Below are 55,808 nucleotides of genomic sequence, written 5' to 3'. Positions count from 1 at the left end.
GGGTGGAGAAGCTGATTGCTTGGGTGGAGGAGTTGAAGCGGGCGCTGGAGATCCCGGCCTCGATCCAGGCGGCGGGGGTGCCGGAGGCGGCCTTCCTGGCGCGGGTCGATGCGGTTGCCGAAGCCGCCTTCGACGACCAGTGCACCGGCGCCAACCCGCGCTATCCGCTGGTCGCCGAGATCAGGCAGCTGCTGATCGACAGCTATTACGGACGCGCCTATGTCGAGCCGGCGGGTGAGCACACCCCGGCCGAACTGACTGTCGTCGGCCAGAAGACGGCGGCCGAGTAACCGGTTTCTCGCACATCGACATCAAGCAACGGGGACCGCCCTGTCGGAGCGAACGCATCCGGCAGGGCGGTCCCCGTTTGCCTGTGGCCGGACCCGCTCAGCGATCCGATTGCAGGCCGCTCTCCGCCACCAGATCGGCGATGCTGACAATCGGCATCGACTGTTCTTCGGCGAAGACGATCAGCTCCGGCAGGCGGGCCATGGTGCCGTCCGGGTTCATCACCTCGCAGAGAACGCCTGCCGCCTTGCGTCCGGCCCGCGCCATCAGCTCGATGGTGGCTTCCGTGTGGCCGCGGCGGGCCGCCAGCCCTTGCGGATGGGCGCGGATCGGGAAGACATGGCCCGGCTGTGCCAGATCCTCCGGACGGCAGTCGTCGGCAATCGCGGTGCGGATCGTCGTCACCCGGTCGGCCGCCGAGACGCCGGTGGTGACGCCCTCGCGCGCCTCGATGGACACGGTGAAGGCCGTGCCGAAGCGCGAGCTGTTGGCAGGCACCATCGCCGGCAGTTCCAGCCGTTGCAGATGCTCGTCGGGCAGGATCAGGCAGACGATGCCGCTGCATGCGCGGATCAGCAGAGCCATCTGCTCGACGGTGATGCTGTCGGCCGGGTAGATGATGTCGCCTTCATTCTCGCGGTCGTCGTCATCGACGACGATCACCCCTTGCCCTTGCCGAAGGCTGTCGAGGGCGCGGGCGACGCGTTCGCCCGGCGTGCCGAAGCGGGCGAGAAGGTCGTTCTGACGGTAAATCTGATTCATGGTTCTCACATCCACTGAAGGGTGAGCCTGAATCAGGGCGCAAAGAGACCTCCAGCGCGCCGGACCGGAACCCGACGCGATGGCGCGAACCGACGACGGCGGGCCTGCTTGCGGCAAGCCACCGGCGCGGTCTGCTCATTCTCTTCCATCCGGACTGTAACCGTCGGCCCCGGCCTCACACCGGGTCTGCTAACCTCACCGCCTATTGGGACCGCCAAAAGCCGGTGAGCGCTCGCGGGCTCCCCTTCTGTCGAAGGGATACCGCCGGTCGGGAGTTTCACCCTGCCCTGAGAACAAGCCTATGTCCGCCGACCGGGATCGGTCGACCGACCCACCATTCCGCAACCCAACAGCCGCTGTCAAGGGAGCATGGCGGCCGTTTCCACCGGACCTCTCCACCGTGTGGCGGCGGCGCTCCTCGTCACTTCACCAGTTCCAGCGCGGTGTCGCCGTCGACGATCAGTCCGCGCGCCACCCCGCTGGCGAGGAAGGCGCGGGCGGCCTGGAGCTTGGTCCGGCCGGCGACCAGCGCCACCGTGTAGGTCTGCTTCAGCCCGTCGAGGCCGAGCGCCAGCGTGCGGTGGTTCAGCGGATGATCGACCGCCTTGCCATCCCGGTCGAAGAACAGCCCGTTGGTGTCGCCGACCGCCCCGGCCGCCCGCAGCTCCGCCAGTTCGGTGGCGCTGATCATGCCCTGCGTCCGCAAGAGCGACGCCTCGCGCAGCTCACCGATGGAGATGTAGGCCACCGTCGTCGAGCGCGCGAGCTGGAGCGCCGTCTGCACCGACTGCTGCGACAGCAGCACGTCGCGCGCCTCCAGGCTGTCGGCGATGAAGGGCACCGGCAGGAAATAGCCCTCCGCCCCGGTGGTCCGCGCCAGCGCATGCACAACGTCGAACGGGTTGTAGGCCGAGCGCGCGGTCAGCGACCCCATCAGGCTGATGAATTTCGCCCGCGGCGCGCTGACCCCCGCCATCTGCAACGTCATCTGCTCCAGCGTCCGGCCCCAGCCGGTGCCGACCACCGCCTCTTCCGTCTCCGCCAGATGGCGGCGCAGATGGGCGGCGGCGGCGGCCCCCACCGCCCGGAAGGCGAATGGGGCGAGCAGCGCGTCGTCGCGGTCGCCGCCGGCATCCTGGGTCAGCGCCGGCGTGCAGATGCAGACGTCCAGCCCATAGCGCTCGCGGATCGCCTCTTCCACCGGCAGCAGCCCGACATTGGCGGAGTTGATGGTGATGCTGACCATGCCGCTGTCGCGGGCATCGGACAGCAGCTTGTTGACCCGTGCGCGGGTGACGCCAAGCCGGCGTGCCGCCGCCTCTTGGTTCAGGCCGCCGACATAGTACAGCCAGGCCGCCCGCGCCATCAGCACCTCGTCCTCCGGCCCCTCGCTGGTCCCGTTCCGCATCGCACGCTTTCCCTCCTCTACCCCTGTCAGGAGACAAATGTATCTAGTGTTGACATTTGTCACGAGCCACCACAAGCTCATCGTTGTCGGCGCAAGACCGGCATCGAGAATTCGCCAGCCAGATAGCTGGCAATGGGAGGAGAATGGAAATGAAAAACCGGCTTTCCGGAATGCTTGCGGCTGTCTCGATGGTCGCGATGATGACCGCCGCGGGTGCGGCGCAGGCGCTCGACATCGCCTGGGTTCATGCCAACGCCGCCGCGCAGTCCGAGCAGCGGGTGAAGGCCGGCTTCGACGCCTGGGCCAAGCAGAGCGGCAAGACCGACTGGAAGATCAGCGTTCTCGACAGCGGCGGCTCGGGCGAGGCGACCGCCTCCAACATCCAGGACGCCGCCAACCGCGGCGTGAAGGCCATCGTCATCACCATGGCCGACCTGCGCGCCAGCCGCGCCGCGCTCGACGCCGCCAAGGCCGCCAAGATCCCGGTCTTCGCCGTCGATTCCGGCTATGTCGACGGGGTGCTGGTCGATGTGACCACCAACAACTGGGCGATGTCTGCGAACGTCTCGGTCTATCTGCTCGACCAGATGGGCGGGCAGGGCAACCTCGTCTTCCTGCGCATGGCTGAACACCACGGCACCCGCAAGCGCGGCGACGTGATGGCGACGGTGCTGAAGGAATATTCGGGCGTGAAGGTGCTGGCGGAGCACAACATCAACTACACCGCCTTCTTCGAGGACACCAACCGCACGATGGAGGATTACGTCGCGCGCTTCGGCAACACCATCACCGCCGTCTGGGCGCCGTGGGACGAGCCGGCACAGGCCGCCGTCAACGTCATCAAGGGCGCCGGGCTGAAGAACGTGAAGGTGATCGGCATCGACGGCCACCCGCAGGCGGTCGCCGAGGTCTGCAAGCCCGACAGCCCGCTGATCGCCACCGTGCGCCAGCCCTTCGAGGAGATGGGCAAGACCGTCGGCCAGTGGCTCGACGATGTGGTGGTCAAGGGCAAGCCCGCCGCCGAAGTGATCCCGACCAAGACCGTCTATCTCGACGCGCCGCTGATCACCAAGCAGAACTGCAAGCAGTTCATGTGACCGGGTGCCGCCGGCCCGGAGTGGCGGATCCGTCCGCAACCGGGCCGGCGGCGGCCAGCTTCATCCCCTGCTGTTGCAAGAGGTCGCCATGGAAATCCATCTGGCCGACATCGCCATGCAGTTTCCGGGAACGCGGGCGCTGGATGGCGTGGACGTCGTCTTCCGCAGCGACGAGGTGCATGGCCTGATCGGCGAGAACGGCGCCGGCAAATCGACGCTGGTCAGCATCCTGGGCGGCAGCCTTCAGCCCAGCGACGGCACCATCGCCGTGGACGGGCGCAGCGTCCGCTTCGGCACGCCGCAGGACGCGCTGTCCCAGGGCATCGCCCATGTCAGCCAGGAGGGCAGCCTCGTCCCCGGCCTGACCGGGGCGGAGAACATCCTGCTCGGCGTCGAGCCGCGCCGCATCGGCGGCATGATACGCGCCTCGGCCCTGAAGGCCCAGGCCGCGGCCCTGCTCGCCACATGGTTTCCGCAGGTCGACATCGACCTCGGCTGCCCGGTGGCCGAGCTGCCGATGGCCGACCGCAAGGTGATCGAGATCGTCCGCGCGCTGCGCGGCTCCGCCCGCATCGTCATCCTCGACGAGCCGACGGCGACGCTGCCCGCCCGCGAGAAGGAGCAGCTGTGGGCGATCATCCGCACGCTGCCGGCCCGCGGCGTCGGCGTGGTGCTGATCAGCCATTTCCTCTCCGAGATCAAGGCGCTGTCCCACCGCATCACCGTGCTGCGCGACGGCCGGCGCATCTGCACGGAATCCGCCGACGCGCTCGACGAGCAGATGCTGGTCGACATGATGCTGCGCCGCAGCGGCTCCGGCCCGCAGCGCAAATCCGAAGAGGCGGCGCGGGCAGGCCGCGGCGAGGTCGTGCTCGACATCCGCGACTGGCGGGTCGGGCGTCTGCATGTGCCGCGCTTCACCCTGCATGCCGGCGAGATCGTCGGGCTGATCGGCCTGACCGGTGCCGGCCATTTCGGCTTCGCCCGCTCGCTGCACAGCCCGTCCGGCGTGCGCTGCGCCGGTCTGGCGGTCGGCGGCCGGCCGGTCAAGCCGGGACCGCCAGCCCATATGCAGGCGGCCGGCATCGCGCTGGTCCCCGACCATCGCATGGAATACGCGCTGATCGGCGAATGGACCCTGCGCGAGAATCTGGCGATGGTCCATCCCGGCCATGGCGCCATCGCCGCCGGCATCCTGTCGCCCGGCCGGGAGGAGGCGGAATCCCGCCGCATCATGCGCCTTCTCAACGTGAAGGCCCATTCCTCCGGCCAGCTTCTGCGCACGCTGTCGGGCGGCAACAAGCAGAAGATCTCCATCGGCAAATGGCTTTACGGGGCCGAGGGCCGCTACCGCGTGATGATCTTCATCGAGCCGACCGAGGGCGTCGACATCGGCGCCAAGGCCGAGATCTATGCCGAGATGCGGCGCCTCGCCGCCACCGGCGTGGGGATCGTCATCGCGTCCTCCGACCTGCTGGAGATCGAGGCGCTGGCCCACCGGGTCATCCCCTTCCATCACCTGCGGCCCGGCCCGGAAATCCCCGGCACCGGCTTTTCCGAGAGCGCGTTCATCGCCGCCATCTCCGGAGCCGTCCCGGAGGCCGTTAACTCAGGAATCCCAGCATGACCGACACCGCCACCGGATCCCTCCCCAGCCATGACCGGCTGTTCGGGCTGCGCAAGGAGCATGTCCAGCGCTACAGCACGCTGGTCGTGCTGGTCGCCATGTTCCTGGTCTTCTCGCTCGGCGTCGACCGCTTCCTGACCGGACAGAACCTGCTGAACATCGCGCAGCAGATCTCGATGCTGACCATCGTCGGCGCCGGCCTGACCTTCGGTTTCGCCGCCCGCGAGATGGATCTGTCGGTCGGCTACACCGTCGGGCTTGCCGGCGTGCTGGTGCCGCTGCTGCTGGTCAAGGGCGTGCCGCTGCCGCTCGCCCTGCTGGCCGGTCTCGGCGCCGGGCTGGCGGTCGGGGCCGTCAACGCGCTCCTCGTCACGCTGGTCGGCATCCCGTCGCTGATCGCCACGCTGGCGGTCGGCTCCATCCTCTACGGCATCAACTTCCTGATGACCGGCGGCCGGGCGATCTATGGAGGGCTGGACGAGGTCTATCTCTGGCTCGGCCAGGGGCGCGTCGCCGGCATCCCGGTCCTCGCCTTCTTCATGTTGGCCGCCGTTCTGGTCGCCTGGTTCGTCATGGAGCGGACGATCTTCGGCCGCTACATCTACGCCGTCGGCGGCAACCAGAAGGCGGCCGAGCTGTCCGGCATCCGCGTGCGCAAGTACCGTGCCGCCGCGCTGGTCGTCTGCTCCCTCTTCGCGGTGATGGCCGGCACGCTGCTCGCCGCCCGGCTCGGCTCCGGCCAGCCGAACGCCGGCGAGCGCTACCTGCTCGACGGGCTGGCGACGGTCTTCATCGGCATGACCATGTTCCGGCCGGGCACCGCCACCGTGCCCGGCACCTTCTTCGGCGCGCTCTTCATCGGGGTCATCAACAACGGCCTCAACCTGATGGGGATGGACACCTACATCCAGGCGATCGTGAAGGGCGTCATCATCCTTGCCGCCGTCGCCGTCGTCTCGCGCAGCACCAAGCTCAACCTTCTTTGAAATCGGAGTCTTCGATGTACGAGGCTGACCTCCGGGCCACGGCCGGCCGCACCATGGCGGGCCGGGTCGGGGCGGGCGCCAACACGCGCCTTCCCGAACTCTACCGGACGATGCGCCGGATCCGCACCTTCGAGGAGCGCGTGGGCGAGCTGTTCGTCCGCGGCCAGTCGGCCGGTTCCATGCTGCACCTGTCCATCGGCGAGGAAAGTGCCGCCGCCGGTGTCTGCGCATCCTTGCGTGACGGCGACAGCTTTACCACCCACCACCGCGGCCACGGCATCTTCCTGGCCCGCGGCGCCGACCCGGCCCGCATGATGGCGGAGATCGGCGGCAAGGAAGCCGGCTATTGCCACGGCAAGGGCGGGTCGATGCACATCGCCGATATGGGGCTGGGTCATCTCGGCGCCAACGCCATCGTCGGCGGCGGCATCCCGGCGGTGGTCGGCGCCGGCCTCTCCGCCCGCCACCACAAGACCGGCGCCGTCAGCGTCGCCTTCTTCGGCGACGGCGCCACCGGCCAGGGCATCCTCTACGAGAGCATGAACATGGCCGCCCTGTGGGGCCTGCCCTGCGTCTTCGTCTGCATCAACAACCAGTACGGCATGGGCACCAACATCGCCCAGGCGACCGCCAACCCCAACCTGCACGAGCGCGCCGCCGCCTTCGGCCTCGCGGCGGAGACGGTGGACGGCCTCGACGTCGAGGCGGTGGCCGAGGCCGCCGAACGGCTGGTCGAAGGGGCGCGGGCCGGCAAACCCGCCTTCCTGGCGGTGTCCTGCTACCGTTTCTATGGTCATGCCCGCAAGGACAAGTCGCCCTACCGCGACCCGGTGGAGGAGGAGGCGGGCCGCCGGCAGGATCCGGTCGCCTTCGCCCGCGCAGCCCTGATCGACCGCGGGCTGGAGTCGGAGAGCGAGCTGGACCGGCTCGACAGCGAGATCGGCGTGGAGATGGACGCGACCATCGACTTCACCGTGGCGCAGACGGAACCGCCGCTCGCCTCGATGTTCCGCGACGTCTATGCGCCCGAGGAACCCGAACCCGAACCGGTGCGCGCCCGCATCGACCGCGTTCTGGCGCGGGACTGAGGAGACCCAGAATGGCACTTCAGGAACTGACCTATCGCGATGCCCTGCGCAAGGCGCTGGCCGACGCGATGACCGAAAACCCGGACGTGGTGATCCTCGGCGAGGAGGTCGGCCGTTACGGCGGCGCCTACGGCGTCACCAAGGACCTGATCAAGGAGTTCGGGGCGGAGCGGGTGATCGACACGCCGATCTCCGAACCAGCCATCGTCGGCGCCGCGGTCGGTGCGGCGATGACCGGCCTGCGCCCGGTGGCGGAGCTGATGTATGTCGATTTCATCGGCATGACCATGGACCAGCTCGCCAACCAGGCCGCCAAGATCCGCTACATGTTCGGCGGCCAGATCGGCGTGCCGATGGTTCTGCGCACCCAGGGCGGCACCGGGCGGTCGGCCGGCGCCCAGCACAGCCAGAGCCTGGAAGCCTATGTGATGCACACGCCGGGTCTGCGGCTGGCGATGCCCGCCACGGTGGCCGACGCCTATCACCTGCTCCGCATGGCGCTGACCAAGCCCGACCCGGTCGTCTTCATCGAGCACAAGGCGCTCTACACGATGAAGGAGAGCGTCGATCTGGATGCCGAGCCGCTGGCCTGGGGCAAGGCGGCGGTGCGGCGCGAGGGGCGCGATCTGGTCATCGTCACCTATTCCCGCCAGCTTCACTACTGCCTGGAAGCGGCGCGCACGCTGTCGGCCCAGGGCGTCGAGGCGACGGTGATCGACATCCGCACGCTGAACCCGCTCGATTTCGACACCATCCGCGCCCATGTCGAGCGCACCGGCCGCGCCATGGTGGTCAGTGAAGGCGTGATGACCGCCGGCGTCGCGGCAGAGCTGTCGGCGCGGATCACCGAGGAATGCTTCGACTTCCTTGAGGACCCTGTCGTTCGCGTCGCCGGCGAGGACATTCCGATCTCGGTGTCGACCGCGCTGGAAGCCGGATCGGTGCCCGGCCCGCAGCTGATCGCCGACACCGCCTTGAAGATGCTGGCCGGACGGGTGCCGGCATGACGACACTCAGTACGATCAACCTCACGCTGACCATGCCCCGGCTGGGCGAGACGATGGAGGAAGGCGTCATCGTCGGCTGGCTGGTCGAGCCGGGACAGCAGTTCCGCCGCGGCGACGCCATCCTGGAGCTGGAAACCGACAAGACCGTCGTCGAATATCCCGCCCTTGGCGACGGTCGTCTCGACGGGACGCTGGTGTCGGCCGGCGACCGGGTGCCGGTCGGCGCCCCGATTGCCCGCGTCGCCGTCCTGTCGGCCGACGATTGGGCCGCAGCCCTTCCCGACACGGCCCTGCCCGACGCTGGCGAAGCCGAGGCTGAAGCAGCCCTTGGGGCCGGCGCATCGGCAGCACCATCCCCGCCCGCCGGCGCCACTGCCGGCACGCCGGCTCCGGAACGCTCCTCCGACGACCGGCTGCGCGCCACGCCGACCGCAAGGCGGCTGGCCCGCCAGCACGGCGTCGCGCTGGAAACCCTCCATGGCAGCGGCCGGCGCGGCCGGATCGAGCGTGCCGATGTCGAAAGCGCTGTCGGCTCGGACGCTCCGGCTTCCGCTGCCGACCTGCGCTGGCTCGACACCCCGGCCGGCCGGCTGGCCTATGCGCAGGCCGGAAGTTCCGGCCCGGTGCATCTGCTGATCCATGGCTTTGCCGGCGACCGCACCGCCTGGGCCAATCTGGCCTCCGGTCTTGCCCGCTCCGGCAAGCGCGTGGCGATGCCCGACCTGCCCGGCCATGGCGCGACCGCCATCGAGGCGACCGACGTGGACGGTCTGGCCGCCGCGGTGACGGCGCTGGCGGAGAGCCTGCCCGGACCGCTGGTGCTGGTCGGCCATTCGCTGGGCGCCGCCGTTGCCGTTCATGCCGCCCGCCGGCTCGGCGACCGGGTGGCGCGCCTCGTTCTGCTCACCCCCGCCGGCTGCGGGCCGAGGATCGGCGCCGAGTTCGTCCATGGCATGGCGGCGGCGGAAACCACCGGCGAGGTCTCGCATCTGCTGCGCCTGCTGGGACCGCGCGGCGGCCAGCTGTCCGACGCCGCCCTCGCCGCGATGGCGCGCGAAATGGGCCGGGGACGCCTGCGCACGCTCGCCACGGCGCTCGCCACGCCCGACGGCCGGCAGCGCATCGACCTGCTGCGCCCGCTGGCGGAGCTGGCCGAGCGCATCCCCGTCCGCGCCATCTTCGGCCTGGACGACCGCATCGTGTCCGCGACTGACGCGCTCAACCTGCCGCCGCGCGTGGCGGCCCATTTCCTGCCGTCCGGCCACATGCCGCAATGGGACGCCCCGCGCGATGTGGCGGCCCTGATCGATGAGGAGACTCCGCATGGATGACGCAAAGACCGATCTGGCGGCGGCGAAGGCGCGGCTCGGCGCCTTCGCCAAGGCTTCCCCCGCCGTGATGAAGGGCTTCGCTGAGGTGAGCCGGACGGCCAGCGCCGCCGGGTCCTTCACGCCCGCGCAGAAGGAGCTGATGGCGGTGGCGATCTCCGTCGCCACCCGCTGCGAGGACTGCATCCTTTACCATGTCGACGGCGCCCGCCGGCATGGCGCTGGCGAAGCCGAGCTTGTCGAGGCGCTTGAGGTCGCGGTCGAGATGGGCGGCGGTCCCGCCGTGATGTATGCCGGCAAGGCGCTGGCGGCGTTCCGCTCGCTCGGCTGAGGGGAGAATCTCCCTCTCCCCCCCGGGAGAGGGTCGGGGTGAGGGGGATGCACAGGGTGGATTCTCGGCATAGTCCCGCCACGTGTCCCCCTCACCCTAACCCTCTCCCCGGGGGGAGAGGGGATATTCGCAAGCCGTAGCTCACAGAGCAGGGTCGGTGAGAGGGGATCCTCACATCCATAAAGCGGCCCGCTAAGGGCTGCGTGTCTCCAGGGAGGACAAGGGAATGGCCTATTACCTGACCGCCGACGGCGGCACCGAAAGCCTGCGGGCGCGCATCTACGACCTGAGCGGACGCTGCCTCGGCCAGAAGGCCGTCGCCTACGACACGCAGTTCGGACCGGGCGCGCGGGCGGAGCAGGATCCGGAGGACTGGTGGCGGGCGCTGGCCGACGCCACCCGCGGCGCCGTGGCCGATGCCGGCATCGACGCGGCGGAGATCGAGGCGATGTGCTTCGCCACCACCTGCTGCACCGTCGTGGCGCTCGACGCCGACGGACGCGCGCTGCGCCCGGCTCTGCTGTGGATGGACGTGCGCGCCCATGCCGAGGCGGAGGCGGTGCTCGCCACCGACGACCCGGCGCTGAAGATCAACGGGGCCGGCCGCGGCCCGGTCTCCGCCGAGTGGATGATCCCCAAGGCGCTGTGGCTGAAGCGGAACGAGCCGGCGACCTTCGCCGCCGCCCACACCATCTGCGAATACCAGGATTTCCTCACCCTGCGCCTGACCGGCGAGCGGGTGGCCAGCCTCGACAATGCCGGCCTGCGCTGGCACTACTCCAGCCGCGACGGCGGCTGGGCGCGCGGCATCCTCAAGGCGCTCGGCCTCGAAGAGCTTGAGGGCAAATGGCCGGCCCGCGTGCTGGCCCCCGGTGAAGTCGTGGGCACGCTCACGGCCGAGGCCGCCGCGGCACTCGGGCTGCGGCCGTCGGTCAAGCTGGTGCAGGGCGGGGCGGATGCGCTGATCGGCATGATCGGGCTCGGCGTTGCCCAGCCGGGCCAGCTGGCGCTGATCACCGGATCCTCGCATCTGCAGTTCGGCGTCACCGAGGCGCCGCTGCACGCCCCCGGCGTCTGGGGCAGCTATCCCGACATCGTCTATCCCGGCCGCTGGATCGTCGAGGGCGGCCAGACATCCACCGGCTCCATCGTCAACTGGCTGCGCCGCTTCAGCGGCGGCACGCTCGACCTCGCCGCGCTGAACGCCAAGGCGGCGGCGCTGGAGCCGGGATCGGACGGGCTGCTGGTGCTCGACCATTTCCAGGGCAACCGCACCCCCTACACCGACCCGCTCAGCCGCGGCGCCATCGTCGGCTTGACGCTGGCCCACGAACCGCACCACGTCTTCCGCGCCATCGTCGAGGGCATCGGCTTCGGCACCCGCGCCATCCTCGACGCTTTCAAAGCCGGCGGCTACAGCTCGACCGAGATCACGGTCGGCGGCGGCGCCACCGCTTCGCAGCTGTGGATGCAGATCCACGCCGACACCGCCGGCCTGCCGGTGCGCATCCCGGCCTCGGCCGACGCGCCCTCCACCGGTTCGGCGGTGCTGGCCGCCCATGGCGCCGGCCGCTTCGCCAGCATCGACGAAGGCATCGCGGCGATGGTCCGCCCCGGCACCAGCATCGAGCCGCGCCCGCGCGAATCCGCCCTCTACCAGGAGATCTACCAGCGCTATCTCGCCCTCTATCCGGCGCTGAAGGGCGTGCTGAACGGGCCGGTACCGGCTCCGCTCAAGGAGACGGCGGCATGAAGGAGTTCGACCTCAGCCGCCGGCTCGCCGTCGTCACCGGCGGGGCCGCCGGCATCGGCCAGTCGATTGCCCGCGTCCTGACCGAGGCCGGCGCCCGCGTCGCCATCCTCGACCGCGACGGCGAGGCCGCCCGCCGGCTGGCGGCGGAGATCGGCGGGCTGGCCTACACCCTCGACGTCACCGATGCCGAGGCGGCCGAGGAGGTCGCCGCCCGTCTGGTCGCCGAGGCCGGCGTGCCGCACATCCTCGTCAACAACGCCGGCATCGTCCACAACGGGCCGGCGCTTGAGGTCGATCTGGCCGACTGGCGCCGGGTGATCGACGTCAACCTGCATGGCGTCTTTCACACCGCCCGCGCCTTCGGCCGTCCGATGGTCGAGGCGGGCAGGGGATCGGTCGTCAACATCGGCTCGATGTGCGGCGAGATCGTCGTCCATCCGCAGCCCCAGGCCGCCTACAACGCCGCCAAGGCGGGCGTCAATTTGCTGACCAAGTCGCTGGCGGTGGAATGGGCCGGCCGGGTGCGGGTGAACGCCGTCGCCCCCGGCTACACCGCCACCGAACTGACTTTGGCCGGCCGCTCCCGCCCCGAATGGTTCGAGCGCTGGCTCGCCGCCACGCCGATGGGCCGGCTGGGTGAACCGCGCGAGATCGCGCTGGCCGTCGCTTTCCTCGCCTCCGACGCGGCGAGCTTCATCACCGGAACCGTCCTGGCCGTCGATGGCGGCTACACCGCTCTTTGATAGGGAGAACACCGTTATGGCACAGGGGAAGATCGCGCTGGTCACCGGCGCCAGCCGCGGCATCGGTCGCGCCATCGCTCTCGGACTGGCGGCGCGCGGCTTCGACCTCGCGCTGAACGACATCGCCCGGCAGGCCGGCGCGCTGACGGAGACGGCGGGGGAGGCGCGGGCGCTGGGCGTGCGCGTGGTCGAGCTGCACGCCGACGTGTCGGCCAAGGACGAGGTGCAGGCGATGGTCGACCGCGCGGTGGCCGAACTCGGCACCATCCACGCGCTGGTCAACAACGCCGGCATCCTGATCGCCGCGACGGTGGAAGACTGCCCGGAAACCGCCTGGGATCAGGTGATGGACGTGAACGCCAAGGGCACCTTCCTCGTCACCCAGGCGGTGCTGCCGCTGATGAAGGCGCAGGGCTATGGCCGCATCTGCAACATCGCCTCCATCGGCGGCAAGCACGGCGCGCCGGAGCAGGCGCATTACTCGGCGTCGAAGGCCGCGGTGATGGGCTTCACCCGCGTGCTGGCGCAGGAGGTCGGGCCGCTCGGCATCACCGCCAACTGCGTCTGCCCCGGCATCATCCTGACCGACATGGGCCGGGTGAACCTCGACGATCCGGCGATCCGCGACGGCTGGAAGGCCAAGACCGCCATGGCCCGCATTGGCGCGCCGGAGGATGTCGCCGGGCCGGTGGCCTTCTTCTGCTCGGACGACAGCGCCTTCGTCACCGGCCAGACGCTGAACGTCGACGGCGGCATCGTCCTGTCCTGACCGGTCGCAAGCGGGGCTACACCTTGGTGCAAGGCGCTTTTCCACGGGCCATCGCGTAGGGTCGGCCAGACCGTTCCGACAGGCCGATGGAGAGCCCCGCATGAGCGATGCCGCAGCGCCAACCCAGCCGGTGGGCCAGCAAGCGGCCCAGCAGCCCTTACCGCCTCCTCCTCCCCCGCCGGCCGCCCCGCCGCCGGTGGCCTGGAGCCCCTGGCTGGTGCGGCTGGCGGTGCTGGGGCTGGCGGTTGTGCTGCTGGTGGCCTTCGCCACGCGCTGGGACCGCTGGCTCGGCACCGCCGCGCGCCAGACCACCAGCGACGCCTATCTCCAGGCCGACATCACCCCGCTGTCGGCCCAGGTGGCGGGCGTCGTCCGCGACATGCCGGTCGAGGACTTCCAGCGGGTGAAGGCCGGCGACCCGGTGGCGATGATCGTCGACGACGACTACCGTGCCCGCGTGCAGCAGGCGGAGGCGGCGCTGGAGGCCGCCGACGCCGCCATCGCCCAGCTCGACATCCAGAAGCGCACCCAGCGCGCCCTGGTCGATCAGGCCGAGGCGAACGTCCACGGGCTGGAGGCCGAGGCGTGGCGGGCGCGGCTGGAGGAGGCGCGCCAGCGCTCCCTGACCGAGCAGGGCGTCGCCGGCACGCTCCAAGCGCTGCAACAGGCGCAGGCGACCTCCCGCCGGGCCCAGGCGGCGCTGGAGGCGGGACAGGCCCAGGTCGACCAGCAGAAGGCGGCGCTCGACGGCATCGACGTGCAGGTGCGGCAGGCCAAGGCCACCCGGCTGCAACGGCAGGCCGACCTCGACCTCGCCCGCATCACGCTCGACCGCACGACGATCCGCGCCCCGGCCGACGGCATGGTCGGGCAGCGGCAGGTCCGTCCCGGCCAATATGTCGGGCAGGGCAGCCAGATCGTCACGCTGGTGCCGCTGCCGGCGGTGTGGGTGATCGCCAACTACAAGGAAACCCAGATGACGCGGATCCGGTCCGGCCTGCCGGCGACCGTCCGCATCGACAGCTTCCCCGACGTGACGCTGACCGGCCGGGTCGCCGCCCAGTCGCCGGCCAGCGGCAGCCAGTTCGCCCTGCTCCCGCCCGACAACGCCACCGGCAACTTCACCAAGATCGTCCAGCGCATCCCGGTGAAGATCGTCCTCGACGGCCCCCACCCCTTGCAGGACCGGCTGCGGCCCGGCATGTCCGTTGTCGTCACCATCGATACGGATGGAGAGGTAAAGGAGAACGGGTCTTGAGCGTCGGTCTGGCCGGCGGGCGGCTGTCCCGGATCCTGCTGCGCCCGGCCCAGCCGATCCTGACCCACCATCCGATCGTCGGGTTGCTCGGCGTCATGCTGGGGGCGCTGATCTCCACCCTGACCTCGCGCATCACCACCTTCGGGCTGGCCGACATCCGCGGCGCCATCGGCGCCGGCTTCGACGAGGGGGCCTGGATCACCACCGCCTACACGGTGGCGCAGATGCTGGTCGCCCCGGCCGCCGCCTTCCTCGGCGTGGTGTTCGGGCCGCGCCGCGTGCTGCTGGTGTCGTCCCTCACCTACGGGCTGGCGATGCTGGCCCTGCCGCTGACCGGCACGCTGACCGGGGTGCTGACCTTCCAGCTGCTGGCCGGCCTGTCGTCGGGCACCTTCATCCCGCTGACCATCGGCTTCATCGTCCGCAACCTGCCGCCGCGCTATGTCGTCTACGGCATCGCCGTCTATGCGATGAATGTCGAGCTGTCGCTCAACTTCGCCGCCTCGGTCGAGGGCTGGGTGATCGAGCATCTCGACTGGCGCTGGCTTTTCTGGGACACGGCGCTGCTGGCGCCGCTGATGGCGCTGTGCGTCCATTTCGGCATGCCGGCCGAGCCGGTCCGCCGCGACCTGCTGAAGGACGGCGACTGGTGGGGCATCGCCTATGCCAGCCTCGGCTTCGCCCTGCTCTATGCCGGGCTCGACCAGGGCAACCGGCTGGACTGGTTCAATTCCGGCCTGATCGTCGGGTTGTTCCTGTCCGGCGGCCTGCTGGTCGGCGCCTTCATCGTGCAAGAGCTGACCTGCCCCAAGCCCTGGATCACCTTCAGCGCGCTCTTCCGCGGCAACATCCCGCTGCTCTGCCTGCTGCTGGTGCTGCTGCGGTTGATCATGCTGTCCACCGCCTATCTGGTGCCGCAGTTCATGATCACGGTGAACAATTACCGGGCGCTGGAGGTGGGGGACACGCTGCTGCTGATCGCGCTGCCGCAGTTCCTGCTGGCGCCGCTGGTCGGCACGCTGCTGCGCCATGCCGATCCGCGGGTGGTGATGGCGGCCGGCTTCGCCGCGGTGGGGCTCGCCTGCTGGCTGGCCTCGCACCTGACGGCGGACTGGGTCGGCGCCGATTTCCTGCCGTCGCAGATGTTGCAGGCCTTCGGCCAGTCCTTCGCCATGACCTCGCTGATCTACTTCAACATCAAGAACCTGTCCCAGGCCCACATCCTGGCGCTGGGCGCCCTGTTGCAGACCTCGCGCCTGCTGGGCGGCGAGCTGGGCGCCGCCTTCATGCAGACCTTCGTCCGCGTGCGCGAGCAGTTCCACAGCTTCCGGCTGGTCTCCGACGTGGTGGCCGGCGGCACCGACACCGTCCACCGGCTGGCCGGCGGCATGGCGCGGATCGCCGCCCGCTCCACCGGAACCGAGGAGGCGACCGACCGCGCCCTGTCGCTGCTGGCGGCGGCGGTGCGCAAGCAGGCTTATGTGCTGGCCTACATCGACGGCTTCGTCGTCATCGCCTGGTTCATCGTCGGCGGCCTGCTGCTGATCGCGCTGCTGCGCCCGGCTCCGAAACAGTAGAAGTGCCGAAACAGTAGGGGTGGTCAGAATCTGACCACCCCTCTCGTCGCCTCACGGCCGCAGCGACTTCAGCACCAGCTCCACCATATGGTCCAGCCGCTCCTGCTTCGCCGGCTCGGCCAGCAGGTCGCGGCCGAAGATGACCGACAGGGTGTGGACGTTGGACAGGTAGAAGTAGGACAGCCCGGCGATGGAGATGTAGAGCTGCACCGGCTCGACCCCGGCCCGGAACACCCCGTCCTTCACCCCGCGCGCCAGCACGTCGCCGATCATCTGCACGAAGGGGGAGTGCATCGACTGCACCTGCCCCGAGGTCTTCAGCAGCTCGGCCCGGTGCAGGTTCTCGATGTTCAGCAGGGCCATGAATTCGGGATGGTCGATGAAATACTGCCAGGTGAAGCCGATCAGCCGCGCGATGGCCTCGGGCGGCGCCAGCTTGTCCAGGTTCAGCGTGCGTTCGGTCTCGCGGATGTGGGCATAGGCATCCTCAAGGACCGCCAGATACAGCTCCTCCTTGTTGCCGACATGGTAATAGAGCATGCGCTTGTTGGTGCCGGCCTGCTCGGCGATGCGGTCGACGCGGGCGCCGCCCAGGCCGTAGCGGGCGAACTCCTCCGTCGCCGCGGCCATGATGCGGGCCCGCGTGCCCTCCGGGTCGCGGGTCACCTTGGCCGGCGCCGCAGCGCCTCTGGTGGCGACAGGGGCGGGCGGCGCCGGGTCGGGGGTGTCGGTCAGGCTGTCCATGCGGGAAGCCGGCTCCTGCGGTCCGGGGGAGGGGGCTGGTTCTCCCCCATGGTAGAAGCGTCCGCCAGCGATTTCAAACCGCGCTCATTTCAAACCGCGCTGCGGTGGCGTTCGATGCAGGTGTCCAGCACCTCGCCCATCGGCTTCTCCCACCAAGTGCTTTGCGAGAAGATCTCCACCTCCGAATAGCCGGCGAAGCCGCACTCCTCGACCCAGCCGCGGATGCGCGGGATGTCGATGACGCCGTCGCCCATCATGCCGCGGTCGAGCAGCAGGTCGGTGGTCGGCACCAGCCAGTCGCAGACATGGAAGGCCAGCAGCCGCTCCTTGCCGGCGCGGGCGATCTGTTCCTCCAGATCCGGGTCCCACCAGACATGATAGACATCGACCGCCACCCCCAGCGCCCCCGACTTCCCCGGATCCAGCCGGTCGCAGAGGTCGAGCGCATGGGCCATCGTGTTCACGCAGGCGCGGTCGGCGGCATACATCGGGTGCAGCGGCTCGATGGCCAGCGGCATCCCCGCCTTGCGGGCATAGTCGAGCAGTTCGGCGATGCCGTCCTCCACCTGCGAGCGGGCCAGCGCGATGTCCTTGCTGGCCGCCGATCCGGGCCGGGAGAATTGCGGCAGCCCGCCGACCACCAGCACGAGGCAGGCGGCCCCCAGCGCCGCCGCCTCGTCCACCGCGCGGCGGTTGTCGTCGCGCACCTCCGCCGCCTTGGACGGGTCGGCCGGGAACATGCCGCCGCGGCAATAGCCGGACAGCGCCAGTTCGCCGCTGCGCACCGCCTGCACCGCGGCGTCGAGCCCGACCGCCGCCACCTGATCGCGCCAGGGTGCGACAGCGCGAATGCCGCGGCGGGCGCAGGCGTCGAGGATCTCGACCAGATTGCCCTGCTTGCGCACCGTGGCCGTGTTGATCGACAGCCAGCGATGATCCGTAGAGAAGTCCCGCATCACGAAATCCCCCTCACCGCCAGCACCGCCGCCATCCGCTGTGCCGCGCGGTCGGGATCGGACAGCAGCCCGGCCTTGTCGGCCAGCCGGAACAGCTCGGCCAGATGCAGGGTGGAGCGCGTGCTCTCCTGCCCGCCAACCATGGTGAAATGCTCCTGATGGCCGTTCAGATAGGCCATGAAGACGACGCCGGTCTTGTAGAAGCGGGTCGGCGCCTTGAAGATGTGACGCGACAGCGGCACGGTCGGCGCCAGGATGTCGTGGAACCCCGCCTCGTCGCCCTCGGCCAGATGGGCCAGCGCCGCCGCGGCGGCCGGGGCGATGGCGTCGAAGATGCCGAGCAGCGCGTCGGACTTGTGCTGCCCGTCGCCGGCGATCAGCTCGGCGTAATTGAAGTCGTCGCCGGTGTACATCCGCACGCCCTCCGGCAGGCGGCGGCGCATGACGATCTCCTTGTCCTTGTCGAGCAGCGAGATCTTGATGCCGTCCACCTTGGCGGCGTAGTCGCCGATGATCGACAGCGCGGTGTCCATCGCCGCATCGACGTCGGCCGTGCCCCAATAGCCGGCCAGCGCCGGGTCGAACATGTCGCCCAGCCAGTGCAGGATCACCGGCTGTTTCACCTGCGACAGGATGCGGCCATAGACGCGGACGTAATCCTCCGGCCCCTTGGCGACGCGGGCCAGCGCGCGCGACGCCATCAGGATGATGCGGCCGTCGAGCGCCTCGATGGCCTCGATCTGCTCCTCATAGGCGCGGATGACGTCGTCGACGCTGCGGGCGTTCTCCGGCGGCAGATGGTCGGTGCCGGCGCCGCATGCGATCACCCCGCCGCGCGCCTTGGCCGCCGACTGCGACCGCCGGATCAGCTCCAGCGAGGTCGGCCAGTCCAGCCCCATGCCGCGCTGCGCCGTGTCCATCGCCTCGGCGACGCCGAGGCCGAGGTCCCACAGATGCTCGCGGAAGGCGATGGTGCGGTCCCAGTCGATGGCCGGGGCCAGCCACGGATCGCACTCGGCCAGCGGGTCGGCGACCATATGGGCGGCGGCGAAGGCGATGCGGGTCAGCGGCCGCTCGGTGCGGGCGGGAAAGCCGCGCGGCGGGGCCAGCGTGTAGCTTTCGATGCTGCGGTCGGCGCGGGGGAGACGGATGGTCGGCATGGGCGGTATTCCTGGAAAAGTCGCAGCGGAGGGGCCGGGGGAGGGGTGGGGGAGGGGGGTGGTCGGCACCCCTCCCCGGCGAACGCCTCAGCCCTCGATGGCCGGCACGTCGACCCAGCGGCGTTCGCGCCAGCTCTGCATCGCGCATTCCACCAGCTGGACGCCCTTGGCGCCCTCGATCAGGCCGTGATTGTAGGGGGTGTCCTCGACCACATGGCGGATGAAGGACTCCCACTGCACCTTGAAGCCGTTGTCGAACACGGCGTTGTCGGGCACCGGCTGCCAGGTGTCGTAGAAGTCGATGGTCTGCTTCTGGTCGGGGTTCCACACCGGGCGCGGCGTGCCCTGGCGCGGCTGGATCACGCAGTCGGTCAATCCTGCGACCGCCGAGCCGTTGGTGCCGTCAACGTGGAAGGTCACCAGATCGTCGCGGTAGACGCGGGTGCACCAGGACGAATTGATGGTGGCGATCACCCCGCCCTCAAGCTCGAACATCGCATAGGCGGCGTCGTCGGCCGTCGCCTTGTAGGGCTTGCCCGTCTCGTCCCAGCGTTCCGGAATGTGGGTGGCGCCCAGGCAGGAGATGCTCTTCACCGTGCCGAACAGGTTGTCGAGCACATAGCGCCAGTGGCAGATCATGTCGAGGATGATGCCGCCGCCGTCTTCCTCGCGGTAGTTCCACGAGGGACGCTGCGCCGGCTGCCAGTCGCCTTCGAACACCCAGTAGCCGAACTCGCCGCGCACCGACAGCATGCGGCCGAAGAAGCCGCTGTCGCGCAGCATGCGCAGCTTCTCCAGGCCCGGCAGGAACAGCTTGTCCTGCACCGTGCCGTTCTTCACCCCGGCCTCGGCGGCCAGCCGGACGACGCGCAGCGCCTCGTCCAGGTTGGTGGCGATCGGCTTCTCGCAATAGACATGCTTGCCGGCGCGGATCGCCTTCTCCAGCAGCGTCGGGCGCATCTGGGTGGTGCCGGCGTCGAAGAAGATCACGTCGTCCGGGTTTTCCAGCGCGGCGTCGAGATTGTCGCTCCAGCGCTCGATGCCGTGGCGGCGGGCCAGCTCCTGCATCTTTTCGGCGTTGCGGCCGACGATGATCGGGTCGGGCATGACGCGCGAGCCGTCCGACAGGGTGACGCCGCCCTGGGCGCGGATCGCCAGGATCGAGCGGATCAGGTGCTGGTTCATGCCCATCCGCCCGGTGACACCGTGCATGATGAGGCCAAGGCGCTTGGTGCTCATGGGTGGACTCCTTCGGAAAACGCTGATGTCGGGTTTGAAAGGGGGGAAAGCGTGGTCCGGTCGGGACCCGCTGAAGACGCGAAACCGGGACCGCGCAGCGGGGCGGTCGGCAGCCGGCCGGAGCCGGTGGCGAGCCTGACCGTGCCGTCGGCGCGGCGGTCGTAGAAACCGGGATGGGCGGCGAGGAAGGCGTCGGCCTCCGCGGCACTGCCGAAGCCCTCGCCATACTGGTGCCCGTTGCGCTCGGCATGCGGGATGCCGAGGAAGGCGACCAGGGCGGTGTCCTGCTGCACCGACAGACCGGCCTGGCAGGTCAGGTCCTCGGCGGAGATGAAGTGCGGCGGCCCCCACGCCGTGCAGCGGGCGCGGTTGACCATCGCCTTGTAGAGACCCTTGCAGGATTTCGACGACACGCCGCGATAGCCTAGGACGCGGGCGCGCGGAAAGGCGTCGTAGCCGTCGTCGGACTCGTCGATGATCACCGGCACCCGCTCCGCCACCGCGCCCAGCGGCCGGGCGAGCGCCGCCTCCCGCGTGATCGGCTGTTCCAGATAGGCCAGCGCCCTGCGGAAGCCGGCGAGCGCCGGGGAGGCGTCGATGCGGTCGAGCAGGTCCGCGACATGGTCGGCGTCGCGATACTGCTCGTTGCCGTCCAGCGTGGCGCGGTAGCCGGGGGCGGCGGTTTCCAGCACGCCGGCCAGCTCCGCCAGCCGCTCGGCATCGGCGGCAGCGTCGCCGCCGAGCTTGATCTTGAACCAGCGCAGCGGCGCCCGCTCCAGCAGGGCGCGCAGGTCTTGCGCCTTGTCGAGCAGCCCGACGGTGTGGCGCAGCTCCACCTCGGCGAGCGGGGAAAGCCCGCGCAGGAACCCGTCCAGATCGAAGCCGGCGAGGTCGGGCGCCAGCCGCGCATCCAGCCCGCCGACATTGCCGCCCAGCCCGTCGAACGCATTGAGATTCAGCACTCGCAGCAGCCCGTCGAACACCGCCTTGTCGATCTGCGCCGGCCCGAAGGCGGCGGCCAGCTTGGGTTCCAGCGCCGGGCTGTAGGCGGCGTGATGGCCGAAGGCGGTGTCGAGCCGGTCGTCGGACAGATAGGCGTCGCGCGCTTCGATCAGCGAGCGGCGCAGCCCGTCCACCGTCTGGGCCGGGCTGCGGTCCGGCGTCTTGTCGAACCATTTCGGCATCATCATCTCGGCCGTCGCCCCCCAGGCCTCCCCCTGTCCTTCCACCGCGACCAGGGCACGGACGAAGGATTGCGGGGCGGCCTCCACCGTCACCGCGCCGAAGCGGAACGGCTTCACGAAACGGACGGGCCGCTCGTACAGCTCGATGGCGCGGATGCGGAGACGGGGGGCAGCCGGGGCGGCAGACATGATGGGAGTCTTTCCGTACGTCTTCGGCCGTCATTCCCGCGAAGGCGGGAATCCAGCCTGCGCAGCGATTCAACTGCGAAGTTGTCTGGATCCCCGCCTTCGCGGGGATGACGCAAAGTTTCTGCGGTGCCGGATCAGTGGCCGGCGCTTAGTCGAGATGTCCCTGCGCCGCGAAATGCTTGCGGATCGTCTGGGTCAGCTGGATGAAGACCGGATCGCCCATCACGTCCAGCGTCCGCGGGCGCGGCAGCGGGACCTCGTAGGTGGCGGCGATGGTGCCGGGCCGCTCCGACATCACCATCACCCGGTCGGCCAGGAACACCGCTTCCGGGATGGAGTGGGTGATCAGGATCACCGTCTTACCGGTCTCGTGCTGGATGCGTTGCAGCTCGACATTCATCCGCTCCCGCGTCATGGCGTCGAGCGCGCCGAACGGCTCGTCCATCAGCAGGATCTTCGGGTCGTGCACCAGCGCCCGGCACAGGGCGGCGCGCTGCTGCATGCCGCCCGACAGCTGCCAGGGATACTTGTTCTCGAACCCCTTCAGCCCGGTCATCTCGACCAGCTTGTGGGCGCGTTCCAGATAGCGCTCCCGCGGCAGGCGGCGGATTTCCACCGGCAGCATGATGTTGCGCAGCACCGACCGCCAGGCCAGCAGGGTCGGGCTCTGGAAGACGATGCCGGTGTCGTCGTGCGGCTCGGTGACCGTGTCGCCTTCGATTTTGATGGTCCCGCTGCTGACCGGCAGCAGGCCGGCCAGCATCTTCAGCAGGGTGGACTTGCCGCAGCCGGACGGACCGACCACCACCAGGAACTCGCCCGGCCGCACGTCGAAGGTGATCGGGCGGAGCGACGGCACCTCGCCGTCGCGGGTGCGGTAGGTCTTGGTCACGCCGTCGATGCGGATCAGCGGCTCGCCGGACAGGCGCTGCGTCGCCGCGTCGCCGACCAGTTTCAACTGAGGCTGTGCCATGCTCTCCTCGTCGCTCCCTGCGGTGGGCTGGGCGGTGGGTCGGTCGGTCACGTCTGGCTCGCGCTTACTTGGCGGCGGCGTTCACGGCGGCGGCGGCCGGGTCGGGCGGCAGGAACTCGCGGGTGTAGAAGCGCTTGGGGTTCTCCTTGGCCGCCGCGTCCAGCCCGCCATACTCGACCAGCAGATCGACCGTCTCCTTCATGTTGGCGTCGGTGACCTGGAAGGGCCTCAGCTTCTCCGTCTCCTTGGTGCGGTAGAGCGGGATGGTCAGCTCGAAGCCTTCCTGCAGGGTGTCGGGCTTGCCGCCCTTCGGGTTGGCCTTCAGGATCGCCGCCGCGGCGTCCTTCGGCGCCTTCTCAGCCTCTTCCACCGCCTTGGTGGTGGCGGCCATGAAGCGGCGCACGAGGTCCGGGTTGCTTTTCATCACGTCGGTGTTGGCGATGATGCCGGAGGAGACCATGTTGACGCCGTAATCGGCGAAGCGGATCGGCGTCACCGACTTGCCGGTCGCGTCCTTGATCTTCATGCTCTGGTCCATGACGTAGCCCAGCAGCAGGTCGGCCTGTCCGTTGATGACGGCGTTCAGCTTGGTCTGGGCGTCGCCCGACACCACTTCGAAGTCACGCTCCTTCAGGCCGGTCTTCTTCAGGAACAGCGGCCAGATCTGGGACATGCTGTCGCCCGGCGTCATGGCGACGATGCGGTTCTTGATGTCCTCGGGCTTGCGGATGTTCTTCTCGGTGAAGCCCATCGCCGACATCGGGCTGGTCTGCAACAGCACGCCCGGCGAGGTCACCGGCGCGCCCTTCATGGCGGCCTTGATCATGGTCGGCACGTCGACATAGCCGAAGGTGACGCCCTTGCTGGCAACCAGCTGCGTCGTCACCGCCGAGCCGCGGCCTTCCTGGATTTCCAGGTCGATGCCCTCGGCCTCGTACAGCCCCTTGTCCTTGCCGTAATAGAAGGGCGCGTGCTCGCCATAGACGTACCAGTTCAGCATCAGCGTCACCTTGTCGGCGGCCTGCGCCGGCAAGGTGGAGGCGGCAAAGGCGCAGAGCGCGGCGACGATGGTTTTCTTCATCACGACCGGTGACCTCCCATGGGTGGTGGATCGCCCCGTCGGCCTGCGTTGTGCGGCGTCGGGGTTCTTGTCGATGAATGGATGTTTTGAAGTGCCGTCAGGCGCCGAGGCCGGCCTTATGGCGCTGGCTGGCATGCCAGGGAATGGTGTAGCGCTCGACCACGTCGATGACCCAGAACAGCACGACGCCCATCAGCGCCAGCACGGTCAGCGCCGCGAACATCAGCGGCAGCTCGAAGTTGCCGATGGAGCGTTGCAGGACGAAGCCGATGCCGGAGTTGGAGCCGACGAATTCGCCAACCACCGCCCCGACCACCGCCAGCGTGATCGAGACCTTCAGCCCGGCGAAGATCGCCGGCAGCGCATGCGGCAGGCTGACCATCTGGAAGGTCTGGAGGCGCGACGCCTTCATCGAGCGGGCGAGGTCCATCATCTCCCCGTCGACCGACTTGAAGCCCTGCACCGCCGACACCACGACCGGGAAGAAGCCCAGCAGGAAGGCGGCGATCACCTTCGGCATCAGGCCGAAGCCGAACCACACCACGAACAGCGGCGCGATGGCGACCTTGGGGATCGACTGCGAGAAGACCAGCAGCGGGTAGACATAGGCTTCGACCACGCGCGACCCGGCGATCAGCATCGCGATGGGAATGCCGAACAGCACCGATAGCGCGAAGCCGCCGAGGGTGGCCGTGAAGGTGGGGACGGATTCGGCCAGCAGGCGCGGCCATTCGTCGATCATCGCCAGCACGACATCGCCGGGCTTCGGCACGAGATAGGCGGGAACGCCGAACACCCGGACCGACAGATCCCACAGAACCAGCAGGATGACCATCAGCAGGATGGGGCGGACCCAGTCGGAATTGAGCAGGCGCAACGCTGCGCCCGAGCGAGAGCGGGGTTCCATGCGTCTCCTCCGGCCGGCGGGCTCGGGGCGACCTGTGTGGCGGTCGCTATGTTTTAACCGGCTGGTTAAAAGTACGTCCGCATGCCCCCTGCGGTCAACACCGAAAATGGTGTGAACGAATCATTTGCATCCTGAACCATCGGCGTAACAGTTCCGCCGCCGCGCAAAAAAATGCCCCGCACCGGGGAGGTGCGGGGCAGTTCAGGGAGAAAACCAGAAGACGCTTTGCCGTGTCAGTCGCGGCCCTTGCCGACCAGCAGCCGCTCCAATCCATAGACGCGGTCGAGCACCAGCATGGCGGCGACGGTCAGGAAGATCAGCACCGCCGACACCGCCGCGACCAGCGGGTCGATGTTGTCCTGGATGTAGAGGAACAGGCGGACGGGCAGGGTGGTGGTCTCCGGCGAGGCGATGAAGACGGTCATCGTCACCTCGTCGAAGCTGTTGATGAAGGCCAGCACCCAGCCGCTCGCCACGCCCGGCAGGATCAGCGGCAGCGTCACCCGGCGGAAGCAGGTCCAGGAGGAGGCGCCCAGCGACGACGCCGCATTTTCCACTGCCCGGTCCATGCCGGTGGACGCCGCCAGGATCAGCCGCAGCGCGAAGGGCAGGATGATGATGACATGGCTCAGCACCAGCCCGGCGAAGGTGCCGCCCAGCCCGATCATGGTGAAGAAGCGCAGGAAGGCGATGCCGAGCACGATGTGCGGCACCATCAGCGGCGACAGGAACAGCGCCTGGATCGCCTCGCGCCCGAAGAACTGGTGGCGCGCGATGGCCAGCGCCGCCGGCACCGCCACCAGGATCGCCAGGGTGGAGGACACCGCCCCCAGCAGCAGGCTGTCCTTGAAGGCGCGGATGAATTCCGGATTGTCGCCGATGGCGCGGAACCAGCGCAGCGACAGCCCTTCGGTCGGCAGCGACAGATAGCCCTGCGAGGTGAAGGCGACGGCGCAGACGATCAGGATCGGCGCCAGAAGGAATCCTAAGAACAGGACGTGGAAGATCAGCGCGATCGGGCCGTTGCGGTTCATTCGAACACCTGTTTGTAGCGACGTTCGACCAGCCGGTTGCAGCCGACGATGATGACGACGTTGGCGATCAGCAGCAGCACCGCCACCGTGGCGCCCAGCGGCCAGTTCAGCGTATTCAGGAACTCGTCATAGGCCAGCGTCGCCGCCACCTTCAGCCGCCGCCCGCCGATGATCGCCGGGGTGGCGAAGGCGCTGGCCGCCAGCGCGAAGACGATGATCGAGCCCGACAGGATGCCCGGCACGATCTGCGGCAGCACCACCCGGCGCATCACCGTCAGCGGCCCGGCGCCCAGCGACAGCGCCGCATTCTCCACCTGCGGGTCGAGCCGCTGGAGCGAGGCCCACACCGACAGCACCATGAAGGGCACCAGCACATGGGTCAGCGCGATGATGACGCCGGTCTCGGTGTACATGAACTCGATGGGCGTCGCGATCAGCCCCAGCCCCATCAGCCCCTGGTTGACCAGCCCGGTCGAGCCGAACAGCAGCGCCCAGCCCAGCGTCCGCGACACCACCGAGATCAGCAGCGGCCCCAGCACGATCAGCAGGCAAAGCCCGCGCCACGGCGACTTCATCCGGCGCAGGATGTAGGCTTCCGGCGCGCCGAACAGCGCGCAGAGAATCGTCACCACCGCGGCGATGCGGAAGGTGCGCAGGAAGACCTCGTGGAAATAGCTGTCGGCGATGATGTCGGCATAGTTGCCGATCTGCCAGACATTCTCGATGCCGCCATAGAAGCTGAAGCTGTTCAGCGACAGCAGGAAGGTCATCGCCAGCGGCACCAGCAGCAGCACCGCGAACAGGGCCAGCCCCGGCGCGCTCAGCAGATAGGGCGCCCAGGGCCAGCGGCGCGGCCGGCGCGGCGGCGGTGCGTGGGTGGAGGGATTTGCGGCAGTCGCCTGCACTTGGCTGTCGGTGGAGGCCGCCATGCTCATGCCGCCTCCCGATCAGCAGGCATCACCGCCATGTCGTCCGGCCGCCAGCCGACCATCACCCGCTCGCGTTCCGCCGGCAGGGGAGAGCCGTCATGCTGGCGGATCACCATCAGCCGGCCGGCGGCGGTCTCGATCTCGAACAGCCATTGCGTGCCCTGGAAGACGCGGGCCAGCACGGTGCCGCTGAGGCCGCCGGCATCGACGAAGCCGATCTTCTCCGGCCGGACGGCCAGCGCCCCCGGACCCGCCGCCATCGGCTGCGACACCGGCCAGACGCTGTCGGCCACGGTGATGACGGTCCCGCCCGACCCGCCGCCGACCATGCCCGGCAGCAGGTTGGTGCGGCCGAGGAAGTTGGCGACGAAGGCGTTGGCCGGGCGGTCGTAGGCCTCCTGCGGCGTGGCGATCTGCTGGATGCGGCCCTTGTTCAACACCACCACGCGGTCGGACAGCGCCATCGCCTCCGACTGGTCGTGGGTGACGAGGATCATGGTGGTGCCGACGGTGCGCTGGATGCGGCGCAGCTCGATCTGCATCTCCTCGCGCATCTTGGCGTCCAGGTTCGACAGCGGCTCGTCCAGCAGCAGCAGGCTCGGCTTGATCACCAGCGCGCGCGCCAGGGCGACGCGCTGCTGCTGGCCGCCCGACATCCGGCGCGGGTGGCGGTCGCCATACTGCTCCAGCCCGACCAGCTTCAGCGCGTCGGCGACCATGCGGTCGCGGTCGGCGCGATTGATCCTGCGCATCTCCAGCCCGAAGGCGACGTTCTCCGCGGCGGTCATGTGCGGGAACAGGGCATAGCTCTGGAAGACGATGCCGAGCCCGCGCTCGTTCGGCTTCTTCGCCAGCAAATCCTGGCCGTCCAGCATCACCCGTCCGCCGTCGGCGTCGAGGAAGCCGGCGATCATCTGCAAGGTGGTGGTCTTGCCGCAGCCCGACGGCCCCAGCAGCGAAATCAGCTCGCCCTTCTCAACGGTCAGCGAGACGTTGTCGACCGCCGTCCAGTTTCCGAAGCGCTTGGTCAGTTGGTCGAGAACCAGATAAGCCATGCCGTCGTCTCCCTTTCCCCTTAGTCCCCCTCTCCCCCCGGGGAGAGGGTCGGGGTGAGGGGGATACACCGCATGGATTCTCGAGAATCCTTACCTTGCGACCCCCTCACCCTAACCCTCTCCCCAGGGGGGAGAGGGGATGCACCCTCACATCCTCAGCGCTCGATCTCGCGGGTCCAGCGCTTGTTCCAGATCTCGCGGTTCTTGTTGATGGTGTCCCAATCCACCACCAGCAGCTTGCCGACCTGTTCCGGACCGTAGGGGATGCCGGCCTGCTTCTCGGCGGGCAGCTCCACCGTCTTGTTCACCGGGCCGAAGCCGGCGCTGACGGCGAGAGCGGTCTGCGCCTCGACGCCCAGCATGTGCTGGATGAACTTCTGCGCTTCGGGCGCATTCTTGCTGCCGGTGACCTGACAGGCGGCGGAACCCAGCACGATGCCGCCTTCCTTGGGATAGACGAAGGTGGCGGGGAAGCCGGTGTCGGCCAGCGCCTTGGCGCGGCCCGAGCCCCAGACGGCGATGACGGCCTGGTTGCTCTGGAACAGCTCGGTCATCTTGCCCGGCGACGGCTCGTAGGCCAGCACGTTCGGGTTGATCTTGTCCTTGAACTCCTTGAAGCCCGGCTCAATGTTGGACTCGCCGCCGCCGTTCAGCCGCGCCATCATCACCAGCGCGTGCAGGCCGTAGCTGTTGTTGATCGGCGGGATCGCCAGCTTCTTCTTGAAGCGCGGATCCTCGATGTCCTTCCACGAGGTCGGAGCCGGGATCTTGTTCTCGTCGAAATAGGCCTTGTTGTAGAGGATGCCGGTGCCGACCGCGCCGAAGTTGATCGCCTTGCCCGACGGCATCTTCGCCAGATCGTAGAGCTGGTCGTAGACCGGCGCCTTCTCCAGGTCGGCGCAGAAGTTCAGCGCCACCGCCTGATACATCGGGCCGTCGTCGAGGATGACGACGTCGATCTGCTGGTTGCCCCGCTGGGCCTGCAGCTTGGCGAGGTTGTCGGTCGAATTGCCGGCGACATACTCGATCTTCACCCCGTTCGCCTTTTCGAAGGCCGGGATGATGTCCTTGCGCATGGTCTGCTCGAACGACCCGCCATAGGCGGCGACATAGAGCGTCTTTTCCTGGGCCTGGGCCGTCTGCACCGCGGCCATGCCGCACCACAAGGCCGCCGTCGCCATCAACCCGCACATCACCGAGCGCATCGTCATTCTCCTCTAGAGCCTTGATCCCTGTTGGCAGGGTCCCTGTTCATCGGGTTCCCAGTTCCACGGAAGCCTGTTCCTGGCCTGGGGGTTCATCTGGGGCTGATCTTCGGACTGCATCGTCTGCTGAAGGTCCGGATCGCCGCTTTTACCGTCCGTAACCTTGCCGGCCGCCCTCTTGCGGGCTGTTTTTCGTGCAGGGTCGCAGCCAGGACATGGATCAAGGGTGATGGTGCAGTCACATAACCGTCAAATCGAATTCCCGCCATCAATCATCCGGTAATGTTATAATTCCGTGCCGCGAACGAGTTGACCGGCGATTCCAGCGCCGCCAATCCCGAAAAAATTGTCGCGGAAGCGGGTCGCCTCCTCCAGGAAGCCGGCCAGGAAGTCCTCGGCGATCATCGACAGCGGCACCTGGGCGGAGCGCAGGATGGCGATGTCGAAGCCGATGCGCGGTTCGAACGGGCGGACGACCAGCCCATGCGGGACATAGTCCTGGGCGGTGAAGGGATCGACGATCGACATGCCGTGCCCGGCCGCCACCATGGCGCAGGCGTTCATCGTCAGCTGGGTTTCCACCCGCATCACCCGCGACACGTCATGATCGGCGAAGATGGTGTCGATGCGATAGCGCAGCAGCGTCGGCGGTGTGGTGGAGATGAAGCTTTCCCCCTCGAAATCCTTCGGCACCAGCACGTCCTTGGCCGCCAGCGGATGGCCGGGCGGCAGGATGGCGACAGCGGGAAGCCCATGGATCTTCTCGGTCAGCACCGCCGCATGCTCGATGGGTGTGTGGGCGAATCCCAGCTCGCACTGGCCGGTCGCCACCCAGTCCAGGATGATCGGCGACGTGCTGCCGCGCAACGCGATGTCCACCCGCGGCCGTTCGGCGAGGAAGCGCGCGACGTAGCGCGGCAGGAATCCCACCCCCAGCGCCGGCATCGCCGCCACCCGCAGGGTGCCGCTGCGCCGCGCGGTCAGGTCGCGTGCCGTCTGCTCGATCAGTTCCAGTCCGACGAAGGCGCGGTCGACCACCTGATAGAGCGAGATCGCTTCGCTGGTCGGCGCGATGCGGGGGCCGCGCCGCTCGAACAGGGTCAGCTTCAGCGCATATTGCAGATCGCCGATCAGGCGGCTGACCGCCGGCTGCGAGATGTTCAGCAACTCCGCCGCCGCGGTAATGCCGCCGGTCAGCATCACCGCGCGAAAGGCTTCGATCTGGCGCGGATTGATCATGGGACCCGCCCCTTTGCCCAAAGCAGGCACAATCCCCTCTCCCCCCCGGGGAGAGGGTTAGGGTGAGGGGGACGCACAGGGTGGCTATTCCAAGAATCCTCGCTGCGCGCCCTCCTCACCGAATCATAACATTCAGTCATGAAACACCCCTTCGATCTGATTTGACAGTTATAGGTTGGCTGCCGATGCTGTCGCAAGGATCACGGGAGCGGTCGGGTGTCGCCGGGCAAAATCCCGCGGCGCTCCACCAAAGAAAACCCTGCAGTTTGCAATACATCCATGTGTAACGCCGGCAGATCCGGCGCGATCTCAAAGATATACGGTGCATCGATAAATATTCGACACTGTATACGGGTGTCGAATTCGGCGATGCGCGCCATACGATAAATGCTGCGGCCGGTGCGCACGGAGCGTGCGATTCCGTCAGCGGGACTGAAAAGGCGGGAGTGGAGACGATGACGCAGCCCAGTCGGGGCGGAGAATACGACGTCGCCGTCATCGGCGGCGGGCTGGTCGGATCGGCGCTGGCCTGGGGCCTCGCCCGTGCCGGCCAGACGGTCGCCATGCTGGACGAGGGCGACATCGCCGTGCGCCCGTCGCGCGGCAACTTCGCCCTGGTCTGGGTGCAGGGCAAGGGCCTTGGCATGCCGGAATATGCCGGCTGGACCAAGAAGTCCTCCGACGACTGGAGCGGCTTCGCCGACCTGCTGCGCGAGCAGACCGGGCTGGACGTCGCCTACCGCCGCCCTGGCGGCTTCATGCCGATGCTGTCGGAAGAGGATTTGCAGGCCCGCGCCAACACCATGATGCGGCTGCACAACCAGCCGGACATGATCCGTTACCCCTACGAGGTGATGGACCGCGAGACGCTGCGCAAGGAACTGCCCTTCATCGGGCCGGACGTGGTCGGCGGCACCTATTGCCCGCTGGACGGCCATTGCAACTCGCTGCGGCTGCTGCGCACCCTGCACAAGGGCATCGGCATGCTGGGCGTCGATTACCGGCCCAACCACCGGGTCGAGCGCATCGAGCATCGCGACGGCGGCTTCCGCATGGTGACTGCCGGCGGCGAAGTCCGCGCCGGCAAGATCGTGCTGGCCGCCGGCCATGACAGCGCGCGGCTGGCGCCGATGGTCGGGCTGTCGGCCCCCGTCCGCCCGCAGCGCGGCCATGTCATCGTCACCGAGAAGACCGCGCCCTTCCTGCACCACCCCACCGTCTATGTCCGCCAGACCGACGAGGGCGGGGTGATGATCGGCGACAGCTTCGAGGAGGCCGGTTTCGACACCACGCTCCAGCCCGGCGTGTCGTCGGCCATCGCCCAGCGCGCCATCCGCTTCTTCCCGTTGCTGGGCAAGCTGAACGTGGTACGCAGTTGGGCGGCCTTGCGCGTGCTGACGCCGGACGGCTTCCCGATCTATGAGGAATCGAAGACGGCGCCCGGCGCCTTCGTCGCCACCTGCCACAGCGGCGTCACCCTTGCCGCCAACCATGCGCTGACGCTGGCGCCGCTGATCGCGGCCGGCGGCCTCGGCGACAGCTTCACGCCCTTCAGCGCCCGGAGGTTCCATGTTCCGCAGGCTGCCTGAGATCGAAACCGCTGCCCAGGCGGTCTCCTTCACCATCGATGGCCGTCCGGCCAGCGCGCGGGCCGGCGACAGCGTCACCGCCGCCCTGCTGGCGAACGGCGTCACCGCCTGCCGCACCACAGCCGTGAGCGGCGCGGCGCGCGGTCCCTACTGCATGATGGGCGTCTGCTACGACTGCCTCGTCACCATCGACGGCACCGGCAACCGCCAGGGCTGTCAGGTGCGCGTGGCCCCCGGCATGGCGGTGGAAACCCAGAACGGCAAGCGCGAGGTCGAGCGATGAGTGCCCCCAACTCCAAGTTCGATTTCGACATCGCCGTCGTCGGCTCCGGCCCCGCCGGCCTAGCCGCCGCAGCGCTGGCCGCCTCCAAGGGCGCATCGGTCGTCCTGCTCGACGAGCAGACGGAACCGGGCGGCCAGATCTACCGCGCCGTCACCGAAACGCCGGTGCGCGACCGCAAGGTGCTCGGCCCCGACTACTGGCATGGCGCCGAGCTGCTGGGTCCGCTGCGCGACAGCGGTGCCGTCCACTGGCCGGGCACCATTGTGTGGAGCGTCGCCCGCCCGCGCGAAGACGCTGCCGACGGACACCGCCCGATCCAGATCGGCCTGTCGCGCAACGGTTCGGCGGCGATGCTGACCGTGCGCCACGTCATCCTGGCGACCGGCGCGCTGGAGCGGCCCTTCCCGATCCCCGGCTGGACCCTGCCGGGCGTGCTGGGCGCCGGTGCGGCGCAGGTGCTGCTGAAGACCTCCGGCCTCGTGCCGTCGGGCGCCACGGTGATGGCGGGCAGCGGTCCGCTGCTGTGGCTGCTCGCCTGGCAGTATCTCCAGGCCGGCGCGCGGATCGACGCCATCCTCGACACCACGCCGAAGGAGAACTGGCGCGCCGCCCTGCCGCTGCTGCCCGGCTTCCTGCGCTCGCCCTATCTCGGCAAAGGCATGAAGCTGATGCTGGAGGTGCGGCGCAAGCTGACCGTCATCGGCAACGTCACGGCCCTCCGCGCCGAGGGCGGCATCGGGGATGACAGCGCTCTCAAGAGCGTCGTCTACACCCGCAACGGCACCGAGCACCGGCTGCCCGCCGACACGCTCCTGCTGCATCACGGCGTGATCCCCAACCTCAACCTCGCCAACGCCACCGGCTGCGCCCAGCGCTGGGACGAGCAGCAGCGCTGCTGGCGTCCGACCACCGACGAGTGGGGCGCCACCTCGGTCGAGGGCGTGTCGCTGGCCGGCGACGGCGCCGGCATCGGCGGCGCCCGCGCGGCGGAGGAGGCGGGACGGCTGACGGCGCTCGACGCCCTGCACCGGCTGGGCCGCATCGGGCGCGAGCAGCGCGACCGGGCTGCCGCTCCGTTCCGCGCCGCGCTCGACCGCGCGCTGACCGGCCGCGCCTTCCTCGACACGCTCTACACCCCGGCGGAAGCTTTCCGCGTGCCGGCCGACGACACCATCGTCTGCCGCTGCGAGGAGATCACCGCCGGTGCGGTGCGCGAGGCGGTGCGGCTCGGCTGTTCCGGTCCCAATCAGGCCAAGAGCTTCCTGCGCTGCGGCATGGGTCCGTGCCAGGGCCGGCTCTGCGGCCCGACGGTGACCGAGGTCATCGCGGCGGAGCGCGGCGTCTCCCCGGCGGAGGTCGGCTATTACCGGCTGCGCCCGCCGGTGAAGCCGATCACGCTGGCCGAGCTGGCCGCCCTGCCGAAGACCGACGCCGACATCGACGCCGTGTTCAAGCACTGACCGGAGGCGCCCGATGACCGCGACCGTCTCCACCCGACCTGACGTCATCGTCATCGGCGGCGGCCTGCACGGCTGCTCCGCGGCGCTGCACCTGTCGATGCGCGGCGTCCGCGTCCTGGTTCTGGAGAAGGACCATGTCGCCCGCCACGCCTCCGGCGTCAATGCGGGCGGCGTGCGCCAGCTCGGCCGCCATGTCGCGGAGGTGCCGCTGTCCGTCGCCTCGATGGCGCTGTGGCATCGCATCCAGGATCTGGTGGACGACGATTGCGGCTTCGAAAGCCACGGCCAGATCAAGGTGGCGGAGAGCGAGGCGGAGTTGGCGACCTCGCACGCCCGCGTCGCCGAGCTGACCGCGCTGGGCTTCACCCACGAGGAGGTGATCGGCCGGGACGAACTGCGCTCGCTGGTGCCGGCCATCGCCGATCATTGCGTCGGCGCGCTGGTGTCGCGCGGCGACGGCGCGGCGATCCCCTTCCGCACCACCTTCGCCTTCCGCCGCAAGGCCATCGCGCTCGGCGCCCGCTTCCAGGAAGGCGGAACGGTCACCCGGCTGGCCCGCAAGAACGGCCTGTGGACCGTCGAGACCGCCGACGGCGAGACGTTCGAGGCACCGGTGGTGGTGAACGCCGCCGGCGCCTGGGCCGACCGCATCGCCGCCCAGGTGGGGGAGCCGGTGCCGCTGGAGGTCATCGCGCCGATGCTGATGATCACCGCCCGCGTCGCCCCCTTCATCAAGCCGGTGGTCGGCGCCACCGGCCGCACCCTGTCCTTCAAGCAGTTCCCCAACGGCACCGTGCTGATCGGCGGCGGTCTGCTCGGCCGGGCGGTGCGCGACGAGAACCGGACGGAGCTGGACTTCTCGCAGGTGTCGGTCAATGCCCGCACGGTGTGGGACCTGTTCCCGTGCATGCGCGGCGCCACCATCGTCCGCTCCTGGGCGGGGATCGAGGCGCGGATGCCGGACCAGATCCCGGTGATCGGCCCCAGCGGCACCGAGCCGGATCTCTACCATTCCTTCGGTTTCTCCGCGCACGGCTTCCAGCTTGGCCCTATTGTCGGGCGCATCACCGCCGACCTGATCACCGGCGGGTCCACCGACCTTCCCATCGCCCCTTTCAGCATCGGCCGCTTCGCCGCCTGACCTTTGGAGCATCATCCCGTGACGATCCAGCGCTTCCACCTGACCCCGCGGCTCTGCGACATGGTCATCCACAAGGACACCGTCTATCTCGCCGGCCAGATCGTCGATGACGGTTCCACCACGGTCGAGGCGCAGACCCGCGACGTGCTGCGCCAGATCGACGCCCTGCTGGCCGAGGCCGGCACGTCGAAGAGCAACCTCCTGACCGCCACGGTCTATCTCGCCGACATCGCCACCTTCCCCGAGATGAACGCCGCCTGGGACGCCTGGGTCGACAAGGCCAACCCGCCCGCGCGCGCGACGGTCGAGGCCCGCTTGGCCGACCCGTCGATCCTGGTCGAGATCGTCGTCGTCGCGGGACTCTGACCCCTTCCACCCCTGCCACTTCCGGAGCCTGCCATGAAGCGCCTCGTCACGGGCGTTGCCGCCCTCGTCTTGCTTGCGTCCGGCGGCGTCGCCGCTGCGCAGGAGATCCGCATCGCCACCGAAGGCGCCTATCCGCCCTTCAACTTCACCCAGCCCGACGGCAAGGTCGCCGGGCTGGAAGTCGATCTCGCCAACGCCCTGTGCGAACGGATGAAGCGTCCCTGCACCGTCGTGGCGCAGGAATGGGACGGCATCATTCCGGGCCTGCTGGCGAAGAAGTACGACGCCATCATGGCGACGATGAACATCACGCCGGAACGGGCGAAGGCCATCGGCTTCTCCACCCCCTACATGGTGGTGCCGGCCTATTTCGTGGCGCCGGCCAACTCGACCATCGACGGCTCGCCGGCCAGCCTGCGCGGCAAGACCATCGGCGCCCAGGTCTCCACCACCCATTCCCGCTATGTCGAGAAGCATCTCGGCAGCGACGCGACGCTGAAGACCTACGACACCGCCTCCAACCTGCTGGCCGACCTGAAGGCCGGGCGGCTCGACGCCGCCATCACCACCGGCGCCACCGCGTCGGACTGGGTGAAGGGCGACGGCGGCAAGTCGGTCAAGCTGGTCGGCCAGCCGGTGATCGACGCCGAGGTGTTCGGCCCCGGCATCGGCGTCGGGCTGCGCAAGGAGGACACGAGCCTGAAGCAGTCCTTCGACGAGGCGATCCGCGCGGTCGTTCAGGACGGCACGCTGGCGCGCATCGCCACCCGCTACGTCGATTTCTCCATCACCCCCTGAGTTCTTTTCAAAGCCAAGGAGCAGTTCCCCGTGATCAAGCGCATCGAGAAGACCAAGATCATGCACCGCGTCGTCGTCAACAACGGCACGGCCTATCTCGGCGGCATCATCGCCGACGACGTCAGCGTCGGCATGGGCGGCCAGGTCACGCAGATCTGCGGCAAGCTCGACCAGGTGCTGGCGCTGGCCGGCAGCGACAAGACCAAGCTGCTGTCCGCCCAGCTGTTCATCACGAACATGGGCCTGAAGAACGAGATGAACGACGCGTGGCTGTCCTGGCTGGACGGCAACGACCTGCCGGCCCGCGCCACCATCGGCGTCGCCGACCTCGGCGCTCCGGAAATCCTGATCGAAGTGGTCGTCACCGCCGCGGTCTGATCGGCGACGGCAGAAGGGGCCCTCTCCTCAAGAGGAGAGGGCTACCCCAGCAGCCGCTCGAACAGATCCTCGCCGCCCATCTGCCCGCCTTTCAGCATCAGCTCCAGCCCATCGATCGAAGGGTCGTCGGCATGGGTGCGGCTGACGGTGACGCCCGGCGCCAGCGTGCAGCGGTAGGACAAGCCCCAGCACCCCAGCGCCCGCACCGCGAGGCTGGAGGTGTCGCCGCCGGCAATGCCGACCCGGCGCAGAGCCACCCGCCGCAGCACCGCCGCAACGAAATCTGCCGTCGCCGCCGCGACCCGCCCGGCCTGGGCGGTGTCCGCCGTCCCGGATTCCGCCGGTGCCGTCCACACCAGCGTGTGGCGCCCGGCCGCCAGCGACGCCGCCACCTCGCCCAACAAAGTTTCCGCATAGCCGGGGTCGCCGCACAGCGCCGCCGCATCGGCCTGGATTCGCGTGTAGGACGCCGCCGCCTCGATCTGCCGCCGCGTCACCGGCGACAGGCTGCCCGCCATCAGGAACACCGGCGAGTCCGCCGCAGCCAGCGGCACGTCCTCCGCCATCCGTTCGGTGGAACCGCCATTCCAATGCGCCACCAGCGCCTGGGCCACGCTGCTCGGCCCGACCGCAAATAACGGCTCGCGCCCGGCCCGCTCCCAGATCAGCCGTCCGACAACCGCCAGATCCTCGGCCCGCGCCACGTCCAGCAGCAGCGCCGACGGCCCGTCCGCCAAAAGCCGCTCCAGCCGCCCGTCCAGCGCATCGCTGTCCAGCCCGTAATCCGGGAAATGCAGCGCCGCCATCCCCTCCAGCCCCTGCGCCGCGAGATGCCGGCGCAGGTCGGCCTCCGCCATCGGGGTGACGGGGTGGACGCTCATCGTCGGGTGGCGGTCGATGCGGTGGACCACCCCGCCGGTGCCCGCCGCGGCGAACAAGGTGCTGAACAGGCAATAGCGCCCGATGTTCGGCTGTCCGCCCACCACCGGGCGGAAGCGGTTGGGGAAATGCGGTGCCAGCGTCCGCACCGCCTCGCCGATGCTGCCGACATGGGCTGCGCTGTCGAAGGTGGAGCAGCATTTGTAATGCATCACCGCCACGCCGAGTGCGGCGAAGAAGCGGCCGACCGGCTCCAGCTCCGCCCGCATGGCGTCCGGCGCCATGCTGCGCGCTGCCCCGGCGATGCCCACCGCATCGAGCGGCCCCGCTTCCCCCAACCGGGCGACGTCCGGCACGTCGAGGAACAGCAGCGCCCGCTGCCCGGCCTTCGCCAATGCTGCCAGCGTGTCGGTCGCCCCGGTGAAGTCGTCGCCGTACCAGCCGAGCTTCGGGATCGCAGCCATCCCCCTCAGCCCTTCTTTCCGAAAAAGTCGAGCGACCGCCGCAGCTCCGGCTGCCCTGCCGCCGCTTCGTCCAGGCTGCGCCCGGCCCGCACGGCGTCCCAGGCCTGCCGGATGCTCCGCACGCCGGCCGCCGGCCCGTCGGGATGGGCCATGATGCCGCCGCCGGACATGAACAGCAGATCGGCGGTCCCCACCGCCTTCCAGGTGACCGGCACCGTGCCGGCCCATTGCCCGGAGGAGAAGGCCGGCATCACGGCGTCGGACGCATCGGGCGCATCCGCCGCCAGCGGCGCCAGACAGGCCCGCGCGCCCTCGATGACCTCCGCGTCGGGCTGGGCGAACTTGCCGTTCAGCCCGTGGACATGCATGTGGTCCACCCCCGCCAGCCGCCACAGCGCCTGATAGGCGTCGAAACCGATGCCCAGCAGCGGATGGCGGGAGAAGGCGCCAAAGCCGTTGCGGTGGCCGTGCAGCACCAGCCCGCTGTGCCGGCGCAGCGTCTGCACCGCCGAATAGCCGCACCAGTTCAGGCTGACCATGATGCAGGACCCGCCCTCGCGCTCCACCAGATCGGCGTGGCGGCGCATGGCGTCGGTCTCGTCGGTGATGTTGAAGGCGACCATCACATGCTTGCCGGTGCGGTCCTGGTGGCGGCGCACCCGGTCCATCACCGCCGGGATGCGCTGGGCCAGCGGCGCATCGGCCGGATCGGCGCAGATCTCGTCGTCCTTGATGAAGTCCAGCCCGGCGGCGCACAGCGTGCCGACCAGCTCGCCGGTCTCTTCGGCCGACAGCCCGACATTCGGCTTGATGATCGAGCCGACCAGCGGCCCGTCCGCCACCCCGGTCAGCCGCCTTGTGCCGGCGACGCCGTGGCGCGGCAGGTCGAACTGCGAGCGGTAGGCCTGCGGGAGGCGCAAGGACTCCAGCCGCAGCCCCGTCACCTCGCCCAGGTCATAGAGGTTGCCGGCCACCGTCGCCGCCAGCGTCGGCAGATTGGCGCCGATGTTGGCGGCGGGGAAGGAGATGGTGACGCGCGCCCGCTGCCAGGGCCCTGGATTGCGCTGCCGCTCCAGCCAGGTGTTGGGCAGGGCAGGGGTCTCGGCGACGTCCAGCTTCTCGACCGATTCGACGATGGCGCGGGCACGGGCCCGCAGATCGTCGGTCTCGCCATGGACGCGGGTGAAGGTGCCGCAGGACTGCTCCCCCGCCATCACCTCGGCCACCTTGCCCGGGGCGAGGGGGGTTTCGATCAGGTATGTCGCTTCGATGCGGTCGGCGTGCATGGTGGCCGCCCCTTACAGCTTGCTCAGGTCCGGGAACGGCCGCACCGGGTCGCTGCCGTCCCAGCCCATCGACGCCTCGCGGATCAGGTCGAACATCTTGCCCTTCGGCCCGGCGACCTCCGACAGCTCGATCACCGTGCCGGGGTGGTATTCGGTGTCGAAATAGATGAAGCGGCCCTTCTCGCCGACCTCGCCGCTCATCACCGGCTTGAAGCCCTGCGCCAGCAGCCGCTCCAGATCGGCGTCGTAATCCTCGGTCCAGTAGGCGACATGCTGCAAACCGGTGTTCCCGGCCTGGAGGAAGTCGCGGTACATCGACGGCGCGTCGTTGCGGGTCTGGATCAGCTCCATCTGCAACGGGCCGGAGTTGGCCAGCGCCACCGAATTGTGAACCTCGTAGGATTCGCCGCGGTAGCTGTAGTTCCGGATCGGAACCCGCTCGTTGTAGAACCAGGGGCCGATGCCGAGCGTGCGGCTCCAATAGTCCATGGCGGCTTCGATGTCGCGCACGACGTAGCCAGCCTGACGGATCTGGCCGAAGAATCGGCTCATTGAGGGAACTCCGATAAGAGGGAAACGAGTGGCGCCGGTGGCTTTAACGAGCCAGGAACCCGGTCGAAATCCAGGGAATGGCGGCGACGATCACCAGCCCGACCAGCAGCGCGCCGACATAGCCCCAGATGTGCTTCAGGCCGTCGTCGGGATTGACCTTGCTGATGGCGCAGGCGCCGTAGTAACCGACGCCGAAGGGCGGGGCGAACAGGCCGATGCCCATGGCGAAGATGACGACCATCGCATAGTGGACCTCATGCACCCCGGCCGCGCGGGCGATGGGGAACAGCAGCGGTCCGAACAGCACGATGGCGGGGATGCCCTCCAGCACGCTGCCCAGGATGATGAAGGCGACGATGGAGATGGCGAGGAAGCCGTAGGCGCCGCCGGGGATGCCGGCCATGAAGCGCGCCAGATCGGACGAGAAGCCGGACTGGGTCAGGCCCCAGGCCATCGAGGTGGCGCAGCCGACGATGAAGATGATGGCCCCGGTCAGCGACGCCGTCTCGATCAGCATCGGCTTCAGCCGGCGCCAGTCGAACTGGCGGTAGATCAGCAGCCCGGCGATGGTGGAATAGGCGATGCCGATGGTCGACACCTCGGTCGCCGTCGCGATGCCCTCGACCACCGCGGCGCGGATGACGAAGGGCAGCAGGATGGCGGGCAGCGCCACCATGGCGAGGCGGGCGATCTCGCGGCCGGGGGTACGCTCGACATGGCTCAGATCCTCGTTGCGGTAGCGCCGCCAGACGACGAAGCACAGGCAGGCGCCCAGGACCACGCCCGGCAGCATGCCGCCGGTGAACAGGGCGGCGATGGACACGCCGGTGACCGAGCCGATGGTGATCAGCACGATGCTGGGCGGGATGGTCTCGGTCTGCGCGCCGGTCGCCGACAAGAGCGCCACCAGATCGCCCGGAGGGGCGCCGCGCTTCTTCATCTCCGGGAACAGCACCGGGGCGATGGCCGCCATGTCGGCGATCTTCGATCCGGAGATGCCCGACACCAGATACATCGCGCCGATCAGCACATAGGACAGGCCGCCGCGCACATGGCCGAGCAGGCTGGCGAGGAACTGGATCATGGCGCGGGCCATGCCGGTCATCTCGATCAGCAATCCTAGGAACACGAACAGCGGCACCGCCAGCAGGATCAGGTGGCTCATCCCCTCGTCCAGCCGGCCGACCATCACCAGCAGCGGCGTCGAGGTGGTCAGCGCCAGATAGGAGAAGGTGGCGAGCGCGAAGGAGAAGGCGATGGGCACGCCGGCGAAGACGTTGGCGGCGACCAGCCCGACGAAGAAGATGACGAGGTTCAGCTGCCCCAGCGGCTTCAGCATCGGCCCGGCGACCCAGAAGCCGGCGACGATGGCGCCGGTCACCAGCGCCGCCGCCAGCACCGTCAAGGGCCTGGCGACGCGCAACAGGCGGAACAGCGCCGCCACCAGCATCAGCCCCAACCCGACCGGCAGGGCCGACGCCCGCCACGCGTTGGAAATCTCCATCGCAGGGGTGGTGATGAACTGCTCTTCCATCGCGTAATCGACGGCGTGGTAGAGCACCAGCGTCAGGAAGGCGATGGGGGCGGTGATGGCGATGCATTCCAAAAGGCTGCGCGCCTGCGGGCCGACGCGGCTGACCAGCCCGGTCATCCGCATATGCTCGCCCCGGCGCAGCGCCACCACCGCACCCAGCATCGACAGCCACAGGAAAAGGATGGAGGCCAGCTCGTCCGACCACACCAGCGGGGTGTGGAACAGGTAGCGGGCGGTGACGCCGGCCAGCAGGACGATGATTTCGACCAGCACCAGAAGGCCCGCCACGACCTCGATTCCGACGGACAGGCCGTGGTCGATCCTGCGCAGCAACGAGCCTCCGCCGGCACCCAGAGTGCCGGGCGCCTCGGCAAAGCCGTGGACCGGCTCGGACATGTGGGACATGGCGGGATGTTCCTTCATGCGGGAAGACCTGAATGGACTGCGGCTGCGGTCAGGCGAGCTTGCCGACCGCCTCTTCCAGCAGGCCCCAGGCTTCGTCGCCGAAACGGCCCTTCCATTCGCCATAGAAGCCGCTGTCGCGCAGCTTGGCGCGGAAGCTGTCGGGTGCCGGCTGGTTGAAGGTCAGCCCCTTCGATTCCAGGTCGGCCTTGACCGACTGGTTCAGCGCCTTGATGTCGCCGCGCTGGGCCACGCCGGCGTCGTTGATGGCGTTGGCGACGATGGTCTGCATGTCCGCCGGCAGGCCCTTCCAGGCGCGGCCGTTGGCGATGAACCAGAAGCCGTCCCAGATGTGGTTCGACAGCGAGCAGTATTTCTGCACCTCGTACAGCTTGGCGACCTGGATGATCGGCAGCGGGTTCTCCTGCGCATCGACGATCCGGGTCTGCAGCGACGAATAGACCTCGCTGAACTGCAGGCTGGTCGGGGCGGCGCCCAGCCCTTTGAACATGGCGATGCTGAGCGGGCTGACCGGAACGCGGATCTTCAGGCCGCCCATGTCGGCGGCGGAATTGATCGCCTTGTCGCCGCTGGTCATCTGGCGGAAGCCGTTGTCCCACATCTTGTCGAAGGCATAGAGTCCGACCTTGGAGATCGCCTCGCGGACATGGGCGCCCAGCTTGCCGTCCATCGCCTTCCAGACCTGATCGTAGTCTGAGAAGGCGAAGCCGACCGCGTTGATCGCGGCGACCGGAACCAGCGTGGCGATCACCAGCGCCGACGGCGTGAAGAAGGTCAGGCCGCCGCTGCGCACCTGCGACAGCATGTCGGTGTCGCCGCCGAGCTGGTTGTTGGGGAAGATCTTGACCACGACCTTGCCGTTCGACTCCTTGGCGATCCGCTCCGCCGCCTCGTTGGCGCGGACGTTCAGCGGATGGGTCAGCGGCAGGTTGTTGCCGTATTTCAGCTCGAACTCGGCGGCGCGCGCGATGTGCGGCATGCCGATCACGGCACCGGCGGCACCGATCGCCGGAATGGCGGCGGGGGTGGCGGCGATGGCCTTCAGCATCGTGCGGCGGCTCAGACTGGTCATTTCAAACCTCCCATGGATTACCGGCCGACGTTGCTGTTTCCGGCCTTGCGTTTCTGATGTGATCTGATGTCAATTGATGATTGTTGGATGGACGGTATGTCTAGAGCCGATAAGTGTCAAACGACAAAGATGATGGTTTTTGATGGTCTCTGTGAAGGACGATCCGGAAGCCGGCGCAACTGTCCGCGGCCTGCCGCGGGTGGTCGACATCGCCCAGGCGGCGGGCGTGTCCACCGCCACGGTGGACCGCGTGCTGAACAACCGGCCGGGGGTGCGCGCCGCCACCGTGCAGCGGGTGCTGAAGGCGGCGGCGGAGCTGGACTATCTGCCCGACGGCGACCTCCATGCCGCGGCGGGTCAGAAGCCGATGCGGCTGTCCTTCCTGCTGCCCGCCGGCAACAACCGCTTCCTGACCGGGCTGGGCGAGATGATCCGCCGTGCCGACTCCATGCTCGCCCCGCACGGGGTCAAGGCCCAGGTGGAGTTCATCAAGAGCTTCAATCCGGAGCTGCTGGCGCGCAGCCTGTTCCAGCATGGCCGCCGCGCCGACGGCGTCGCCTTCATGGCGCTGGAGCATCCGGCGGTGCGCGAGGCGGTGGACGCGCTGGCCGACCGCAACGTGCCGAGCGTGACGCTGATCTCCGACATCCTGAACTGCCGGCGTGCCGGCTATGTCGGGCTGGACAACCGCGCGGCCGGCCGCACCGCCGGCTACCTGATCGCGCGTTTTTTGAAACACCGCCCGGCCAAGGTGGCGATGATCGCCGGCAGCCTCAGCTACCGCGCCCATGAGGACCGCGAGATGGGCTTCCTCCATGTCCTGAAGGAGATCGCCCCCGACATCGAGGTGGTGGGCCTGCGCGAAGGCCATGACGACGAGGGGAAGAGCTACCGCCAGACCCGCATGCTGCTGGGCCTGCATCCCGACCTTGCCGGGGTCTACAACATCGGCGGCGGAGCGGAGGGCGTGGCCCGCGCGCTGAAGGAGACGCGGCGCGAGCGCGAGATGGTCTTCATTACCCACGGCCTGACCACCGAAACGCGCGGCCTGCTGATCGACGGGGCGCTGGACGCGGTGATCACCCAGGATCCGCGCAACACCCTGTCGGCCTGCGTCGGCATATTCACCAACCTGCGCGCCGGCCGCCCAGCGATGCAGGGCGTTGAAACGCCGAGGGCGGAAGTGATCTTCCGCGAAAACCTGCCGAAGAACATGCTGCCGGACGAATGAGAAAGGGCGGCGCGGCCCTTGTGAGGCCGCGCCGCCCTTCTTCATTCAACCCTTCTTCATTCAGCCCATCTTCCACTCCGCCGGCGGCACTCCGCCTTCCGCCGGCGCGTCCACCCGACGCTCCGCTCCGGCCAGCTTGCGCAGCAGCACGTAGAACACCGGGGTCAGCACCAGACCGAACAGCGTCACGCCGATCATGCCGGCGAACACCGCCACACCCATGGCGTGCCGCATCTCGGCACCGGCTCCGCTGGAGGTGACCAGCGGCACCACGCCCATGATGAAGGCGATGGAGGTCATCAGGATCGGCCGCAGCCGCAGCCGGCTCGCCTCGATGGCCGCCTGCACCACGTCGCGCCCCTCATGCTCCAGCTCGCGGGCGAACTCGACGATCAGGATGGCGTTCTTCGCCGACAGGCCGACCAGGACCATGAAGCCGATCTGCGTGAAGATGTTGTTGTCGCCCCCGGTCAGCCACACCCCGAACAGGGCGGACAGCACGCTCATCGGCACGATCAGCAGGATGGCGAGCGGCAGGGTCAGGCTCTCGTACTGCGCCGCCAGCACTAGGAACACCAGCAGCACGCTGATCGGGAACACCCACAGCCCCGCATTGCCGACCAGGATCTTCTGATAGGTCAGGTCGGTCCATTCCAGCTTCACGCCGCGCGGCAGCACTTCCGCCGCGATGCGCTCCGCCGCCGCTTCCGCCTGTCCCGACGAGAAGCCGGGCGCCGGCCCGCCATTGACGTCGGCGGCGGTGAAGCCGTTGTAGCGCACCACCATCTCCGGCCCGTAGCCCGGCTGCACCGTGACCAGCGAGGACAGCGGCACCATGGTCCCCGCGGCGTTGCGGGTCTTCAGCACGCCGATGTCGTCGGCGGTGTCGCGGAAGGGCGCGTCGGCCTGCACCCGCACCTGGTAGACGCGGCCGAAGGCGTTGAAGTCGTTGACGTAGAGCGATCCCAGATAGATCTGCATGGTGTCGAACACGTCGGCGACGTTGACGCCCAGCTGCTTGGCCTTCACCCGGTCGAGATCAACGTCCAGCTGCGGCACGTTGATCTGGTAGGCGGAGAAGGTCGGCCCCAGCTCCGGCGTCTGCGCGGCGCGCTTGACGAAGGCGTTCACCGCCTCGCTCAGCGCCTCGTAGCCGAGGTTGCCGCGGTCCTCCAGCTGCATCTTGAAGCCGCCCAGCTGCCCCAGACCCATCACCGGCGGCGGCGGGAAGATGGCGACGAAGGCCTCCTTCAGCCCGGCATAGCGCTGTTGCAGATCCATGGCGATGGCGCCGGCCGACAGCGACGGATCCTTGCGCTCGGCAAACGGCTTCAGCGTGACGAAGACGATGCCGGCGCTGGACGAGTTGGTGAAGCCGTTGACCGACAGGCCGGGGAAGGCGACGGCGCTCTGCACGCCGGGGCGCTTCAGCGCGATGTCGGTCATCTCGCGGATCACCGCCTCGGTGCGGTCGAGCGAGGCGCCGTTGGGAAGCTGGGCGAAGCTGATCAGATACTCCTTGTCCTGCATCGGCACGAAGCCCGACGGCACCGAACGGCCGAGCAGCACCGTGGCGCCGATCAGCAGCGCATAGACCGCCAGCATGACGCCCTTGCGCCGCACCACCCCGCCGACGCCGCGGCCGTAGCCCTCCGACGCGCGGTGGAACACCCGGTTGAACAGCCGGAAGAAGCCGCCGAACACCCGGTTCATCGCGCGGGTCAGCCAGTCCTGCGGCTCGTCATGGCCGCGCAGCAGCACCGCCGCCAGGGCCGGCGACAGGGTCAGCGAGTTGAAGGCGGAGATCACGGTGGAGATCGCGATGGTCATCGCGAACTGCTTGTAGAACTCGCCGGTCAGGCCGGTCATGGCGGCCAGCGGCACGAAGACGGCGACCAGCGTCAGTGCAATCGCGATGATCGGGCCGCTGACCTCCTGCATGGCGCGGATGGTGGCGTCGCGGGCCGACAGGCCGGACGCGATGTTGCGCTCGACATTCTCGACCACGACGATGGCGTCGTCGACGACAATGCCGATGGCCAGCACCATGCCGAACAGCGACAGCGCGTTGATCGAGAAGCCGAAGGCCAGCAGCAGCGAGAAGGTGCCGACGATGGAGATCGGCACCGCCAGCAGCGGGATGATCGACGCCCGCCAGGTTTGCAGGAAGACGATCACCACCAGCACGACGAGCGCCACCGCCTCCAGCAGCGTGTGCACCACCGCCTCGATGGAGGAGCGGACGAACTGCGTCGGGTCGTAGACGATGGAGTAGTCGACGCCGTCGGGCATGTCGCCCTTCAGCTCCGCCATCACCTTGCGCACCTCGTCGGAGATGGCGAGCGCGTTGGCGTCCGGCGTCTGGGTGATGCCGAGCGCCACCGCCGGCTTGTTGTCGAGCAGCGAGCGCAAGCCATACTGCGCCGCGGCCAGCTCCACCCGCGCGACGTCGCGCAGCCGGGTGACGCCGCCCTCCTCGCCGGTCTTCAGCACGATGTCGCCGAACTCGTCGGCGGTCTTCAGCCGGCCGCGCGCGTTGATCGACAGCTGCATCGGCACGTCGGGCAGCGAGGGCGAGGCGCCGATCACGCCGGCCGCCACCTGGACATTCTGTTCGCGGATGGAATTGACCACGTCGGTCGCGGTCAGCCCGCGCTGCGCCACCTTGCCGGGGTCGAGCCACACCCGCATGGCATAGTCGCCGGCCCCCCACACCTGCACCTCGCCGACGCCGGAAATGCGGGTCAGCCGGTCCTTGACGTTCAGCACCGCGTAGTTGCGCAGGTACGTCATGTCATAGCGGTCGTTGGGCGACAGCAGATGCACGACCATGGTCAGCGTCGGCGAGCTTTTCACCGTGGCGACGCCCAGCCGCTGCACGTCGGACGGCAGCCGCGGCATCGCCTGGGCCACGCGGTTCTGCACCAGCTGCTGCGCCTTGTCCGGGTCGGTGCCCAGCTTGAAGGTCACCGTCAGCGCCAGATTGCCGTCGCTGTTGGCCTGCGACTGCATGTAGAGCATGCCTTCGACGCCGTTGATCTGCTCCTCCAGCGGGGAGGCGACGGTTTCGGCGATGACCTTGGGGTTGGCGCCGGGGAACTGCGCGCGCACCACGACGGACGGCGGCACCACCTCCGGATATTCGGAAATCGGCAGGCGGAAGACCGCGATGGCCCCCGCCAGGAACAGCGCCACCGACAGCACGCCGGCAAAGATCGGCCTGTCGATGAAGAATTTCGAGATGTTCATCTGGGGTCTCCCAGGGTGCACGTTCCCCATCCCTCCCCGCACCGGGCGAGGAGGGCCAGCCAACGCGCACACCTTTGTTCGTGTCTTAGCGGGCCGCCGTCTGGGTCTTCTCCATCCCCATGGCGACCGTCTTCGGCGTCACCGCCATGCCCGGCCGGGCGTGCTGCATGCCGTTGACCACCACCTGCTCGCCGGCGGACAGCCCCGCCGTCACCACGCGCAGCCCGTTCTGCAAGGCGCCGAGCTTCACCGGCCGGTATTCCACCTTGTTCTCCGGCGTCACCACCAGGACGAACTTCTTGTCCTGGTCGGTGCCGATGGCGCGGTCGTCGACCAGCAGCGCGTCATAGGGCTTGGTGCCCCCCACCTTCACCCGCGCATACAGCCCCGGCACCAGCGTGCCGTCGCCATTGTCGAAGCGGGCGCGCACGCGGATGGTGCCGGACACGCTGTCCAGCCGGTTGTCGACATGCTCGACCATGCCCGACCGCGAGTAATCCTCCTCGTTGGCGAGGCCGAGCCGGACCGGGATCGTCCCTGAATCGCGCATCGGCGCGATGTGGCGCAGATAGGTCTGCTCATCGACGTCGAAGGAGGCGTAGATCGGCGATTCCGACACCAGCGTGGTCAGCGGCTCCGCCGCCGCCCCGGCGGCCACCACATTGCCGACCGTCCGTTCCGCCCGCGACACCCGGCCCGACACCGGCGCCGTCACCCGCGTGTAGCCGAGATTGAGCCGCGCGATGTCCAGCGCCGCCTGCGCCGCTTTCAGATTGGCGGTCGCCTCGCGGGCGGCGTTGTCGCGCTGGTCCATGGTGCTGCGCGAGATGGTGTCGTCGCGCACCAGCTTCTGCGCGCGGTCGAGGTCGGCGACGGTGAAGCGCACCCGCGCCTGCGCCGCGGCGACCTGCGCCTCGGCCCGCGCCACCTCCGCCTCATAGGGGCGGGGGTCGATGGTGAACAGCACATCGCCCTGTTTCACCAGGGCGCCGTTGCGGAAATGCACGGCGACGATGGATCCCGGCACCTGCGGCCGGATGTCGACGCGGTCGACCGCCTCCAGCCGGCCGGAATAGGACTGCCAGTCCGTCACCGGACGGGCCAGCACGGTGGCGACATCCACCTCGGCTGGCGGCGGGGCGGGCGATGCCGTTTGCGCTTCGGCCGGGCTTCGCAGGGTGACGGCGCCGGTCAGCGCCGCCACGGAAACACCGGCCGCGATCAGAAGGGAAAGTGTTTTGCGGGACATGACGTTTACCTGTGGCTCGAAGGATGGGAATGGGCGCCGGTCAGGCGGCGCCGGAAGAAATCGGCTGCGGCGGCCAGCGCCGGCGGGTGGTGGGCGAGGCCGGCATGGCTGACCCCGGCGAAGCGGGTGACCTCGGTCGGCACCCCGGCGTCGATCAGCCGGGCGGCATAGCTTTCCGCCTCCGGCCGCAGCACGTCGTTCTGCGCCGTGGCGATCAGGATCGGCGGCAGCCGGCCGAGCCGGCGCGATTCCAGCGGTGCGGCATAGGGATGCAGCCGCAGCGCCGCCTCCGGCAGATAGGCGCGGTAACAGCGCGCGCAGTCGGTCACGCTGCCCTCACCGTCCCCGACCCGCGTCAGGCTGGGATCGAGCATCGGTCCGAACAGCGCCTGCGCTGCGATTTCCGGCCCGCCGCGGTCGCGGGCGAGCAGGGTGAGCGACACCGCGACATGCCCGCCGGCATCGTGGCCGGCGACGCCCAGCGGTCCGGCCCGTTCGGCCAGCCACACCGCTGCGGCATGGGCATCCTCGATGGCGGCAGGAAAGGGATTGGCGGGGGCCAGCGCATAGCCGACCGCCACCACCAGCGCCGGGATGCTCTCCGCCAGCGCCGTCGCCGTGATCTCCACCTCCTCGACGGAGCCGGAGGTGAAGCCGCCGCCATGGAAATACAGCAGTCCGGGCAGCGGCCCGGCAACCGCGGGCCTGAACAGGCACAGCGGAACCTTGCGGCCTTCCACCATCAGTGACGTGCGTGAACGTTCCATTCCGATCCGGCGACCAGCGCCCCTCCTGCAATGCGGCAAGAGGGATAATGTGCAAGCGACCGGGTGGGATAAAGCCGCTGCGGCTGGGAACAGAATTCAGCCGGGACGAACAATCGGGGCGGGGTGGCGTGGGGTGTTCGCTGGAAATGGGCTATTCGGGCGGGGTGCCATCCCGGCGCGAAGGGCGTTCGCATCCGGCTGCACGTTCCTATATGCTCAACGGAAAGCATAACGATGGAGGAAGCGGGAATGCGCTATCACATCACGGGGAGTTCTCAAGTTGGCGTTATGGGCCTGAAGCGGGACACTCTCGAAGGTGCGCTCAAGAAGGCCAACGAACTCCGCCAAGAAGGCATTTATAGCGAAGTGTTGATCATTGATACCGAGACGGGAGATGTTGTCAAAGAGCCTTTGCCTGACGGCGATCAGGAAGATTCCAGAAAACCCGCTCTCTGACGAAAACCGGGACCGGCGGCTAACAGGACACGTGCTGCCCAAATTCCCGATTTGGGATTGGCAGGGGGCGGTCCAGGCGGGCCAACAGTTCGGCAAGCACGGTCCCGGTGGTGTGCAACGCCTCCTCGGAGAACACCTGCCCCAGGTCGGCAGCCCACAGGTCGCATAGCCGGTCGGCCTCCGAGAAGGCGCGCGCACCTGCGTCCGTCAGGACGTAAAGCGGGGAGCGCTCATGGGACGGATTGGGGCGCCGTTCCAGCAATCTCTCTTCCATCAGCAGGTTCAGTTGCTTCTGCGCCCCTTGGCGGGTGATCCCCATGGCGTCGGCGATTTGTGGTGCGGTCAGCGGCTGACCAGCCAAGCTCAGCGCCCCCAACACTTGCCACCGGGCACTGGTCAGGTTCATTCCCTCAACCAACCGGTCGCCTTTCTCCAGCAGGCGTCCGTTGAGACGGAACACCAACACCATGAGGTCGGCCACCAGCTTCTCCTTCGAACGGGTCATCGCTTCCTCTGGTCGGACGATAAGGAACTCCAGATAAGCACGATTGACAACCGGCTGTCAAAATAATGTTGACAACCAGTTTCCATAATGGTAACCGGTTGTCAATAGCGCGGCGCCGGAGGTTCCCATGTCGCCCAACCGTGGGCCGGGTAGCGCGGCCCTATCCCCAAACCCGGCGAGGATCCGATGCTGAAACGACTACACGCCGCTGCCGGCTCCCTGGCACTTCTGACCCTGCTCTCCTTCTGGATCTCGACTGCGGTGGCTGAGGGCTTCCTGGGCTGGCCAGCGGTGGTCGTCGTCAAGGGCGCCATCGTCAACGGGCTGTTCGTCCTGGTCCCCGCCATGGCGGTGACGGGCGTGACCGGAGCCGTGCTGTCCAAGGGACGCGGCGGCGGGCTGGTGGCGGCCAAGACCATACGGATGAAGATCCTGGCCGCGAACGGTGTGCTGGTTATGATTCCGGCGGCGCTGTTCCTGAACTTCAAGGCCACGGCCAACGAGGCGGACGCCCTGTTCTTCCTGATCCAGGCCATTGAACTGGCCGTGGGCGCGGTGCAGATCGCCTTTCTGGTCAAGAACGCTCGTGACGGACTGCGCATGTCCGGGCGCCTGAGCGGGCGGCGTGCCCATGTATAAGGGTGCCGAAGACGGCTCATATCGTGGGCGTGCTTCCTGCCGGGTCGATAGGGACCTTGGTTGGCGTGGACCGGGGTGGTGCGGTCTATGAGGTGGAGTTTGCGAAGCCCTTCCACACTGTCGCCACCATTATGCCGGACGCCAGTCGACATGCACGTGCCTGACGTCGGCAAGGCGACGTTGGACCTCAAGAAGATCACCCATTACCTGCTGGTACCCGATCACCCCGAAGGCCAAGTTCTTCATGGCTTGCGGCTTCAACCATGACAATGTCGCAGCCTTCAAGGCGGCGCTACTGGCGCACCCGGTCAGGAATGTGATTGCGAAAACGGCCATGCCGCCATTGGGGGTGGAATATTCCGTCGAATGCACCTTTGACGACCCTAGATGGACGAGATCCCTGCGTCCGGATCATCTTTCGCCAATCTGACCCGCAAACGCCTGCGCCGGGGCAGCTTTCGAGACATCGTCGATTTCCAGGCTGCCATCCACGGCTTCATCAAGGAGCACGATAGGACAGCCAAGCGTTTCGTTTGCACAGCCTCTTCTGACCGCGTCATCGCCAGCGTCAATAAAGCTAAACGAGCGTCAAACGTGGGCTAATAAAATTGATATGTGGAAATTAAGCCTATCAATCAGTACTTGAAGCCCCTGTCGGCATTTTGAAATTCGTACGAGTTAAAAGGAATGATGTTACCGTTTGGCCATGATAGGTGACATCTCCGGTGGTGCAAAAGCCAAGCTTTTTAAGTACGTTCTGTGATCGAGTGTTGTTCGGGTGAGCGACGGCAATGACCGTATCGAGCTTTAGTCGGTTGAATCCATAATTTAGGATTGCTTGCCCTGCTTCAGTAGCGATCCCCTGCCTCCAAGCTTGCGGAACAAGGCGATAACCCATCTCCAGTTGATCATTATTGTCAAAGGGAAACAATGCGCACCAACCAAGAAATCCTGGGCGGTCGCGCCATTCGACAACCCATAGACCGCCTGCCTGAGGCCAACCCGATACAATCCGATATAGGATCTCCGCCCTGTGCTCTGCAGGGTCTGGCGCGAAACTGAAGATATAACGATGCACCTCAGGATCGAGATCCATCATCAAGTTGGCTTCTAGATCAGCTTCAGTTCGGGGGCGAAGAGTTAACCTTTCGGTTTCAATCACATCCACCATCTTTTCACCCTTCCTTGAGGCGCTGTCATGGTACCCAATCCTACGGGATAGAACCAAGAGAACCATTTTTTCTACATACGTTAAGGTTCGTCTGGCGCACACCATTGGATCAACCCTCCCGTGAGCCTGAGCATCTTTGCCGCTCCCCACGCCAATTCCGCACAAAAATGTGGCGCAACGCCCGCGCGGGCGCCAAAAAGCGGGCGACCAATCATCTCCCGGCACCATTGCCGTTCCACCCCTCTTCGGACAGACCCTCTATGGCAGATTTCTTCCCGCGCTGGCCGCTTGCGACCGGCCCCGTCGTCCAGCCGGACGAGCGCCTTCCCTGGGGCTCGACCCTGACGCTCGGCGTCCAGCATCTCGTCGCCATGTCCGGCTCGACCATCCTCGGGCCGTTGCTGATGGGGTTCGATCCGAACCTCGCGGTGCTGTTCTCCGGCATCGGCACCCTGCTGTTCCTCGTGCTCACCGCCGGGCGGGTGCCGAGCTATCTGGGATCCTCCTTTTCCTTCATCGCCGTGGTGATCGCGGTGACCGGCTACAGCGGCCAGGGACCCAACCCGAACATCGGGCCGGCGCTCGGCGGCATCATCGCCGCCGGTGTCGTCTATGTCCTGATCGGCCTGCTGGTGAGCTACACCAGCACCAACTGGATCGAGCGGCTGATGCCGCCGGCGGTCACCGGTGCGGTCGGTGCCGCCATCGGCCTCAACCTGTCGCCGGTCGCGGTCAAGGGCATCGAGGGCAGCGGTCCGCACATCCTCGTCGCCCTGTTCACGCTGCTCGCCACCGCCGTCATCGCGGTCTATGCCCCGCTCGCCATCCGCCGGGTGTCGATCCTCGTCGGCATCGCCGCCGGTTATGTCTTCTATCTCGTGCTGGCCAACGGCATGGGCCTGCTGCCGCCGGTCAGCTTCGCCGAGCTGGACGCCGCCCCCTGGTTCGGCATGCCGGCCTTCCGCACGCCGACCTTCGATGCCGGCGCCATGGCGCTGGTCGCCCCCATCGCCTTCATCCTCGTCGCCGAGAATCTCGGCCACATCAAGGCCATCGGCGCGATGACCGGGCGCAACCTCGACCGCTTCATCGGCCGCGGCTTCATCGGCGACGGCATCGCCACCATCGTTTCGGGCAGCGGCGGCGGCACTGGCGTCACCACCTATGTCGAGAACATGGGCGTGATGGCGGTCACCCGTGTCTTCTCCACCCTGATCTTCGTCGTCGCCGCCGTCGCCGCCATCCTGCTGGGCTTCTCGCCGAAGTTCGGCGCCCTGCTGCGGACCATCCCGGCCCCGGTGCTGGGTGGGCTGGCGACCGTCGTCTTCGGCCTGATCGCCGCGGCGATGGTGCGGCTGTGGGTCGACAACCGCGTCGATTTCTCCGATCCGCGCAACCTCATCACCGTCGGCGTGACGCTGGTGCTCGGCGCCGGCAACTTCACCGTCACCGCCGGCGGCTTCTCCATCGGCGGCATCGGCACCGCCACCATCGCCGCGCTCGGCCTCTACCAGCTGCTCGGCATCGGCCGGGCGCGCGAGGTCTCCCGCACCGCCGCCCAGCCGGACGGCGCGACGCTCCACTGACGGCGCCCCGCTGACGGCGAACCTCCTGCGCCGCCGCTCTCCCGGCACTTGCCGGTGACGGCGGCGGCGCACCGTCCCCTTGCAGCGCCCCCGGTTTTCACAAAAACTCTCCATTCAAGGACTAAAGTCCCATACCCTTTCCGCATTTGGTCCACCCACTTGCGGAGCCCTGCCATGCCTCTCGATCCCCGCAGCTTCACCGACGACAATTTCCCCCGTTGGGCCGAAGAGCCGCCAACCCCGTCCGAAGGCGCGCTGGTCCCCGGTTCGCAGTTCCATGAAGAGCAATGGATCATGGCCGCCGGCATGCTGGCCCGCGGCAACAGCTTCCTCCAGGTCTCGCGCGCCATGGGGTGCAGCCGGACGACGCTGTGGCGGGCCTATTACGGCTCCAAGGATTTCCGTCACAGAGTGTGGTGGGAGCGGCAGGCGCTGAACCGCGAGGCGGAACTGCGCCTGTCCTCGCTGCGGGTGCTGGTGGCCGAGCAGATCGAGCGGCTGGTCACCTCCGGCGACCCCGCCACCGTCCGCTGGCTGGCCGAGCGGCTCGGACTCATCCCCGGTCTCGGGACCGCCCGCACCGCCGCGCGGGACAGTTGGGAGGTGGCACCGGAGGCGAGGCCGGAAGACAGGCCGCGGGCGCCCCGCCCGGAAGACCCGCCCGCCGTCACCGTCCCCGAACTCGACGACGACGTCCCCGGCGCCATTCGCGAGCGCTGCCCGCCCAGCCCGGCCATGGTCGCCGCCGTCGTCGCCCAGCCGGAGGCGGCGGGGCCGAAGGGCGTTTTCCCCTGGACCGTCAACCAGTACGAGGACTACCCGAACCTCAACCCCGGCCCGGTGCCCCGCCGCGGTGCCGGCCCGTTTTCCGGGCGGCGGTAGATGGAACATCGGCGGGAAAGCGTTCCACGCCGTTCCATCCCGCCGCGGTACACCCGCCACCCCCCTTGATCCGCGCCCGCCCGGTTGCTATTCGCCAGTGTTCGGCGGACACTCTCCCAACTTGCGGGAGCCGCGATTGAAAGGACGGGGTCCGTATGGACAAGCTGCATGCGATGCGCGTCTTCATCCGGGTGGTCGAAGCGAACAGCTTCTCGAAGGCGGCGGAAACGCTGGGACTGCCGCGCGCCTCGGTGACGACGACCATCCAGAACCTGGAGGCGGCGCTGGGCGTTCGCCTGCTTCAGCGCACCACGCGCAAGCTCAGCCTGACGCTGGACGGTGCCGCCTATCTGGAGGGCGCCAGCCGCATCCTGTCGGAAATCGACGAGATCGAATCCACCTTCACCACCGCGCGCAAGACGCCGCGCGGCCGCTTGCGGGTGGACATGCCGGGCTCCATCGGCCGGCTGGTGATCATCCCCTCGATCCACGAGTTCCACGAAAAATATCCCGACATCGACCTGATGCTGGGGCTGGGCGACCGCGCCGTCGACCTGATCCAGGAGGGGGTGGACTGCGTCGTCCGCGTCGGCGAGCTGGCCGATTCCAGCCTGCTGGCGCGACGCATCGGTGCCGTCCAGCAGATCACCTGCGCCAGCCCGGCCTATCTCGCCGAGCATGGCGTGCCCAGGTCCATCGAGGATCTGGAGCGCCACATCGCGGTGAATTACTTCAGCAACCGCACCGGCCGGAACATGGAGCTGTGCTTCCAGCGCGACGGCGAGGTGCAGGAGATCACCATGAAGGGCGTCATCTCCGTCAACGACGCCGACGCCTATGTCACCTGCGGGCTGGAAGGGCAGGGCATCCTGCAACCCGCCCGCTTCATGGTGCTGCCGCACCTGCGCAGCGGCGCCCTGCGCGAGGTCCTGTCGGACTGGCGGCCGCCGCGGATGCCGATCTCCGCCGTCTACCCGCACAACCGCCACCTGTCGCCGAAGGTGCGGGTGTTCGTCGACTGGCTGGCCGAGCTGTTCGAGCGCTGCCCGCTGCTCCAGGGCGAGGAACTGCCGGGCGACCTGTGCGAGAAACACGAGAAGCAGAAGGCCGAGAAACCCAAGGCGCCGGTGGAGCGGGAAGAGGTGCGCGACTGCGTGATGTGAGGCGGCTCTAGCCGGCTTGCTCCATCAGAGCGCGATAGGCCATCTGGTCCTCGTGCATGCGCAGGAACACGGCGTATTTGGCGTCGTGATAGGCCCGCAGCGGCCCCGCGGCCGGCGTGATGCGGCGGCCGGCGCGGCTCATCCCGGCCATGCCGGCGGCGATGTCGGGGAAGGCACCGCCCGCCACCGCGCCCAGCACGGCGGCCCCCAGCAGCACCGCCTCCGGCTCCTCCGGCAGGACCAGGGTGCAGCCGGTGGCGTCGGCATGGGCCTCCAGGAACACCGGGTTCTTGGTGCCGCCGCCGCAGGCGAGGATGGTGTCGATGGCATAGCCGCGCCCGTTCATCGCCGCGACGATGTGCCGGGTGCCATAGGCCACCGCCTGCACCGTCGCCAGATAGAGCAGCGCCAGATCCTCCAGCCCGTCCGACAGCCGGAGCCCGGCGATGGCACCGCGCAAACCGGCATCGGCCCGCGGCGAGCGGTTGCCGTGGAAGTCGGGCAGCACATGCAGGTCGCGGGTCAGCATCGCCACCGGCCCGCCGCTGCGCCCGGCAAGATCCGCCAGCTCCTCGTTCAGCAGCTGGTAGACCGTGACGCCGCGCCGCTGCGCCTCGGCGGCGAGGTCGGCATGGCGGGGATGGCCCTGCACCACATGGTCGATCAAGGCGCCGGTCGCCGACTGCCCGCCCTCGTTCAGCCACAGCCCCGGCAGCATGGCCGAATGGTAGGGACCCCAGACGCCGGGAATGAAGCGCGCGGCGCCGG

54 protein-coding genes and 1 riboswitch (2 of these 55 running past the window's edge) are annotated in these 55,808 nt (G+C 68.4%); of the genes, 27 read left to right on the top strand and 27 right to left on the bottom strand.

Annotation, left to right across the window (positions count from 1 at the left end; all coding sequences use genetic code 11):
• Positions 1-290 carry the end of a bifunctional acetaldehyde-CoA/alcohol dehydrogenase gene (adhE, locus tag ABNQ38_RS03000; protein WP_377805622.1) on the top strand. The gene continues 2,368 nt to the left of window position 1, outside the view, so only the last 290 of its 2,658 coding nucleotides appear in the window; its start codon lies beyond the left edge, outside the window; the stop codon is at positions 288-290.
• A gap of 97 nt (positions 291-387) precedes the next feature.
• On the opposite strand, the gene ribB is transcribed toward adhE, so the two are convergent.
• Together ribB and ABNQ38_RS02990 are read right to left on the bottom strand one after the other, a co-directional pair.
• Positions 388-1,050, bottom strand: a complete 663-nt coding sequence (ribB, locus tag ABNQ38_RS02995) for a 3,4-dihydroxy-2-butanone-4-phosphate synthase (RefSeq protein WP_377805621.1) — start codon at positions 1,048-1,050, stop codon at positions 388-390.
• Positions 1,051-1,183: 133 nt separating this feature from the next.
• Positions 1,184-1,349, bottom strand: a riboswitch (FMN riboswitch).
• A gap of 122 nt (positions 1,350-1,471) precedes the next feature.
• Complete coding sequence (locus tag ABNQ38_RS02990) at positions 1,472-2,458, bottom strand: sugar-binding transcriptional regulator (RefSeq protein ID WP_199235321.1); 987 nt, start codon at positions 2,456-2,458, stop codon at positions 1,472-1,474.
• A gap of 149 nt (positions 2,459-2,607) precedes the next feature.
• On the opposite strand from ABNQ38_RS02990, the gene ABNQ38_RS02985 reads away from it, so the two are divergent.
• From ABNQ38_RS02985 to ABNQ38_RS02930, 12 genes are all read left to right on the top strand, one after another.
• Entirely contained in the window at positions 2,608-3,555 is a 948-nt protein-coding gene (locus ABNQ38_RS02985) for a sugar ABC transporter substrate-binding protein (protein ID WP_377805620.1), read from the top strand.
• Between the two features lie 88 nt (positions 3,556-3,643).
• Entirely contained in the window at positions 3,644-5,182 is a 1,539-nt protein-coding gene (locus ABNQ38_RS02980; RefSeq protein WP_377805618.1) for a sugar ABC transporter ATP-binding protein, read from the top strand.
• Positions 5,179-6,168 carry an ABC transporter permease gene (locus ABNQ38_RS02975; protein WP_377805617.1) on the top strand — a complete coding sequence of 330 codons (990 nt, stop codon included), beginning with the start codon at positions 5,179-5,181 and terminating at the stop codon, positions 6,166-6,168. Before ABNQ38_RS02980 ends, ABNQ38_RS02975 begins: the two co-directional genes overlap by 4 nt.
• Positions 6,169-6,182: 14 nt before the next feature.
• Positions 6,183-7,256: a thiamine pyrophosphate-dependent dehydrogenase E1 component subunit alpha gene (locus ABNQ38_RS02970; protein ID WP_377805616.1), complete on the top strand. Its 1,074-nt coding sequence runs from the start codon at positions 6,183-6,185 to the stop codon at positions 7,254-7,256.
• An 11-nt stretch (positions 7,257-7,267) separates the two neighbouring features.
• Positions 7,268-8,263, top strand: a complete 996-nt coding sequence (locus ABNQ38_RS02965; protein WP_377805615.1) for an alpha-ketoacid dehydrogenase subunit beta — start codon at positions 7,268-7,270, stop codon at positions 8,261-8,263.
• Positions 8,260-9,594 (top strand): acetoin dehydrogenase dihydrolipoyllysine-residue acetyltransferase subunit, encoded by a 1,335-nt coding sequence (locus tag ABNQ38_RS02960; RefSeq protein ID WP_377805614.1) that lies wholly within the window; start codon positions 8,260-8,262, stop codon positions 9,592-9,594. The genes ABNQ38_RS02965 and ABNQ38_RS02960 overlap by 4 nt, the downstream gene beginning before the upstream one ends.
• Complete coding sequence (locus ABNQ38_RS02955) at positions 9,587-9,922, top strand: carboxymuconolactone decarboxylase family protein (protein ID WP_377805613.1); 336 nt, start codon at positions 9,587-9,589, stop codon at positions 9,920-9,922. Before ABNQ38_RS02960 ends, ABNQ38_RS02955 begins: the two co-directional genes overlap by 8 nt.
• Before the next feature lie 226 nt (positions 9,923-10,148).
• A complete protein-coding gene (locus ABNQ38_RS02950; RefSeq protein ID WP_377805612.1) occupies positions 10,149-11,675 on the top strand; it encodes a ribulokinase in 1,527 nt (508 codons plus the stop codon).
• Positions 11,672-12,418 (top strand): SDR family NAD(P)-dependent oxidoreductase, encoded by a 747-nt coding sequence (locus ABNQ38_RS02945; RefSeq protein ID WP_377805611.1) that lies wholly within the window; start codon positions 11,672-11,674, stop codon positions 12,416-12,418. The genes ABNQ38_RS02950 and ABNQ38_RS02945 overlap by 4 nt, the downstream gene beginning before the upstream one ends.
• A 16-nt stretch (positions 12,419-12,434) precedes the next feature.
• Positions 12,435-13,187, top strand: coding sequence for an SDR family NAD(P)-dependent oxidoreductase (locus ABNQ38_RS02940; RefSeq protein WP_377805610.1), 753 nt, complete (start codon positions 12,435-12,437; stop codon positions 13,185-13,187).
• A 100-nt stretch (positions 13,188-13,287) separates the two neighbouring features.
• Positions 13,288-14,445, top strand: coding sequence for an HlyD family secretion protein (locus ABNQ38_RS02935; RefSeq protein ID WP_377805609.1), 1,158 nt, complete (start codon positions 13,288-13,290; stop codon positions 14,443-14,445).
• Entirely contained in the window at positions 14,442-16,022 is a 1,581-nt protein-coding gene (locus tag ABNQ38_RS02930) for an MFS transporter (RefSeq protein ID WP_377805608.1), read from the top strand. Before ABNQ38_RS02935 ends, ABNQ38_RS02930 begins: the two co-directional genes overlap by 4 nt.
• A 51-nt stretch (positions 16,023-16,073) precedes the next feature.
• Here the strand turns inward: ABNQ38_RS02930 and ABNQ38_RS02925 are convergent, their stop codons facing one another.
• The 14 genes from ABNQ38_RS02925 to ABNQ38_RS02860 all read right to left on the bottom strand — a co-directional run bounded on the left by ABNQ38_RS02925 (position 16,074) and on the right by ABNQ38_RS02860 (position 30,324).
• Complete coding sequence (locus tag ABNQ38_RS02925) at positions 16,074-16,766, bottom strand: TetR family transcriptional regulator (RefSeq protein WP_377805607.1); 693 nt, start codon at positions 16,764-16,766, stop codon at positions 16,074-16,076.
• Positions 16,767-16,855: 89 nt separating this feature from the next.
• Positions 16,856-17,722: a sugar phosphate isomerase/epimerase family protein gene (locus ABNQ38_RS02920; RefSeq protein ID WP_377805606.1), complete on the bottom strand. Its 867-nt coding sequence runs from the start codon at positions 17,720-17,722 to the stop codon at positions 16,856-16,858.
• Positions 17,722-18,882 (bottom strand): dihydrodipicolinate synthase family protein, encoded by a 1,161-nt coding sequence (locus ABNQ38_RS02915; RefSeq protein WP_377805605.1) that lies wholly within the window; start codon positions 18,880-18,882, stop codon positions 17,722-17,724. The genes ABNQ38_RS02920 and ABNQ38_RS02915 overlap by 1 nt, the downstream gene beginning before the upstream one ends.
• Positions 18,883-18,969: 87 nt before the next feature.
• Positions 18,970-20,121, bottom strand: coding sequence for a Gfo/Idh/MocA family protein (locus ABNQ38_RS02910; protein WP_377805603.1), 1,152 nt, complete (start codon positions 20,119-20,121; stop codon positions 18,970-18,972).
• Positions 20,118-21,494 (bottom strand): hypothetical protein, encoded by a 1,377-nt coding sequence (locus ABNQ38_RS02905; protein WP_377805602.1) that lies wholly within the window; start codon positions 21,492-21,494, stop codon positions 20,118-20,120. Before ABNQ38_RS02905 ends, ABNQ38_RS02910 begins: the two co-directional genes overlap by 4 nt.
• A gap of 148 nt (positions 21,495-21,642) precedes the next feature.
• Positions 21,643-22,467 carry an ABC transporter ATP-binding protein gene (locus tag ABNQ38_RS02900; RefSeq protein WP_109490913.1) on the bottom strand — a complete coding sequence of 275 codons (825 nt, stop codon included), beginning with the start codon at positions 22,465-22,467 and terminating at the stop codon, positions 21,643-21,645.
• A 64-nt stretch (positions 22,468-22,531) separates the two neighbouring features.
• Positions 22,532-23,548 carry an ABC transporter substrate-binding protein gene (locus ABNQ38_RS02895; protein ID WP_109049672.1) on the bottom strand — a complete coding sequence of 339 codons (1,017 nt, stop codon included), beginning with the start codon at positions 23,546-23,548 and terminating at the stop codon, positions 22,532-22,534.
• Positions 23,549-23,645: 97 nt separating this feature from the next.
• Positions 23,646-24,455 (bottom strand): ABC transporter permease, encoded by an 810-nt coding sequence (locus ABNQ38_RS02890; protein ID WP_377805601.1) that lies wholly within the window; start codon positions 24,453-24,455, stop codon positions 23,646-23,648.
• 233 nt (positions 24,456-24,688) lie between these two features.
• Positions 24,689-25,489, bottom strand: coding sequence for an ABC transporter permease (locus ABNQ38_RS02885; protein WP_377805600.1), 801 nt, complete (start codon positions 25,487-25,489; stop codon positions 24,689-24,691).
• Positions 25,486-26,424 (bottom strand): ABC transporter permease, encoded by a 939-nt coding sequence (locus ABNQ38_RS02880; protein ID WP_377805599.1) that lies wholly within the window; start codon positions 26,422-26,424, stop codon positions 25,486-25,488. Before ABNQ38_RS02880 ends, ABNQ38_RS02885 begins: the two co-directional genes overlap by 4 nt.
• Positions 26,421-27,473, bottom strand: coding sequence for an ABC transporter ATP-binding protein (locus ABNQ38_RS02875; RefSeq protein ID WP_377805598.1), 1,053 nt, complete (start codon positions 27,471-27,473; stop codon positions 26,421-26,423). The genes ABNQ38_RS02880 and ABNQ38_RS02875 overlap by 4 nt, the downstream gene beginning before the upstream one ends.
• 155 nt (positions 27,474-27,628) lie before the next feature.
• Positions 27,629-28,678 carry an ABC transporter substrate-binding protein gene (locus tag ABNQ38_RS02870; protein WP_377805597.1) on the bottom strand — a complete coding sequence of 350 codons (1,050 nt, stop codon included), beginning with the start codon at positions 28,676-28,678 and terminating at the stop codon, positions 27,629-27,631.
• Between the two features lie 285 nt (positions 28,679-28,963).
• Positions 28,964-29,917: a LysR substrate-binding domain-containing protein gene (locus tag ABNQ38_RS02865; RefSeq protein WP_377805596.1), complete on the bottom strand. Its 954-nt coding sequence runs from the start codon at positions 29,915-29,917 to the stop codon at positions 28,964-28,966.
• A 200-nt stretch (positions 29,918-30,117) separates the two neighbouring features.
• Positions 30,118-30,324 (bottom strand): hypothetical protein, encoded by a 207-nt coding sequence (locus tag ABNQ38_RS02860; RefSeq protein WP_377805595.1) that lies wholly within the window; start codon positions 30,322-30,324, stop codon positions 30,118-30,120.
• Positions 30,325-30,372: 48 nt separating this feature from the next.
• Between ABNQ38_RS02860 and ABNQ38_RS02855 the strand changes: the two genes are divergently transcribed.
• The 7 genes from ABNQ38_RS02855 to ABNQ38_RS02825 are packed head-to-tail and all read left to right on the top strand — an operon-like array spanning position 30,373 to position 35,932.
• A complete protein-coding gene (locus ABNQ38_RS02855; protein WP_377805594.1) occupies positions 30,373-31,506 on the top strand; it encodes an NAD(P)/FAD-dependent oxidoreductase in 1,134 nt (377 codons plus the stop codon).
• Positions 31,487-31,789, top strand: a complete 303-nt coding sequence (locus ABNQ38_RS02850; protein ID WP_377805593.1) for a (2Fe-2S)-binding protein — start codon at positions 31,487-31,489, stop codon at positions 31,787-31,789. Before ABNQ38_RS02855 ends, ABNQ38_RS02850 begins: the two co-directional genes overlap by 20 nt.
• The gene (locus ABNQ38_RS02845; RefSeq protein ID WP_377805592.1) at positions 31,786-33,249 is read left to right on the top strand and encodes an FAD-dependent oxidoreductase; all 1,464 of its coding nucleotides are present in this window, start codon (positions 31,786-31,788) and stop codon (positions 33,247-33,249) included. The genes ABNQ38_RS02850 and ABNQ38_RS02845 overlap by 4 nt, the downstream gene beginning before the upstream one ends.
• 13 nt (positions 33,250-33,262) lie before the next feature.
• Positions 33,263-34,390, top strand: coding sequence for an NAD(P)/FAD-dependent oxidoreductase (locus tag ABNQ38_RS02840; protein ID WP_377805591.1), 1,128 nt, complete (start codon positions 33,263-33,265; stop codon positions 34,388-34,390).
• Between the two features lie 18 nt (positions 34,391-34,408).
• Entirely contained in the window at positions 34,409-34,756 is a 348-nt protein-coding gene (locus ABNQ38_RS02835; protein WP_108547164.1) for a RidA family protein, read from the top strand.
• 33 nt (positions 34,757-34,789) lie between these two features.
• Positions 34,790-35,554, top strand: coding sequence for a transporter substrate-binding domain-containing protein (locus tag ABNQ38_RS02830; RefSeq protein ID WP_377805589.1), 765 nt, complete (start codon positions 34,790-34,792; stop codon positions 35,552-35,554).
• Positions 35,555-35,584: 30 nt separating this feature from the next.
• The gene (locus ABNQ38_RS02825) at positions 35,585-35,932 is read left to right on the top strand and encodes a RidA family protein (protein ID WP_377805588.1); all 348 of its coding nucleotides are present in this window, start codon (positions 35,585-35,587) and stop codon (positions 35,930-35,932) included.
• 41 nt (positions 35,933-35,973) lie between these two features.
• Here ABNQ38_RS02825 and ABNQ38_RS02820 read toward each other — a convergent pair whose 3' ends face one another.
• The 5 genes from ABNQ38_RS02820 to ABNQ38_RS02800 are packed head-to-tail and all read right to left on the bottom strand — an operon-like array spanning position 35,974 to position 42,142.
• The gene (locus tag ABNQ38_RS02820; RefSeq protein WP_377805586.1) at positions 35,974-37,275 is read right to left on the bottom strand and encodes a four-carbon acid sugar kinase family protein; all 1,302 of its coding nucleotides are present in this window, start codon (positions 37,273-37,275) and stop codon (positions 35,974-35,976) included.
• A gap of 5 nt (positions 37,276-37,280) precedes the next feature.
• Positions 37,281-38,561 carry a ribulose-bisphosphate carboxylase large subunit family protein gene (locus ABNQ38_RS02815; RefSeq protein WP_377805585.1) on the bottom strand — a complete coding sequence of 427 codons (1,281 nt, stop codon included), beginning with the start codon at positions 38,559-38,561 and terminating at the stop codon, positions 37,281-37,283.
• Positions 38,562-38,573: 12 nt separating this feature from the next.
• On the bottom strand, positions 38,574-39,113 hold the full coding sequence (locus ABNQ38_RS02810) for a VOC family protein (RefSeq protein ID WP_174469651.1): 540 nt from the start codon (positions 39,111-39,113) through the stop codon (positions 38,574-38,576).
• Between the two features lie 43 nt (positions 39,114-39,156).
• A complete protein-coding gene (locus tag ABNQ38_RS02805) occupies positions 39,157-41,052 on the bottom strand; it encodes a TRAP transporter large permease subunit (RefSeq protein WP_377805584.1) in 1,896 nt (631 codons plus the stop codon).
• A gap of 49 nt (positions 41,053-41,101) precedes the next feature.
• On the bottom strand, positions 41,102-42,142 hold the full coding sequence (locus ABNQ38_RS02800; RefSeq protein ID WP_376963694.1) for a TRAP transporter substrate-binding protein: 1,041 nt from the start codon (positions 42,140-42,142) through the stop codon (positions 41,102-41,104).
• Between the two features lie 142 nt (positions 42,143-42,284).
• On the opposite strand from ABNQ38_RS02800, the gene ABNQ38_RS02795 reads away from it, so the two are divergent.
• The gene (locus ABNQ38_RS02795) at positions 42,285-43,373 is read left to right on the top strand and encodes a LacI family DNA-binding transcriptional regulator (protein ID WP_377805583.1); all 1,089 of its coding nucleotides are present in this window, start codon (positions 42,285-42,287) and stop codon (positions 43,371-43,373) included.
• 60 nt (positions 43,374-43,433) lie between these two features.
• On the opposite strand, the gene ABNQ38_RS02790 is transcribed toward ABNQ38_RS02795, so the two are convergent.
• The 3 genes from ABNQ38_RS02790 to ABNQ38_RS02780 form a co-directional block, all read right to left on the bottom strand.
• Positions 43,434-46,622 carry an efflux RND transporter permease subunit gene (locus ABNQ38_RS02790; protein WP_377805582.1) on the bottom strand — a complete coding sequence of 1,063 codons (3,189 nt, stop codon included), beginning with the start codon at positions 46,620-46,622 and terminating at the stop codon, positions 43,434-43,436.
• An 85-nt stretch (positions 46,623-46,707) separates the two neighbouring features.
• Positions 46,708-47,871 carry an efflux RND transporter periplasmic adaptor subunit gene (locus ABNQ38_RS02785; protein WP_377805581.1) on the bottom strand — a complete coding sequence of 388 codons (1,164 nt, stop codon included), beginning with the start codon at positions 47,869-47,871 and terminating at the stop codon, positions 46,708-46,710.
• Between the two features lie 5 nt (positions 47,872-47,876).
• Entirely contained in the window at positions 47,877-48,638 is a 762-nt protein-coding gene (locus tag ABNQ38_RS02780; RefSeq protein WP_377805580.1) for an alpha/beta hydrolase, read from the bottom strand.
• 249 nt (positions 48,639-48,887) lie between these two features.
• On the opposite strand from ABNQ38_RS02780, the gene ABNQ38_RS02775 reads away from it, so the two are divergent.
• Positions 48,888-49,094: a hypothetical protein gene (locus tag ABNQ38_RS02775; RefSeq protein ID WP_377805579.1), complete on the top strand. Its 207-nt coding sequence runs from the start codon at positions 48,888-48,890 to the stop codon at positions 49,092-49,094.
• A 19-nt stretch (positions 49,095-49,113) separates the two neighbouring features.
• Here the strand turns inward: ABNQ38_RS02775 and ABNQ38_RS02770 are convergent, their stop codons facing one another.
• Complete coding sequence (locus ABNQ38_RS02770; RefSeq protein WP_377805578.1) at positions 49,114-49,599, bottom strand: MarR family winged helix-turn-helix transcriptional regulator; 486 nt, start codon at positions 49,597-49,599, stop codon at positions 49,114-49,116.
• Positions 49,600-49,785: 186 nt separating this feature from the next.
• On the opposite strand from ABNQ38_RS02770, the gene ABNQ38_RS02765 reads away from it, so the two are divergent.
• The gene (locus ABNQ38_RS02765; RefSeq protein WP_377805577.1) at positions 49,786-50,238 is read left to right on the top strand and encodes a hypothetical protein; all 453 of its coding nucleotides are present in this window, start codon (positions 49,786-49,788) and stop codon (positions 50,236-50,238) included.
• Positions 50,239-50,625: 387 nt separating this feature from the next.
• Complete coding sequence (locus tag ABNQ38_RS02760; RefSeq protein ID WP_377805576.1) at positions 50,626-50,841, top strand: hypothetical protein; 216 nt, start codon at positions 50,626-50,628, stop codon at positions 50,839-50,841.
• A gap of 28 nt (positions 50,842-50,869) precedes the next feature.
• Here ABNQ38_RS02760 and ABNQ38_RS02755 read toward each other — a convergent pair whose 3' ends face one another.
• Positions 50,870-51,409, bottom strand: a complete 540-nt coding sequence (locus ABNQ38_RS02755; RefSeq protein ID WP_377805575.1) for a GNAT family N-acetyltransferase — start codon at positions 51,407-51,409, stop codon at positions 50,870-50,872.
• 260 nt (positions 51,410-51,669) lie between these two features.
• Here ABNQ38_RS02755 and ABNQ38_RS02750 point away from each other — a divergent pair, with 260 nt between their 5' ends.
• The 3 genes from ABNQ38_RS02750 to ABNQ38_RS02740 all read left to right on the top strand — a co-directional run bounded on the left by ABNQ38_RS02750 (position 51,670) and on the right by ABNQ38_RS02740 (position 55,040).
• Positions 51,670-52,995 carry a solute carrier family 23 protein gene (locus tag ABNQ38_RS02750; protein ID WP_377805574.1) on the top strand — a complete coding sequence of 442 codons (1,326 nt, stop codon included), beginning with the start codon at positions 51,670-51,672 and terminating at the stop codon, positions 52,993-52,995.
• Between the two features lie 174 nt (positions 52,996-53,169).
• Entirely contained in the window at positions 53,170-53,877 is a 708-nt protein-coding gene (locus tag ABNQ38_RS02745; RefSeq protein WP_377805573.1) for a hypothetical protein, read from the top strand.
• Between the two features lie 155 nt (positions 53,878-54,032).
• The gene (locus tag ABNQ38_RS02740; RefSeq protein ID WP_377805572.1) at positions 54,033-55,040 is read left to right on the top strand and encodes a LysR substrate-binding domain-containing protein; all 1,008 of its coding nucleotides are present in this window, start codon (positions 54,033-54,035) and stop codon (positions 55,038-55,040) included.
• A gap of 7 nt (positions 55,041-55,047) precedes the next feature.
• Here ABNQ38_RS02740 and ABNQ38_RS02735 read toward each other — a convergent pair whose 3' ends face one another.
• Positions 55,048-55,808, bottom strand: partial view of an FGGY-family carbohydrate kinase gene (locus tag ABNQ38_RS02735; protein ID WP_377805571.1) — the 3' end only. It continues 880 nt past the right edge of the window; 761 of the gene's 1,641 nt are visible here — the last part of the coding sequence; its start codon lies off the right edge, out of view; the stop codon is at positions 55,048-55,050.

Source organism: Azospirillum sp. A29 (genome assembly GCF_042604625.1).
In the GTDB taxonomy this organism is placed as follows: domain Bacteria; phylum Pseudomonadota; class Alphaproteobacteria; order Azospirillales; family Azospirillaceae; genus Azospirillum; species Azospirillum palustre.
This window is presented reverse-complemented; position numbering and strand designations above follow the sequence as displayed.

Coding starts and splice junctions, on each gene's coding strand:
- ABNQ38_RS02980 (WP_377805618.1), top strand. CDS start 3,644: ATGGAAATCCATCTGGCCGACATCGCCATGCAGTTTCCGGGAACGCGG.
- ABNQ38_RS02985 (WP_377805620.1), top strand. CDS start 2,608: ATGAAAAACCGGCTTTCCGGAATGCTTGCGGCTGTCTCGATGGTCGCG.
- ABNQ38_RS02935 (WP_377805609.1), top strand. CDS start 13,288: ATGAGCGATGCCGCAGCGCCAACCCAGCCGGTGGGCCAGCAAGCGGCC.
- ABNQ38_RS02965 (WP_377805615.1), top strand. CDS start 7,268: ATGGCACTTCAGGAACTGACCTATCGCGATGCCCTGCGCAAGGCGCTG.
- ABNQ38_RS02960 (WP_377805614.1), top strand. CDS start 8,260: ATGACGACACTCAGTACGATCAACCTCACGCTGACCATGCCCCGGCTG.
- ABNQ38_RS02895 (WP_109049672.1), bottom strand. CDS start 23,548: ATGAAGAAAACCATCGTCGCCGCGCTCTGCGCCTTTGCCGCCTCCACC.
- ABNQ38_RS02785 (WP_377805581.1), bottom strand. CDS start 47,871: ATGTCCCGCAAAACACTTTCCCTTCTGATCGCGGCCGGTGTTTCCGTG.
- ABNQ38_RS02780 (WP_377805580.1), bottom strand. CDS start 48,638: ATGGAACGTTCACGCACGTCACTGATGGTGGAAGGCCGCAAGGTTCCG.
- ABNQ38_RS02870 (WP_377805597.1), bottom strand. CDS start 28,678: ATGCGCTCGGTGATGTGCGGGTTGATGGCGACGGCGGCCTTGTGGTGC.
- ABNQ38_RS02990 (WP_199235321.1), bottom strand. CDS start 2,458: ATGCGGAACGGGACCAGCGAGGGGCCGGAGGACGAGGTGCTGATGGCG.
- ABNQ38_RS02810 (WP_174469651.1), bottom strand. CDS start 39,113: ATGAGCCGATTCTTCGGCCAGATCCGTCAGGCTGGCTACGTCGTGCGC.
- ABNQ38_RS02950 (WP_377805612.1), top strand. CDS start 10,149: ATGGCCTATTACCTGACCGCCGACGGCGGCACCGAAAGCCTGCGGGCG.
- ABNQ38_RS02970 (WP_377805616.1), top strand. CDS start 6,183: ATGTACGAGGCTGACCTCCGGGCCACGGCCGGCCGCACCATGGCGGGC.
- ABNQ38_RS02795 (WP_377805583.1), top strand. CDS start 42,285: ATGGTCTCTGTGAAGGACGATCCGGAAGCCGGCGCAACTGTCCGCGGC.
- ABNQ38_RS02760 (WP_377805576.1), top strand. CDS start 50,626: ATGGACGAGATCCCTGCGTCCGGATCATCTTTCGCCAATCTGACCCGC.
- ABNQ38_RS02800 (WP_376963694.1), bottom strand. CDS start 42,142: ATGACCAGTCTGAGCCGCCGCACGATGCTGAAGGCCATCGCCGCCACC.
- ABNQ38_RS02955 (WP_377805613.1), top strand. CDS start 9,587: ATGGATGACGCAAAGACCGATCTGGCGGCGGCGAAGGCGCGGCTCGGC.
- ABNQ38_RS02945 (WP_377805611.1), top strand. CDS start 11,672: ATGAAGGAGTTCGACCTCAGCCGCCGGCTCGCCGTCGTCACCGGCGGG.
- ABNQ38_RS02775 (WP_377805579.1), top strand. CDS start 48,888: ATGCGCTATCACATCACGGGGAGTTCTCAAGTTGGCGTTATGGGCCTG.
- ABNQ38_RS02940 (WP_377805610.1), top strand. CDS start 12,435: ATGGCACAGGGGAAGATCGCGCTGGTCACCGGCGCCAGCCGCGGCATC.
- ABNQ38_RS02765 (WP_377805577.1), top strand. CDS start 49,786: ATGCTGAAACGACTACACGCCGCTGCCGGCTCCCTGGCACTTCTGACC.
- ABNQ38_RS02820 (WP_377805586.1), bottom strand. CDS start 37,275: ATGGCTGCGATCCCGAAGCTCGGCTGGTACGGCGACGACTTCACCGGG.
- ABNQ38_RS02875 (WP_377805598.1), bottom strand. CDS start 27,473: ATGGCTTATCTGGTTCTCGACCAACTGACCAAGCGCTTCGGAAACTGG.
- ABNQ38_RS02915 (WP_377805605.1), bottom strand. CDS start 18,882: ATGCCGACCATCCGTCTCCCCCGCGCCGACCGCAGCATCGAAAGCTAC.
- ABNQ38_RS02740 (WP_377805572.1), top strand. CDS start 54,033: ATGGACAAGCTGCATGCGATGCGCGTCTTCATCCGGGTGGTCGAAGCG.
- ABNQ38_RS02755 (WP_377805575.1), bottom strand. CDS start 51,409: ATGGTGGATGTGATTGAAACCGAAAGGTTAACTCTTCGCCCCCGAACT.
- ABNQ38_RS02750 (WP_377805574.1), top strand. CDS start 51,670: ATGGCAGATTTCTTCCCGCGCTGGCCGCTTGCGACCGGCCCCGTCGTC.
- ABNQ38_RS02845 (WP_377805592.1), top strand. CDS start 31,786: ATGAGTGCCCCCAACTCCAAGTTCGATTTCGACATCGCCGTCGTCGGC.
- ABNQ38_RS02910 (WP_377805603.1), bottom strand. CDS start 20,121: ATGAGCACCAAGCGCCTTGGCCTCATCATGCACGGTGTCACCGGGCGG.
- ABNQ38_RS02830 (WP_377805589.1), top strand. CDS start 34,790: ATGAAGCGCCTCGTCACGGGCGTTGCCGCCCTCGTCTTGCTTGCGTCC.
- ABNQ38_RS02840 (WP_377805591.1), top strand. CDS start 33,263: ATGACCGCGACCGTCTCCACCCGACCTGACGTCATCGTCATCGGCGGC.
- ABNQ38_RS02745 (WP_377805573.1), top strand. CDS start 53,170: ATGCCTCTCGATCCCCGCAGCTTCACCGACGACAATTTCCCCCGTTGG.
- ABNQ38_RS02805 (WP_377805584.1), bottom strand. CDS start 41,052: ATGTCCCACATGTCCGAGCCGGTCCACGGCTTTGCCGAGGCGCCCGGC.
- ABNQ38_RS02865 (WP_377805596.1), bottom strand. CDS start 29,917: ATGATCAATCCGCGCCAGATCGAAGCCTTTCGCGCGGTGATGCTGACC.
- ABNQ38_RS02975 (WP_377805617.1), top strand. CDS start 5,179: ATGACCGACACCGCCACCGGATCCCTCCCCAGCCATGACCGGCTGTTC.
- ABNQ38_RS02905 (WP_377805602.1), bottom strand. CDS start 21,494: ATGTCTGCCGCCCCGGCTGCCCCCCGTCTCCGCATCCGCGCCATCGAG.
- ABNQ38_RS02900 (WP_109490913.1), bottom strand. CDS start 22,467: ATGGCACAGCCTCAGTTGAAACTGGTCGGCGACGCGGCGACGCAGCGC.
- ABNQ38_RS02920 (WP_377805606.1), bottom strand. CDS start 17,722: ATGCGGGACTTCTCTACGGATCATCGCTGGCTGTCGATCAACACGGCC.
- ABNQ38_RS02890 (WP_377805601.1), bottom strand. CDS start 24,455: ATGGAACCCCGCTCTCGCTCGGGCGCAGCGTTGCGCCTGCTCAATTCC.
- ABNQ38_RS02880 (WP_377805599.1), bottom strand. CDS start 26,424: ATGAGCATGGCGGCCTCCACCGACAGCCAAGTGCAGGCGACTGCCGCA.
- ABNQ38_RS02925 (WP_377805607.1), bottom strand. CDS start 16,766: ATGGACAGCCTGACCGACACCCCCGACCCGGCGCCGCCCGCCCCTGTC.
- ABNQ38_RS02855 (WP_377805594.1), top strand. CDS start 30,373: ATGACGCAGCCCAGTCGGGGCGGAGAATACGACGTCGCCGTCATCGGC.
- ribB (WP_377805621.1), bottom strand. CDS start 1,050: ATGAATCAGATTTACCGTCAGAACGACCTTCTCGCCCGCTTCGGCACG.
- ABNQ38_RS02850 (WP_377805593.1), top strand. CDS start 31,487: ATGTTCCGCAGGCTGCCTGAGATCGAAACCGCTGCCCAGGCGGTCTCC.
- ABNQ38_RS02790 (WP_377805582.1), bottom strand. CDS start 46,622: ATGAACATCTCGAAATTCTTCATCGACAGGCCGATCTTTGCCGGCGTG.
- ABNQ38_RS02815 (WP_377805585.1), bottom strand. CDS start 38,561: ATGCACGCCGACCGCATCGAAGCGACATACCTGATCGAAACCCCCCTC.
- ABNQ38_RS02770 (WP_377805578.1), bottom strand. CDS start 49,599: ATGACCCGTTCGAAGGAGAAGCTGGTGGCCGACCTCATGGTGTTGGTG.
- ABNQ38_RS02885 (WP_377805600.1), bottom strand. CDS start 25,489: ATGAACCGCAACGGCCCGATCGCGCTGATCTTCCACGTCCTGTTCTTA.